This window comes from Ruegeria sp. BG8 (assembly GCF_056538325.1).
Genome location: NZ_JBQFSZ010000004.1, coordinates 115,344 through 172,805, shown reverse-complemented (window position 1 = coordinate 172,805; position 57,462 = coordinate 115,344). Strand labels below are relative to the sequence as shown.

Genomic DNA, 57,462 nt, shown 5'->3' with positions numbered 1-57,462 from the left:
ACGCGGCGCACGGTAGACGTCTGAGGCTTGCCGGATACGGGAGTCGCCTTTGCCATCCTCGACCAGATCGGTGCGCTTTTTGTCCCGCTTGCGTTTGACGAAAACCTCATCGCGATGGTGTTCCAACGCAAAGTCGCGAACCCAGGCGATCAGTCCTTCGGTCATCGGGATTTTTTCGACGATTTCCTCGCCGGTATCGGCATAGTCCTGACCTTCGTATGGCGAGGCGGTGACCAGAACGGCATCCATGGGCCGCTCGCCATCCAATGCATCCCGCAGAACAAGATAGATCGAAGGCTGTCCGTCGGACAGATTGACCATGTAAGCTTCGGTTTCGTCCGCCCACAGCTTTAACGGCAGGGTCGCGGCGTGATACTCCACGGCCTCACCTTCGCGGCGCATTTCAAGCCAGTCCGCAGGCGCGGCACCCGGCAAAACGGCAACCGCACGCCAGTTCCATTTGGCCCAGCGGGTTACCCCAGGCGTTTTGCGCACGACGACGCCGATTGGCATTTCAATCTGGTTAGCGGCCTTCGCCACGTAGTCCTCCCCGGAAAGCTCTCCCCTGCCTTCCCCATGTCCACTATGGTACACAAATTGGTAGAAAGCCAAGCCCGGACACTACGACCTTAGTCGTATACGCTGATAGCGTATTCGTGAGGGGGCTTGTGGATCGCCGTGAAATAAGGGTTTGGTTGCGCGTCCAAGGGTAAGTTTTCGGCCAAAATCGGGGTCTTTACATTGCCGGTTGGGGACGACAGCCTAATGTGCTGAGGGATGGAGCGATTTCCGGGGAGGGGATATGAGCACCAAGATATTGCTGTGTGACTGCGCAGGGACTCAATCTATCGACGCAGACAAGATAGCCTCGACCTGTGATACGGCATGCTCAAAAGTGCACACAGCGCTTTGCACCCGCGAGCTGGAAAGCGCCGCAGCCCTGCTGCAGGACGGCGATGCAGTGATCGCATGTGGTCAGGAACAGGATGTTTTCCGGGCGTTGGCTGAAGAATTGCAGGTCGACGTGCCTGGATTTGTCGACTTGCGGGACCGCGCAGGGTGGTCGGAACAAGGCAATGACGTCGCAGCAAAAATGGCAGCTTTGACGGCAGAGGCACTTTTGCCGCAACCCATTACGCCCAGCGTCGATGTGTACAGCGAAGGGACGTGTTTCATCATTGGCCCGGGTGAGGTTGCATTTGGTCTGGCTGAAAAACTATCCGGGTCGCTGGCCGTTACGGTCCTTTGCACCGATGCGGCTGAGCCCATGTCGCGTGCCTATGATGTCGTGCGCGGGAAAATCCGCAATCTTACCGGTGCGCTGGGTGGGTTTTCCATGCGGCTTGACGGGCTGCAACAGCTTGAGCCCGGTGGACGTGGTGCTTTTACGTGGTCGGAACCCAAGGACGGGGCTCAGTCGTCTTGCGACATTGTCGTGGACCTTGCAGGTGACACAGCGTTTGTTCAGGCCCCTGCCAAACGCGAAGGCTATCTGCGTGCAGACCCCAAGGATACGCTCGCGGTTGAACGGTTGGCCTTTGAGGCTGCCCAGCTGGTCGGAACGTTTGAGAAACCTCTGTACGTGCGGATGGAGGAATCGCTGTGCGCCCATTCCCGGGCCGAGCAGGTGGGGTGCACGAATTGTCTGGATATTTGTCCGACCGGTGCGATTACACCCGCCGGTGAACATGTGACGATCGATCCGATGATCTGCGCCGGTTGCGGGGAATGCGCTGCAGTCTGCCCATCGACCGCGATCACTTACGAGGACCCTCCGGTTTCTGCGCTATTGTCCCGAATGCATATCCTGGCGCGTACCTATCGGCGCGCTGGCGGTAGTGCTCCGCGGCTATTGGTTCACAACGCACATGGCGCTGAAATGATCCGGCTATCAGCGCGGTTTGGGCGTGGTCTGCCCGCAGACGTTATCCCGCTGGAGCTGGAAGTAATCTCAGGATTTGGGCACGCTGAAATGCTCGCAGCGCTTGCGCATGGTTTCGCGCGGGTGGATGTGCTTTTGTCCCCGACGACGGAACGAGATGCGCTGGATAAGGAACTGGAACTTGCCCAAGCAATCTGCGGGGTGGGAAAAGTCGGCCTGATTGACGAGGCTGATCCCGATGCGGTTTCTGACCTGCTATATGCGCAGGACGTGCCGCAACCATTGGCGGACCCAGTTTTGCCGCTTGGAAACCGACGGCAGATTGCCCGGCTGGCGGCGCAGGCGTTGAATCCGGGGGCCGAATCTCCGCTGCCTTTGCCGGACAACGCGCCCTATGGGGCCGTTGCCGTGAATAAGGATAGCTGCACGCTGTGCCTTAGCTGTGTGTCTTTGTGCCCGTCTGGTGCCCTGATTGACAACCCGGACAAGCCGCAACTGAACTTTCAGCAAGATGCATGTCTGCAATGCGGAATGTGCAGCACAATTTGCCCGGAAGACGCCATTTCACTGGTCCCTCAACTGGATCTGAGCGATGCCGCTTTGTCTCAGCAGGTACTGAACGAAGAAGAACCCTTTGCCTGCGTAGAATGTGGGGCGTTGTTTGGCGTAAAGTCGACCGTAGAACGCATCATGGAGAAACTGTCGGGGGCGCATCCGATGTTTGCGACCTCGGAAAAGGCGCGAATGATCCAGATGTGCGACAACTGCCGTGTCAACGTACAGTTCCAGCAACAAGACAATCCCTTCCAGTCGAACCCACGACCCAAGGTCGTCACGACCGAGGATTACTTTTCAAAGCGGAAGGATCACTGAAGTTGCAGCGGTGCGCCCAAGTCGGCCGCCTTCAGGACCGAGACGAAAGCCAATATGGCGTCCAATTCGTCCAACGTCATCTCGACGGGATGAATAGGCGAGGGACGCTCGGGGTCGAACGGCAGCGTCAGCCCGTCGATCTGCGTAAAGGCAGGGTGCGGGTTCAGGGCAAAGAACGCCTCGAACCGTTCGGACCAGTCCGGCATCGCGCGCAGAACGGCAAAAGACGGTGTCGAACCCAGCCCGTTCATGCGGTTCTTGGGGCCGATCACGTGGCAGCGTCCGCAATGGGTCATCGACAGCTCTTCACCGCGCAGGGCATCACCGTCGATTACAGTTTCCTGCTGTATCGCTGCGATTTCGAACTCTGCCGAGAAGGGCGCGCCATTTTCAGGGGCGAATCCCTCGACGGTTCGTTTTCCGATATCCGACAGCAACCAGTCGCGGAACCGTTCGTGTTTCGCATCGTCGCCGATCCGCAAGTGGTAGATCACCCCATCCCGGGCAAAGACCGGATCACCGGGTGGCCCACTTTCCAGCACCAAAACACCGGTTTCATCGGCAATAACGCGTATCCCGGTCTTGAGAGAGAAGCGTGGAAGGATATGTTGCAACAGACCAGAGTCTGTAACCTCGGGCGGGGCGGCAAGCCCCAGTGCCTCTTGCGACCAAGAGGGGGTGGCAGTGAGCGTCAGGCTCAGGCACAACAGAATAACGCGCATGGGTATAGCCTAGCGGCAGCGCCCCGAACGCGTCAAATAAACAGAAAGAGACGGAGACACATGCGATGAACGGCAACCATATGGTTCAAGAAATCAAAGGGTTACAGGCATGAGTGTTCGTGACGCGGTTCTGACGAACCTCAAAAAGATCACTGATCCGGTTTCCGGAAAGGACATTGTCAGCGCCGGAGTTGTGCGTGCGCTGAACGTCGAAGGCGACACTGTGCGCTTTGTCATGGAGATCGACCCAAAGAACGCCGAAAAGATGGAACCCGTACGCGCAACGGCTGAAAAAGCAGCGCAGATGGTGGATGGCGTGTCCAAGGTCTCGGCCATGTTGACTGCGCATTCGGACAAGGCTCCACCCGATCTTAAACCCAAGCCGAAACCGTCGCAGACCGGTCCACAGGCCGTACCGGGCGTCGACCGCATTATTGCCGTCGCCTCGGGTAAAGGCGGTGTGGGCAAATCGACTGTGTCGGCTAACTTGGCATGCGCTTTGGCCGCCGAGGGGCGTCGCGTTGGTCTGCTGGATGCTGATGTTTACGGCCCGTCCCAGCCCCGGATGTTAGGGGTATCGGGCCGCCCGGCCAGCCCGGATGGAAAAACGATCCTGCCTTTGCGCAATCACGGCGTGACCATGATGTCCATGGGGCTCATGACGAATGAAGGGCAGGCGGTTGTCTGGCGTGGTCCGATGCTGATGGGCGCGCTTCAGCAGATGATGAATCAGGTGCAGTGGGGGGCTTTGGACGTTCTGATCGTTGACCTGCCACCCGGAACCGGAGACGTTCAGTTGACCCTCAGTCAGAAGTTCCAGGTAGACGGCGCGATCGTGGTGTCGACGCCGCAGGATGTGGCGCTGATCGACGCCCGTAAGGGCATCGACATGTTCAATCAGCTCAAGACGCCCATTGTTGGCATGATCGAAAACATGTCCACGCACATTTGCTCGAACTGTGGGCATGAAGAACATGTGTTCGGTCATGGCGGCGTCGCGTTCGAGGCCGAGTCGTTAGGCGTGCCACTACTGGGTGAAATCCCGCTGCATCTGGATATCCGCGTTGCCGCCGATGGTGGTGCGCCGATTGTGGTTAGCAAACCCGAAAGCGCCCAGGCAGATGCGTTCCGCAAGATTGCGCGCGATCTGATTGCCAAGGGCAACGCATGATTGAGCCCGTCTTTCCCCCTCTGCTACAGGGCCACCCGGTGCAGGGTGGGGACGATCCGTTCGAGCGTGCGCAAGCAATGGCCGCGCTTGGGTGCGATGCGGGAACCGTGTTTTACAACATACAGGCCGATCGCCTTCGCGTGGCGATTGTCTTTACGCCAGAAGTTCCCTTGCAGGATGCTATGGCGATGCTGCCTTTATGCTCAGTCGGTTTTCAGAACGCGCTTGGCGCCTTGGCCCCGCCCGAGGTTGCAGTTCATTTGGATTGGGACGGTCCAATTTGCGTGAATGGCGCAAAATGCGGCAAGTTTCAGGTCGTAGCCTCTGACACCAACCCAGAGGCAGAGCCTGACTGGCTCATCGTCGGGTGGGAGCTGGCTTTGCTGCAAACCAGTGACGCACCGGGCGAAACACCTGATGTCACAGCGCTTTATGACGAAGGTTGCGCGGATGTTTCTACCGTTCAACTGGTCGAAAGCTGGTCGCGTCACATGCTGACTTGGCTCAATCGCTGGCAGGAAGACGGAAACGCGCCACTGCATGGCGAATGGATGGGGCTGCTGCGTGGCGTCGGTGAAGACTATGGCGAAACCGGCGTGTTTCTGGGCGCAGATGAACGCTTTGGGATGCTGATCCGCGAGGGTTCGGACACCCGTTTGCGACCTCTGACAGAGTTACTGGAGAACAAGACATGAAACTGGCGCGCGCGATCCATTTCGACGAAAGCGATATGAATGTGTTCCACTCTCCGGCCCGAACTGGTGAGTGGTGCATATCTGGCGGTTTCGAGTTTTCGAACTGGGGTGATGGTGACCTAGAAGGTAAATCCCGTCAGGCGTTCTCGAACGGTTGGCTAGGGGTCGAAACCTTTGGCCGGGTGACTTTCGTGGCGGTGACACAGGTCGAACCGAATGAGTTGGACCAAATTGCGCAAAACCTGGCAGAGCATTTTGTGCAGTTTTACGGCGCGCCCTCCGTCGAGGCTGCTATGGGTGTAGCGCAGGCGGAGATTAATCACATGTCTGAATTGTGCGAGGAACACGCGCCCAATACGCTTTTGACCGTTGCGCGCGAACTGTCGGACACTGGCGTGCACGAGGCGTTTCGTATCATCACACCGCAGGAAACCCAACTTGAGGCGCTGGCTGTGCACGGCTCACTGGATGAGTGAGCGTCAGATCAGGTCCGCAAACCCGCCAAATTGACCGCGTTTGAAAATCAGGCCCTTTCCGGTGCGGTACATTACAGTCTCGACCTCGCCGACAAGGATCAGATGGTCACCGGCTTCATGGCTCGCGTGGAGTTGGCAATCAAATCGGGCAAGGCAATTCGCAAGCCGGGGGCGACCTGCGTGGTCTTTTTCCCATTGCGCATGCGAGAAATCGTTTCCGTCCCGGGCGAATTTTAGGGCCTGATCCTGCTGCTCTTGGGCCATCACGTGGATCGAATAGTGTTGGCAGGCGTTGAACGCGTGGAAACGGTTTGAATCCTTGGCCAAACACCACAGAACCAAAGGCGGGTCCAATGATACGGACGAAAAAGAATTCACTGTTATTGCGCGCGGCCCCAGATCCGTCGTTGTTGTGACGACCGTGACACCGGTACCGAAACAGCCCAAGGCCTCGCGGAACGCGATGCTTTGATCTGGGGTCGGGGTAAAAGTCTTTTCGGTCATCGCGCGCTCGTTCTGTGGCCGCGCCTCAGGTGCCACGGACTGTTGGAATTGTCCACGAAAAGCTGTGTCGAAATCTGAGATTTTCCAGATCAGTTCAGGTCTTCCAGCAGACGACCATGCTGACGGGTCGCTTCGACCACGGCACCAAAGGTATTCATCCCGCGGGCCTGCAACATCGGAAGCATCTTGACCAGAGTTTCAGCGGTCGCAACAGCATCGCCCAAGGCGGTATGGCGCAGCTCATGGGGAATGACGATGTCCAACCTTTCGCATAGCGCATCCAGTGTGTGCTTGTCGCTGGCACCGAACAGGACCGCAGAAAGAAGAACAGTGTCCAGTATTGGGTGATCCCATTCCACTTCCATCTTGGGGGCGTGACGCCGCAGGAAGGCCATGTCGAAGGGGGCGTTATGTGCGACGATAACAGCGTCGCGGGCGAATTGGTGGAATATGCGACCTGCCTCGGCGATATCAGGCGCGCCTGCGACCATGCTGTCTGTCACCTTGTGAACCTTGGTCGACGCGGCAGGGATTGGCATACCTGGATCCACCAGCATGTCCAGTTGCTCACCGTCCACGATCCGGCCGTTGATGACCCGAACCGCGCCGATCTGAACGATCTCATCCTTGTGCGGCAGCAGTCCCGTTGTCTCGGTGTCAAACACGACAAAGCACAAATCCCGCAGTTCGAGCTCTTCAAAGGCCTGATTGGCCGCGGAATTCAGCAACGCGAAGTCATAAACCAATGGCCGTGCCGCGTCGGGTGCGATACTGGTCGCGCTGTCTTCGAGGATCAGCATATAGCCCGGCGCGTCGCCCAGTGGTTTCATGCGGGTCGAATATGTCTGAGTACCGTCAAGGCTGGTCAGGGTGCATTGCACCTCAAGTCCCGACGCAGACAGTTTTTTGTACGCTTGTTCCAGCGGCCCATGCTGAAAGTATTCAAACAGGGATGCGTTCAGACGAGGGTGAGAGATTTGCGCAAGGACGCCAGCCGCCTGTCCGTCATACAAAACGATTTTATGCGTCGGACTAGCCAACAACATCGCCACCGGTATGTCGGTCAGAAGTGCCGTGAGCCGTTCTTTTTCAGCCGCCAGATTGGCGGTTTCTGCCGCGATCGCTTCGGCGACATCCATCGTCTTTTCTGAAAGCTGATCGGCCAGTCCCGCCGCTGCGGGTGCAAGATCACCCAAATACTTTGCAGCCTGCATGTCCATATCGCTCTGAACCCCTGCATGCGCTCTTGCGCGCAGTTCGGCTGAGAGACGCTCGATCGGCTTGGCAACGTTGTCGTCAAACAGCAGCCAAACACCTACAATTAGGGCCAGCAGACCAAACGCTGTAATGATCTCGGCAAATACGAAGGCATCCAACAGGGCAGGGTTTGAAACTCGCTTGTAGCTGATCCACAACGAGATCGAGCTGACGGCCAAGCCGCCCACCGCCAACAGGCAAAAAAACAGAAAAATCCGTAGGCGAAGGCTTAACTGAGTCAGCATGTTACACTCCGCAAGTTGCCTCGATTATCGGGTCTTCAGCACCCAGCGCCAACCAGTCGGCGTTCAACAGGCGACCATCGTCCCCGAATTCGGCGCCGTCGGCCAGATTGGCGCGGCTATTTGCGGCGCAATCAACTGCGACAGGCAGCTTTGAGACCGGAGACCAACGTCCAAAGAAATACATGTCCACAAGCCGTTGCTCGGGGACCTGATCATTGGTGCGAACAGATACTGTGTCGACCGCAGCAAACCGGTTCACAAATGGGATCGCATAGGTCCAGGGGCGGTAGAATGCTTTGCTTTCAACCTCCTGCACGATCTCCATCCCCTCGGGCAGAGTGTCGACCGTGCGGCCGTACCACGAGTATTCGCTGGTAATCGTCATCGCGATCATGCCTAGCCCGGCCCCTACCGGGGCGGCCCATTTTGGCAGCCGACCGCCAGTGATTTTGTTTACCAGCATGACCACGCCGGCAAATGCGATGCCTGCAAAGATGGTGCCAATCAGCTCTAGGAACATTGTATTTCTCCGAACTTCCCGGGGCTTACCCCAGCATCCCTTTACCGTGACCTACCGCGGATTGCATCGTTTTTACCACGACAAAAGCATCGCGTAGATGACTTCGCTCAAAGTCGGATAAATCGGATGGTGGCAGGAAATTGTCGGGTTTTTTGTTGTCTTTTGCCAGTCGTACCTGATGCTCGAGCCTTGTTTCCGCGATCAGATCATAGGCATCCAAAAGGTCGCGCGCACCCGATGGGCTAAGGATACCCGCCGCACCAGCGGCCCGCAGGCGCGCCCTTGTGTTAGCCTCGGTCAGTTTACCCTGCAGGCTGTAAATCCGCGCCAGATCCACGACGGGAACAACTCCGTTATGCTTTAGATCCAGCGTGTTACGATGCTCTCCTGACCGAATGGTTGCAAAGCCGCGCAACAGGCCAAGCGGCGGCGTGTGTTTCAGGGAATTCGAAATCATGTGCGCAACAAAGATCGAATTTGCGCGTGCCGCTTCCAGCGTGTCGGCTTGCAGGTCGTCGAACAAATGAAAGGCACCGCCGATCGGGCGTAGATCGAACATGACCGACGCCAGCATTTGCGCCTCGGGGTCGGGTTTGGCGATCCAGCTTCGGAAATAGTCCCGCCAGATCCGGAGCGGCTGACACCAGCGTGGATTGGTCGCCATCATGTCGCCGGGGCAATAGAAATACCCGCAAGTGTCCAATCCGTCCGACACGAACTTTGCCAGTGAATGAAAATACGGCATGTCCGCATCCGACACGCTATCGTCCAGCATCAGGCAGTTGTCCTGATCCGAAACGCCGGTCTGTTCCTGTCGCCCCTGAGAGCCACAGGCCAGCCACAAATAAGGAACTGGGGGCGGGCCGAGTTTTTCTTCGGCTAAGGCCAACAGTCGCCGCGTCGCCGTATCCGCGATGTCCGTTATCAGACGGGTTACAATTTCATGCCGGTTTCCAGCGGCGACCAATTGCACCAAAAGCTGTGGGATTTCGGCAGTGACCGTCGCCATCTGCTGCGCTGTCTGCGCATTTGCGATCCGCCGGACCAACTCGGCCGAGTTGACGGCCTGATAGTGGGTCAGGTCGGTTTGCGTGACGATTCCGACCAGACGGCCCCCTTCGGATATTGGGATGTGGCCTATCCCGCGTTCCATCATGATATGCAGAACATCCGACCCAATGTCTGTTGGTGACAGAGTGATCGGGTCTGCGGTCATGATGGCTGAAATGGGCGTATCAGTTGGCAACCCATCGGCCACGAATTTACCCGAGATATCGCGCAGTGTTGCGATGCCTTGCAGCGCGCCGTTTTCGGTGACGCAAAGCGATGAGATATGTTTGTCCCGCATCAGCCTTGCAGCGTCTTGCACCAGAGTGTCAGGCGGGCAGGTGGCGGGGTTGTGGGCCATCAGAACGTCAATGGAACTGGTCGCCAGACTCTGCGGTCCCGAGCGTGCATCCCGGGTGCGGTTGAAGAATTTGGAAACGACTTGATGACCGTCGATAAGATCGCGCACCAGATCAGGCGGCAGAACCAACAGCACTGATGGAGTGTGCGCCCTGGCTTTGGTGGTCGCTTTTCCGTCTTTCAGAAGACCACGTTCGCCAAAGGAATTGCGCAGACCCAGCTGAGAGACAACGGCGTCGTTCTCATCCTTGATTTCGACTTGGCCTTCGTAAATTACGAAAACGCCGGGCAGGGTATGCCCCAGTTCGTAGACAGGGAAATCCTCTTCGACCTCCCACACCTCAATTTGTCGCGCGACCGTGTCCAGTACATCTGCAGGTAATGCGTCATAGGGGTGTACGGACTTCAGAAACCGGATGATCTCGTCATGGGACAGGGGCATGGGCTACTCTTTAGGCTCCGCTAGAAAAATCCCGCCCGGTGGTGTGCCGGGCGGGAGTAGTCAGTCGAAAGACGCGGCCTTTTGCAAGTGCGCTTTGGGCCGCATCATGTCTCAGTGATCCTGAGCTGCGCCCGCGCCACGGGGAATGCGGATGCTTTCGACCATTTCCTTGATCTCCTGCGGGGTCTCTTTGGTCATGCCTGCAACAACGTAGGCAGTCGCAAAGTTGACCATCGCACCGATCGCACCGAACGAGGTCGACTTGATCGGACCCAGCAGTGGGTCAGCATCTGTGAACGAGTTGGTGCCCGGAATGAACAGCCAGCCCTTGTGCAGGAAGATGTAGACCAGTGTGACGACCAGACCAGCCAGCATACCTGCTACCGCGCCGGTGTTGTTGATGCGGGTCGAGAAGATACCCATCATCAGCGCCGGGAAGATCGAGGCAGCCGCCAGACCGAAGGCCAGAGCAACCGTCTGCGCCGCGAAGCCCGGAGGATTCAGACCCAGATATGTTGCCACAACGATGGCTACAGCCATTGCGACACGTGCTGACATCAGTTCGCCTTTTTCCGAGATGTTCGGATTGATAGCGCCCTTGATCAGGTCGTGGGATACAGCCGACGAGATCGCCAGCAACAGACCCGCAGCGGTCGACAGAGCGGCCGCAAGACCACCAGCAGCGACCAGACCGATCACCCAACCCGGCAGGTTGGCGATTTCGGGGTTAGCCAGAACCAGGATGTCACGGTTGAACTTGGTCAGCTCGTTACCAACCCAGCCTTTTTCCTCGGCAAGTGCCTGCATGTCGGCGTTTGCGTCGTTGTAGTACTGGATTTTGCCGTCGCCATTCTTGTCTTCCCAGTCCAGCAGACCGGTTTTCTGCCAAGTGGCCATCCAGTCATACCGAGCGTCATTGTCGATCTGTTCAACCGAAACAGCGCCACCTTCGATGCCACCATTGGGCCACATCATGTCGGTGATGTTCAGGCGAGCCATTGCACCAACAGCAGGAGCGGTCAGGTACAGCAGAGCGATGAACACCAGCGCCCAGCCAGCCGACCAGCGTGCGTCAGCCACTTTGGGAACGGTGAAGAAGCGCATGATGACGTGGGGCAGACCCGCAGTACCGATCATCAGCGACAAGGTGAACAGCACCATGTTCAGCGTGTTCGAGTGGTGGGCGGTATAGTCGTTAAAGCCCAGCTCGGTCACGATGGCATCCAGCTTGGTCAGCAGAGGCTCACCGCTGGCGGTGTCACCAAACAGACCCAGCGCCGGAACAGGAGTGCCGGTCAGCTGCAGCGAGATGAAGATCGCAGGGATGGTGTAGGCGGTGATCAGAACGCAGTACTGAGCGACCTGAGTGTATGTAACGCCTTTCATCCCGCCGAACACCGCGTATGCGAACACGACTGCGGCACCGATCAGCAGACCCGAGGTGTTGGAAACCTCAAGGAAGCGGCCAAAGGCAACGCCAACGCCGGTCATCTGACCGATAACGTAGGTCACCGACGCAACGATCAGACAGATAACCGCCACGATACGGGCTGTCTGGCTGTAGAAACGGTCGCCGATGAATTCCGAGACGGTGAATTTGCCGAACTTACGCAGGTAAGGTGCAAGCAGCAGCGCCAGCAGCACGTAGCCACCGGTCCAACCCATCAGGAAGGTCGAGTTGTCATAGCCGGTAAAGGCAATCAGGCCCGCCATCGAAATGAACGAGGCCGCAGACATCCAGTCTGCCGCTGTCGCCATACCGTTGGTGACCGGGTGAACGCCGCGACCGGCGGCGTAGAACTCCGATGTGGAACCCGCACGGGCCCAGATCGCGATGCCGATGTATAGCGCAAAGGACGCGCCAACAAACAGCAGGTTGATGGTAAACTGGTCCATGGGGCTTATTCCTCCTCAACGCCGTATTCAGCGTCCAGCTTGTTCATGCGCCAGGCGTAGTTGAAGATCAGCACCAGAAAGACCAGGATTGATCCCTGCTGAGCGAACCAAAAGCCCAGATCGGTACCGCCAACGGCGATTCCCGACAGCAACGGACGCAGCAGAATGCCGAATCCAAAAGACACCACCGCCCAGATGACAAGGCTGATGTAGATAAGGCGCAGGTTGGCCTGCCAATAGCCCTTGTCGGACTCTGCAGCCTGCGCGGAGTTTGTGGTTTGATCCGCCATTGCGGGTTCCTCCTTCGCTACCTCGATGGCGGCCTGATGCCCAACTCCTCCAGCGCGTTAGGCCGCATCTCGAATGTGCCAAACGCCCCCGTGACGTCAGGCAAAACTTCTCTGGTCCGCCAAGGCGGGTCCGTTGAAGTATTCTGTTTTAGGATCAAAGCCCGGTTCGGGCTTATCTCCTCCCCTTAGTTCATGACCTCGCGTACCAGACCCTGAAGGTCGGTTGCGATGTCATCTATCTGACCCATGGCGTCGATGCCTTTCAGCACGCCCTGAGCCCGGTAGTAGTCAATCAGTGGTGCCGTCTGCGCGTGGTACGCGGTCAGACGGGAAGCAACGGTTTCAGCGTTGTCATCAGCGCGGCGCTTGAACTCGGTGTTGCCGCACTTGTCACACTCGCCTTCTTTCACCGGCTTCTTGAATGTGTCGTGATAGCCTTCTCCGCAACCGGCGCAGGTGTAGCGACCCGAGATGCGGATCACCATTTCCTCGTCCTGAACTTCAAGACTGATTGCAGCGTTGATCTTTTGGTTTGACGTGGCCAGCAATCCGTCCAGCGCCTCGGCCTGAACCGTGGTGCGGGGGAAGCCGTCAAGAATAACTCCCTTGTGGCAATCCGCTTGCGCCATGCGGTCACGCAAAATGGCAATGACGATCTCATCGCTGACCAGATCGCCGGCTTCCATCACGGCCTTGGCGGCTTTACCCGCCTCGGTGCCTGCAGCAACGGCCTCGCGCAGCAAGTCGCCGGTGCTGAGTTGAACCAGGCCGAATTTTTCTTCCAACATGCGAGCCTGGGTTCCCTTACCGGCGCCCGGAGGGCCGAGAAGGATCAGAACAGCGGGGGTGGTGAGAGTAGCAGCGTCCATCACGTCCTCACTTGTTCGCACGGTTTTCGATCAGGTCTTCGACAACCGACGGATCCGCCAGTGTCGAGGTGTCGCCCAGCGATCCAAAATCGTTCTCGGCGATCTTGCGCAGGATACGGCGCATGATTTTACCCGAACGTGTCTTTGGCAAACCTGGCGACCACTGGATGACATCGGGTGATGCAATCGGGCCAATTTCTGTCCGGACCCATGTGCGTAGCTCTTTGAGCAACTCGTCGCTTGGGGTCTGATCGTTCATCAGCGTCACGTAGCAATAGATGCCCTGACCTTTGATTTCGTGTGGATAACCAACCACGGCGGCCTCGGCCACTGCAGCGTGGGCAACCAGTGCGCTTTCCACTTCGGCCGTGCCCATGCGGTGACCCGAAACGTTGATCACATCGTCCACTCGGCCCGTGATCCAGTAATCGCCATCTTCGTCGCGGCGGCAGCCGTCGCCAGTGAAGTAATAGCCTTTGTAATCCGAGAAATAGGTCTTTTCGAACCGTTCATGATCGCCCCAGACGGTGCGCATCTGACCGGGCCAACTGTCTTTGATGCACAAAACACCTTCGACGCCGTTACCTTCGATCTCGACACCTGATTGTGGGTCCAGAACAACGGGTTGAACGCCAAAGAAAGGCTTCATGGCCGAACCGGGCTTGGTTGCGTGGGCGCCGGGCAGGGGGGTCATCATATGACCGCCGGTTTCCGTCTGCCACCACGTGTCTACAATCGGGCATTTGCCCTTGCCGACAACGTCATTGTACCAATTCCACGCTTCGGGGTTAATCGGCTCACCGACTGTACCCAAAAGGCGCAGGTCGCTGAGATCGTGCTTTTCAACCCATTCGTTACCTTGCCCCATCAGGGCGCGGATCGCGGTCGGAGCGGTGTAGAATTGATTCACCTTGTGCTTTGCGCACACTTCCCAGAAGCGACCTGCATCAGGGAATGTTGGAACACCTTCGAACATCAGTGTGGTTGCACCGTTAGCCAGCGGCCCGTAAACGATATAGCTGTGGCCCGTGACCCATCCGACGTCGGCGGTGCACCAATAGATATCACCCTCGTGGTAATCGAACACCACTTCATGCGTCAGCGATGCGTAAACCAGATAGCCGCCGGTCGTATGCACCACGCCTTTGGGCTGGCCGGTGGAACCCGATGTGTAAAGAATGAACAGCGGATCTTCGGCGTTCATCTCGGCAGGTGCGCAATAATCGTCTGCTTCCAGTGCCATTTCGTTGTAGTCGAAATCGCGACCGTCAATCCATGTGGTCTGACCGCCGGTGCGCTTAACAACAAGGCATTTGACCGTGTCCTTGCAGTGCAGTAGCGCGGCATCGGCGTTTGATTTCAGCGGTGTTTTACGACCCCCACGCGGCGCTTCGTCCGCGGTGATGACGACTTTTGCGTCACAGCCGTTAATCCGTGCTGCAAGCGCGTCAGGAGAGAACCCGGCAAATACGATCGAATGAATTGCCCCGATCCGTGCACAAGCGAGCATCGCATAAGCGGCTTCGGGGATCATCGGCAGGTAGATGACAACGCGATCACCCTTACGAACACCCATCGACTCGAGGATGTTTGCCATGCGGCAGGTGCGGCGGTGCAACTCGGCATAAGTGATGTGCTGGGCTTCTTCGTTTGGATCATCGGGTTCAAAAATGATCGCAGTTTGATCGCCGCGTTTTTCCAGGTGGCGATCCAGACAGTTGGCAGAAACGTTCAGCGTGCCGTCGGCAAACCAATTGATCCCAACCGAACCAAAGTTGTAATCGACGTCCTTGACCTGGGAGTAGGGCTTAATCCAGTCGATACGTTTACCCTGTTCACCCCAGAAGGCATCAGGATCATTAACGGAGGCCGCGTACATCTCGTCGTACTTGCTGGCGTCGACATGGGCGCGTGCAACAGTGTCTGCGGATGGCTGATAAGCTTTGGCATCTGCCTGGGCAGCGGTTGTCATTCTGAGGCTCCTCCCTCTGGACTAAAATTCACGCGGTCGATGTTGCCTGCACATCGGGCAATGTCGACCCGCTTCCTCCCCATACCGAATAATACGGAGAACTGAAAACAAGGAAATAAATTACCGAAAACTAAAGATTAGTTTGTAAAAAAATTTTTCTCATTTTTGTGAAAGTGAAAAATTTTTGTAAATACGAAGTGAAACTATAAACAAATACAATGATATAATTGTAACGGCGTTTGGGTGACAAATGCACCGGGATAGAGCTTGCCAAAAGACATCTAGAATACACCTTTTGGTTGTTAGCGCATGACAGTTTCCCCAAGTACTGCTTCAGAAGTTTTCCCAGGGCTTGGCACATATGGATGTTGGCGCTAGCTTTGACGTCAAGCGTCTCGGCAAGGGGGCGCATCAAAGGGAGAAATCAAGATGAAAAAGATGTTGAGCGGTGCCGCTGTCGCCGCCTTGACCGTTGCATTCGTGTCCGAGGCCGCGGCGACTGAATGGAGCGCCTCTGTCTGGGGCAAGCGCCGGGCCTTTACAGAACATGTTGAGAAGCTGGCCGAGCTGGTGAGCGAAAAGACCGGCGGCGAGTTCACGATCAATGTCAGCTACGGTGGACTGTCCAAGCCGCGCGAAAATCTGGATGGTATCGAGATCGGTGCTTTTGAAATGGCCCAGTTCTGTGCCGGGTATCACCGCGATAAGAATCGCGCCATCACCGTGCTGGAACTGCCGTTTCTGGGCGTGAACAACCTTGAAGAGGAGGTTGCCGTCAGCCACGCAGTTTACGATCACCCTGCGGTCAAGGACGAGATGGCGCAGTGGAACGCCAAGATCATCATGACCTCGCCGATGCCGCAATATAACCTTGTAGGCACAGGTGATCCGCGTGCGACGCTGGCAGACTTTGACGGAATGCGCGTCCGCGCGACCGGCGGTCTGGGACAGGCATTCGAGGCCGTCGGTGGCGTTCCGACATCGGTTCCCGCGACCGAAGCGTTTAACGCAATGGAATCCGGTGTGGTAGACACCGTCGCCTTTGCTCAGCATGCGCATTTGTCATTCGGAACAATCAACGAAGCCGATTGGTGGACGGCGAACCTGAACCCCGGCACGGTGAATTGCCCGGTCGTGGTGAATATCGACGCCTATGAGGCGTTGCCTGCAGAACACCGCGAAGCGCTGGAAAGCTCTATCGACGAGGCGATTGACCACTACCTGACGAACTATGGTGGCCTGTTAGAGCAATGGGATGGCGTTCTTAGTGAGAAGGGCGTCGTGAAAGTAAGCTTCGACGATGCGGTGATCGAAGAATTCCGCGTCAAGGCCGCTGACCCGATCCGTGAAAAATGGATTGCCGATATGTCTGCGCAGGGGCTTCCGGCACAGGACTTGTATGATCTTGTTCAGTCCACGCTGAAACAACAGCGCGGCGGCAACTGATCAACGGCTCCGAGCGCTCCAATGGGCGCTCGGGCAACTTTAAAGAAAATAGGGGATCACCGGAATGGCAGGACAGGCCACGGTGCTTGAGGATGACAGCCGTCTCAGCCGGCTGGACCATCAACTTTTGCGACTGGAACGTTTTCTGGCTTTGATCAGCGGGATTGCAGTGTTCGGGCTGATGGTGCTGGCTGTGGTCTCGGTAAGCGGCAGGAACGCCCTGAACGCACCTCTGCCGGGTTACGTGGATTGGATCGAGCAGGCTATGCCGCTGATCGCGTTTCTGGGAATCTCCTATGTTCAGCGTGATGGCGGGCACATTCGGATGGACATCGTCATATCGCGCCTGAACGGCAGGGCACTCTGGCTGTTCGAGCTCATCTCGGTGTTTCTTATCCTTGTACTGATGTTGGCGTTGGTCTGGGGAAGCTGGTCCCATTTCGATCGGTCCTTCGATTTTGGCGCGCCACTTTGGAGCCGAGATAGCTCGATTGATATCGGCATCCCACTCTGGCCCGCCAAACTTTTGGCGCCGGTCGCATTCTCGGTTCTGTGTTTGCGGCTTGTTCTGCAGATCTGGGGCTATGGGCGGGCGTTTGTTCTGGGACTTGAAAGCCCGGTTGCGGTGCCTCTGATACAGGATGTCGCTGCGCAGGCCGCCGCCGAGGCCGAACAGTTCGAAGGGCAGGACTAGCAGATGGACACTATTGATATTGGCGTCTGGGTCACCGGGGGACTGCTGGTTTTGGTCGTCACAGGTATGAGGGTCGCGTTCGCCGCGGGCCTCGCCGGTCTGCTCGGGCTGGTCTGGATCTTTTGGGCTAAGTTCGGATACGACCCCGACCGCTTTGGCAAAGCCGTGACGGTAGCGGTTAAAACCGCAGGGCAGGTTCCACACTCGAAGGTGGCCGCACATACGTTAAGCCTGATCCCCACGTTTATTCTCATCGGATATCTTGCGTATTACGCTGGCCTGACCAGAGCTCTTTTCGAGGCCGCAAAACGCTGGGTCGCATGGGTGCCCGGGGGGCTGGCGGTTTCGACTGTCTTTGCAACGGCAGGCTTTGCGGCTGTGTCTGGCGCGTCTGTTGCTACGTCCGCTGTCTTTGCCCGGATCGCAATTCCGGAAATGCTGAAGGTCGGCTATAACAAACAGTTCGCTGCAGGCGTCGTGGCCGCGGGCGGTACGCTGGCTTCACTGATTCCACCCTCGGCGATCCTCGTCATCTATGCGATTATCGTCGAACAGGATGTGGGCAAGCTGCTGCTGGCCGGATTTATTCCCGGGGCGTTTTCGGCGGTCGTCTACGGATTGCTGATCGTCGGGATTGCGGTGATCTTCAAATCCGTCGGACCACCGGTTACGGGATTTACCTGGAAAGAACGCTTCTCTTCATTGCCCGGAGCGTTTCCTATTGTCGCTGTCATTCTGATCATCATCTGCTTTGTCTATAATCCTTTCGGCGAAAAAGCTTGGGGCACACCGACCGAAGGGGGCGCGATTGGCGCGTTTATTGTCTTCTGTTTCGCGCTGTTCCACGGTATGCGCTGGAAAGAGCTGAAATCAGCTTTGCTTGAGACCGCCAAGCTGACCGCAATGATCTTTTCGATCATCTGGGGCGTCTTGATCTACGTTCGGTTTCTTGGCTTCGCTGATCTGCCCGGAGCCTTTTCTGACTGGATCACGTCTTTGCAGATGTCGCCGATGTTGATTCTGATCTGCATCCTGCTGGCCTATGCCGTGCTGGGAATGTTCATGGATGCAATCGGAATGCTGCTGCTGACGCTACCGGTCGTTTATCCAGCCGTAATGGCGCTCAATGGCGGCGAAACGGTCAGCGCCGCCGAAAGCGCCTTTGGAATGTCCGGACCCATGTGCGCAATCTGGTTCGGGATACTCGTCGTTAAAATGGCCGAGTTTTGTCTGATCACCCCCCCGATAGGCCTGAATTGCTTTGTTGTCGCGGGTGTCCGTCCGGACCTCAGCGTTCAGGACGTCTTTAAAGGTGTGACACCGTTCTTCGTCGCGGATGCAGTGACGATTGCACTGCTGGTCGCCTTCCCGGGGATTGTTCTCTACCTCCCGTCACTGGCGGGATAGCGAAAAAAACGGAAAACGTTTGAGCGGTGAAACAAGAGGCTAAAAATCCGCCTCTTCATCTGGCTAAAAATATCCCGGGGGAGGCGCCCGAAAGGGCGACGGGGGCAGAGCCCCCACCTTATCCCGCCCGCATGAGCATGCCGAACAGGTCCCGAGGATCATCGGGGTCGGCCAACATATCCAACGGTTCATAGAAATCCGTGCCTTCGATCGCTGTCTGAATAAACCGCAAGGCTGAAAAGTCTTCGATCGCAAAACCCACACTGTCGAACAGGGTAATCTGGCGGTCATCGCGGCGACCTTCGGCTTGCCCAGTCATAACCTGCCAAATTTCCGTGACAGGATGATCTGGTTCCAGAGCCTGAATCTCACCCTCAACCCGCGTCTGATCGGGATATTCGACAAAGATGTCGGATCGCAAAAGGATGTCTCGGTGTAGCTCGGTTTTCCCCGGACAATCGCCGCCAATGGCATTTATGTGGACCCCGGGGCCGACCATGTTATCCGTTAAAATGGTAGCGTATTTCTTGTCGGCCGTGCAGGTGGTGATGATCTGCGCGCCTTCGATTGCGTCTTCGGGCGTCTTGCACAGAACAACAGTCAGGCCCGAGTTTTTCAGATTTGCCGCGCATTTCTCGGTGGCGTTGGTATCCGTATCATACAGCCGCACCGTATTGATCCCGCACATTGCCTTGAAGGCCAGGCACTGAAACTCGGACTGTGCGCCATTCCCAATCATTGCCATCGTGGTCGCGGATTTAGGCGCAAGATAGCGACCCACCAAAGCCGAGGTCGCCGCCGTACGTAGTGCCGTCAGCAAAGTCATCTCGGTCAGCAACGTTGGGTACCCGGTATAAACGTCCGCAAGCAGCCCAAAGGCGGTAACGGTTTGCAACCCTTCCGAGGTGTTTTTCGGATGACCGTTTACGTATTTGAAGCCGTATGCCTCACCGTCGGATGTCGGCATCAGCTCAATAACGCCGTGCGGCGAGTGGGCTGGGATGCGCGGGGTTTTGTCAAAGTTTTCCCACCGTTTGAAATCCTGTTCGATTTGTTCGGCGATCCGGCTGATCATTCGTTCGAGCCCGATGAGATGGACAAGCCGCATCATGTTATCGACGGAAACGAACGGCACGAGGGCCTTGTCAGACGGTTGTGTCATCAGAAACTCCGAGTCGGGCGATCGAAAATGCGACGCCCCATCAAAGAGGCAGCCAGATCGACCATCAGTTTTGCGGTCCGGCCGCGTTCATCAAGAAAGGGGTTCAATTCGACAAGATCGAGCGAGCACACAACTCCGCTTTCGTGGAGCAGTTCCATCACAAGATGCGCTTCGCGCTCTGTCGCGCCCCCTGGAACCGTAGTACCGACTGCGGGCGCTATCGATGGGTCCAGAAAGTCTACATCCAGTGACACATGCAAGATGCCGTTTTCGGCGCGGACACGATCCAGGAATGCAAGCAGGGGGGCCTTGATGCCATGCTCGTCAATGCTGCGCATATCGGCCAACATGGCATGGTCTTCTTCAAGCCGTGCGCGTTCGGCGGGATCGACAGATCGCAGGCCGATCATTCCTACTCGGTCCGTGGGGATAGGGGCCTTCACTGGTGGAAAACTATCAAAACCCCTTTGTCCGGTGAAATACGCAACCGGCGTTCCGTGCAGGTTGCCGCTTGCGGTGCTGTCAGGCGTATGAAAGTCGCTATGGGCGTCCAGCCAAAGGACGAATAACGGGCGCCCGAGCCTTTGTGCGTGTTCAGCCATTCCGGCCACGGTTCCCATAGACAGGGCATGATCGCCGCCCATAAAGATCGGCAAGCCCTTGGGGGCAGCATCCTGCGCTGCGCGGTTCAGGGCCTGGGTCCAGCCAACACATTCAGGAAGGGCAAAAAGATGCTCGTGTTCGTCGATGTCCGTTACATCGGCTGTGATGTTGCCCATGTCCAAAACTGAATGGCCCAAGTCGACAAGCGCTTCTTTAAGCCCGGCGACACGATATGCATCGGGACCCATTCGGCATCCTTGTCGACGTTTGCCGGCATCCATTGGCGATCCGACCAAAATTACATTCATATTTTCCATATGCTTATTTAATCATTCGGAACGGGTTGCGAAAAGATATCAAATTGCTCAAAAAGAATTTTGATAAATCAATTTGGAAAGTCACTATGGACGAATTGGATAACAGGCTGCTCAGCGCATTGCATCGCGACGCGCGGGCGTCCTTGTCAGAGCTGGCGGAAACGCTTGGTGTAACACGAACCACCGTCCGCAGCCGGTTGCAACGCCTGAAACAATCAGGCGAGATCGTAGGTTTCACGGTGCTGACGCGCCAGGACGTGGCGCAAAGCCCGGTTCGCGGATTGATGATGTTGGAAATCGAAGGGCGCGGTACTGAACGCACGATGTCGCGTATTGCGGCCATGCCTCAGGTTCGGGCGGTGCATTCAACCAATGGCAGTTGGGACCTGATTGCTGAGATCGGCACCGAGACGTTGGCCGAACTGGACGAAATTCTGTTTCAGATCCGCCGTATGGAAGGAATAACCCGGTCCGAAACCAATTTGCTGCTATCGACGCGCAAGGGTCGTGTATGAATGCCGTAGCGCTTTGAGGTTCAAGGAAATTGTGCAACAGTACGCTTGCGCGTTTCCATCCACGAGCAGCAAAAAACCCAGGGGCAGGGAAGACATATGACCGATCAGGGAACTGGCGAAGACCTTTGGGCCGTTCGGTTGGCGGAAAGAGTAACCGGATTTCTTGAACGCCCTTGGGTCCGAGTAATCATCCCCGTCCTCGTAATGCTGGTCGCGCTGACTGTCCTGCACGAACTGTCGTCGCACGTAAAATGGGCAGATGTTCAAACGGATGTCGCGAACACCTCATGGAAATTGATGTTTTTCGCGGTGTGCTGGACTGCAGTTAGCTTTTTCTCGTTGTCTCTATACGATGTTTTCGCCGTCCAGAGTGTTGCGGACGGCGAAGTGCCATTGCCGGTTGCGGGCATGGCAGGGGCCTGTGGCTATGCTGTGTCCAATTGCCTTGGGTTCTCCTACATCACCGGGACTGCGATCCGTTATCGGATTTATGCGTCGCTCGGGCTGGACCTAGGTCGCGTTGCAGGTGTTATTGCGACCTCGTGGATCGCGTTCTGGTCGGGGATGGTGTTGCTATTGGGTTGCCTTCTGACCCTGCATCCCGACGGGATTTCCAAAATTGTTCCTATCAGTGACACGGCCGAAACCATCATTGGCTTGTGTCTTCTGACAGCACTGGCCGCTTTGTTTTTGTGGCTTGCAAAGGGCGGTCGGCGCTTGGCCTATGGTGGTGTGGGTTTCAACCTGCCAGGGGGTAAGCTGGCAGGTTTGCTGACTTTGGCCGCATTGGGCGATTTGTTCGGGGCGTCCATGACGCTGTACATCTTGATGCCCGACGATTTGGGGGTGGGGTATCCCTATTTCTTCACCGTTTACATTGCCGCCATTGCGGTTGGTATCCTTAGTCATGCGCCGGGCGGAATTGGCGCGTTCGAGGCTACTCTGATCGCGGGCCTTGGGGCGTCTGGCCGGTCAGATGTGATTGCCGCACTGCTGCTATACAGACTGGTTTACACCTTCCTGCCATTTGCAATCGCGAGCTTATCCATCGCGGTAGCCTCTGCTTTGTCGCATCGTCACCACATCACGGGCGCAGCAACATGGGTGTACCGCGTCATTCGACCAGTCGTTCCGATGGTCGCGGCCGGTGTCGCTGCCGTTGCTGGCGTTATCCTGTTGGTATCAGGAGCCCTGCCAGCCAGTAGTCAGAGCCTTGGTGTCCTTAGAAACGTCTTACCGCTGTCTTTTGTAGAAGCTTCTCACCTTGCAGGCAGTGCCATCGGCGTCTTGCTCATCCTTGTATCGCGCGGATTGTTTCGAAAACTCTACCGCGCGTGGATCGTGGCGATGATGTTGATGGTGGCGGGTTTCGTCGCGTCGTTGGCCAAAGGTCTCGACACACACGAAGCGATCAGCATGTTGGCCACCATTGCGATCCTGGCCACATTCAGGGACGCGTTCTACCGCGTGAGCGGAGCGTCTATTTTTCGGTTGAACATCCCGTGGCTGTTGAGCGTTTTTGCCTTGCTTGCGGTGATCTTCTGGATCGGTTTGTTCGCCTATTCACACGTCGAATACCAAAATGCCCTGTGGTGGGATTTCGCGTGGGACGGAGACGCCTCACGCTTCTTACGGTCCAGTCTCGTGGTTGCTGTCATTCTGGGTGTGGTTGCTGTCACTTCTCTGTTCGGGCGCGAGATCCCTGAACCGGTTCGGACCGAGATTCCCGCTGTGGTCGAACGCCTGGTGATGGAAAGTGAAGACACGGAATCCCAAATCTCCCTGACGGGTGACAAACAATTCTTGATCTCACCGGATGAGACGGCGTTTTTGGCTTATGCCGATACAGGCAACGCGCTGATCACCAAGGGCGAACCGGTCGGCGATGAAAAGGCCGGCCAACAGTTGATATGGCAGTTGCGGGAAATGGCGGATCGCGAGGGGAAACTGTGTGCGTTTTACAGCGTGTCGACCAAGTACTTGCCAACCTTTTTGGATCTTGGCTTGTCAATCCTTAAAATAGGTGAGGTTGCGCGCGTCCCTCTCGAAGGGTTTTCTCTGGACGGAAAGTCGCGCAAGCGGTTTCGGCAGGCCAAAAACCGGGCCGAGCGCGAAGGCTTTGTATTCGAAATCATCCCGAAAGAAGAATTGGCCCCGGTTTTACCTAAACTGCGTCAGATTTCAGATGATTGGTTGGCGCAAAAAGCAGGGGCCGAAAAGGGTTTCGCCCTTGGCGGTTTTGACGAACAATACCTATCCTATTTTGACCATGCTGTTCTAAGGAATGGTGAAACGGGGCAGATCCATGCCTTTGCCAACCTGTTCCAAGGTGGTCACAAGTCGGAATTGTCGTTGGACTTGATGCGTTATGAGCCCGACAGCCCGAGTTTTGTAATGGATGCCCTGTTCGCCGAGATGATGTCTTGGGGGGCGGAACAGGGGTTTCACTGGTTCTCGCTAGGCGCTGCGCCTTTTTCTGGGATCGAAAGCAGGCAACTGGCGTCCTTTTGGAACCGGGTCGGCGGCTTCGTTTACGAGCATGGCGAACAGTTCTATCACTTCGAAGGGCTGAGATCCTTCAAACAGAAGTTCGACCCGGAATGGAGCCCCAACTATCTGGCAAGCCCCGGTGGTCTGGCCGCGCCCCGCATTTTGTACGAGGTGAACATCTTGATCTCGGGCGGTCTGAGCGGCCTGACAAAGTAGCGCTTAGTTCAGGCTTGCCCGCGTTGGATCTTGCTGCAACAAGTCACCCCAATCCGTGCGGTACGCCATTTCAGCCAGAACGGTTTCAGGCAGGAATTCTTGATTCTGGCGGATCTGCCAGCCGCCGCCAAGGCCCTTGTAGACGGACACCAGATTGCTTGAAACCTGTTGGCGGGCTTGGATGAGGTTCGCCTGTGACTGCAGCAGGGCAGTCTGAGTATTGAGAATACGAGAGTAGCTGACAATGCCGTCCCGGTACTGATCCACCGCAATTTCTGAGGCCTTGCGCGAAGCGGCAACGCTGTTTTCGTAAAATCCGACCTGTTTTCGTGCCTGCACATAGGCAACCATCGCGCTTTCAACCTCGGAATAGGCGGTCAGAACGGTGTTCTGGTAATTGGCAATCAGCGCCTGATAAGCCGCATCCTGCGCGCGCACGTTGTTCTTGATGCGCCCATAATTGAGTACGTTCCATACAACCCCTGCGCTGGCCAACCCGGTGGTGCTGTTACCACTGAAGAGGTCCCGCCCGCCCGAGGCTTGCAAGCCAATCGAGCCGGACAAGATGAACTGCGGGTAGAGGTCCGCCAACGCAATTCCGACCTGAGCGGACTGCGTGGCCGCAGCCAGTTCGGCGGCGCGTACATCGGGGCGGCGACGCAATAGCTCGGCCGGGACACCCACGGCCACGTTCGAGCGCGCCGATGGAATGCGGCCCGAATCCCCCAGCAGGCTCGTCATACGAGAAGGCGTTGTGCCCAACAGCACGGCCAGCGCGTTTTTGGATTGCTGAAGATCGCTTTCCAGCTCCGGAACTTTGGCCTTGGTATTATTCAACAGTGCCTTGGATTCCTGCACGTCGAGCTCGGTCGTTACCCCGTTGTCGAACCGCAACTGAGTCAAATCGGCAGATGCCTGTTGCAGCCCAATGTTTTCCCGCGCGACCCCCAAGGATTCCTGAAGGGCACGAATGTTTACGTATATCGCGGCGACGTCGCCCGTCAGGGTCACCAACGCGTCGTCGTAATTCGCCACTTGGAGCGCCAGGTTGGACCGCGCTGCCTGTACGCCGCGACGCTGCTGGCCCCAGAGGTCTAACTCCCATTGGGCGTCAAACCCTACCTGCGAGGTTGAGAATTCGGTATCCAGCGCGACGATCTCGTTGATGTCGGCTATTGGCCCAAGGTTTTCGCTGATCTGTCGACGCTCGATCGAGCCACCGACGGCTTGCGATTGTGGGTACAATTCTCCAAAGGCAATACCCAACTGTGCGCGGGCCTGCAGCACCCGTGATCCTGCCACTTGTAAGTCAAGGTTCTGGGCGTATGCCTCAGCGATCAGTTTGTTCAGGGTGGGATCGTTGAAGGTTTCCCACCATCTAACCACGGGCGCGCTACGTGACGTCAAACCGCTGGATCCGGCGGATGGGCTATTCACCTCAATCCACTCTTTCACAACGGGCGAGTTGGGGCGCACAAAGTCCGGACCGACCGGAGCGCAGCCAGCCAAAAGCGCAACGCTCAGAGTTGTGCCCAAGATCGTGCCGTATAGTTTTGCCCGTTTCATGCTGCGCGTCCTCAGATATCCAGTGGTCGGATGAAGTTGGCAAACGAGTACAGGCGGATATTGATGCGCCGCAGGAACTCGAAACTTTTCCCCTGACCTGTATAGATTGCCACGGCGGCATGCCCACCCGCCGGCAGGGTATGGCCGTCGGGCAAATCGACAGAAATCTGAACGGCGATCCGACCGGGCAGCCGGGGTAGTTCAAAGCCGGGCAGGCGGCCGGACGGCAGGTATTGGCCCTGTCGCGTCGCCCACCAAATCGCCTCGACCTTGCCGGTCAGGATTTCACCGGGGTAGAGGTCCAGCGCAACCTCAACGTCTTGTCCGGGCTCCACGAATTTAAGGTTTTGCTGTCGGTACGTTGCCAGAATATAAGGATTGTCTTTCGTGACAAAGCTGGCGATTGCACCCAGACGCAGGTCACCGACAACCAGACCGGGGCGGGCCTGCTGTGAAACGATCATGCCGTCCTCGGGCGCATAAATCGTTGTGTTATCGAGGTAATATTGCGCTTTTTCAAGTTGTGCCTGGGCCTGAAGGATACCGGTGTTCACGCCGTCGATTTGCGATGCCTGCGCCAGTTCAGCCTTTTCCAGATTGGCCTGAGCTTCCTTGATCTTGGCTTGATCCTCGGTGACTTGTTCGTTCCAACGGTCAAGTTCATCCTGTCGTGCGCCACCAGCTGGTACCAGATTTTCATACCGCGTTTGCTGCGTTAGCGCATAGGCCAGCTGAGCATTGGCGCGCTCAACAGCTTCGCCCGCGGCTATGACGTCTTGCTCAAGAATTTTTGCGTTTTGCTGGGCCGCTACAAGCTGAGCGTTGGCTTCCTGAACCTCAAGCGCAAAGATCGTGTCGTCGAAACGATACAACGGCTCACCCTTTTTGACTTGGGTGTTGGGTGTGACCAGTACCTCGGTCAACAGAGTGGGGCCGGTCAGACGCGGTACAATCTGAATTGTTGACCGCACGACATGACTGTCCAGCGAAAACGGCTGAAAAAACCGAAGTGCAACAAGAAAGATCAGCAATAGATGTGCGCCGACCCAGAATGAGACGATACCCCATGCAATGTTGAACTTCAGCCATTGCAGTTTGAAGAAAATGAGCCAGACAAAGATGAGGTAAAAAAGCGTAATACCGAGGGCGACAAACATATTATTCGGTTTCCTTTGGCCTTAGCTTTTTTGCGGCTCTTCGGGATCCAGCGGATCGCGGTATTCCTCGTTTAACGTTCCACCGAGGCGTTTGATTTCCTTGCGTACGGCGTCGCGTTCGTCATCCGGCATGCGCCGAATGTCGACAGTTGTTCCGTCGTGGAAAGCCCAGATAAAGGCATGTACCCACGGCACGATGGCTAGAAACCCCATCCATCCCATGATCTTTACGGCTTCGGCGTGTGGATGGTTTCGCTTGATTGCAATACGACCGGGCAAACCCATGAGAAACAGAAACAACCCCATCACCGCTGCAAGTAGTAAGATCAAAGCGACGAAGGTCAGATAATCGTAATAGCCCAGCGGCTGTCCCAGTAATCCCATGCTCGTGCCTCCTAGGGGGAAGGTTGACCCATCCTCAGTTGTTGGAGTCCAGTTCGTCAATCTATTTATCAGGGGTTGACGGGTCTTTGTGGAATTTGACGCTTACCTTTAATGTGACCAAGACTATTGTAATCGCAGACTAAGTCTCGCTAGGTCTGCTCAGCGTTATATTTTCTAATACTCAGCAAGAATCGCACGTTTGTTTTCACGTGCGTCAGAAAGGCGCTCAGGCTTCAGTCGCAGGTCTTAACGACCGTACCCCAATCGAGGCATTTTCCGGCCAAGTTGTCATCTAGGGGGGCGTCAGTGTGGAAAACATCGACGTCAGACAATGAGGCGATGCGAGCAGGGGCCGTTCGTTGAAACTTGGATTGATCAGCAACAAGTAGCGTCTGGCGGGCTTGGGCAATGATTGTCTGGCTGACGCCGACCTCCTGAAAGTCGAAATCCAAAAGATCCCCTTCGACATCCAAAGCGGAACAACCAATCACTGCGTAGTCGAATTTGAACTGTTGGATTGTGGAAATTGTCAGGTTGCCTACCAATCCTCCGTCAGACCGGCGCAGAACGCCGCCGGCTACAACGATCTGACAATCGGTGTTTTCGACAAGAATGTTTGCCACGTTCATATTGTTCGTCACGACCATCAGGTCCTTGTGGTTCAGCAATGCACGCGCGACGGCCTCGGTCGATGTGCCAATGTTCATGAACACCGACGCCCCGTCGGGAATGTCATTGGCGCAAGCCTGCGCGATACGGGCCTTTACGTCTGCATTCAAAGCGCGACGGTCTTCGTATCCGATATTCGATACGCCTGACCGCAGAACCGCACCGCCATGGACACGGTCGAGTTTGCCCAAGTCCGCCAGATCCGACAAATCCCGACGAATAGTCTGAACGGTTACGTCGAAACGAGAGGCCAGTTCCTCGACCATTACGCGGCCGTCCTGCTTGGCGATTTTCATGATGTCGGATTGGCGGAAGGAAAGGGACACGGGATGCTCCGGAGTATTTTCGGTATTTTTCGTTTTACAAAAGTTTTGACTTAAGAGGAGAGGAAATCCGGTTAGTTGGAAATTTTTAGGGAGTATGGTGTGTCATAACGAACAAAAACGAAAAATAACATTGACGAGTCGAGCGGTCAAAATGTTAATGGCCCCAAGTTTCCAGCACGAGGATTCTTCTGGATATGGAACGGCAAAACGATCAGGTGACCGATCTTTTTATAATCGGCGGTGGCATTAATGGCTGTGGGATCGCCCGCGACGCGGCAGGACGGGGCCTTTCGGTTACCTTGGCCGAGATGAACGATCTGGCGTCGGCAACATCATCGGCCTCGACAAAACTGTTTCACGGTGGGTTGCGCTATCTCGAATACTTCGAGTTTCGCCTTGTCCGCGAGGCGTTGATCGAACGCGAAACGCTGTTGCGGGCGATGCCTCATATCAGTTGGCCGATGCGTTTCGTGTTGCCCTATCACCAAGATATGCGGTTCGAGTCTGATACGCCGACCTCGCGATTGCTGAGTGCGGTCATGCCGTGGATGCGCGGGCGCCGCCCCGCATGGCTGATCCGGTTGGGCCTGTTCATGTACGACAATCTTGGCGGACGAAAAATCTTGCCCGGTACCACTTCCCTGAATTTGAAATCGGCACCCGAGGGTGCTCCGCTGCAAGACAAGTTCGAAACCGCCTATGAGTATTCGGATTGCTGGATCGAGGATTCCCGCCTGGTTGTTCTGAACGCCCGCGACGCCGAGGCGCGTGGCGCTAAAATTCTGGTGCAAACCGAGGTTCTGTCAGCAGAGCGTGTCGATGACGTCTGGCAGGTCACTATGCGCGACAAAGCCACGGGTCAGACCACGACGGTAATGGCCAGGATGTTGATCAACGCAGGGGGGCCTTGGGTTGGGGACATAATCCAGACCAAGATTCGCGTGAACTCGCGCGAAGGCGTGCGATTGGTGCGCGGAAGCCATATCGTCACCAAGAAGCTCTTCGACCACGACAAATGCTATTTCTTTCAGGGCGAGGATGGGCGGATCATCTTTGCCATTCCTTATGAACGCGACTTCACCTTGATTGGAACGACAGATCAGGATCATCCCGATCCGTCGCAACGCCCCGTATGTACCGAGGCCGAGCAGGACTATTTGTGTGCCTTCGCAACGAAGTACTTTGAAAACCCCGTAACACGTGGCGACATCGTCTGGACTTATTCCGGCGTTCGCCCGCTATACGATGATGGTGCAAGCAGCGCGACTGCGGCTACTCGAGACTATACTTTAAAGGTTGATGCGCAGGGCGGGGCGCCGGTGCTGAACGTATTTGGCGGTAAGATCACCACATATCGAAGACTGGCGGAAAGCGCGCTTGAAAAAGTGGCCGAACAGTTTGAGGATCTTCCCGGGCCCTGGACAGCTGGTGTTGCTTTGCCCGGCGGGGATTTTCCAGTCGACGGCTTTTCTGATCTGGTTACGGATCTGTTGTCAAACTTTCCATTTTTGGATCAAGCATGGGCCCACCGTCTGGTGCGTGCCTATGGAACCGAGGCGCGCGCGATATTGGGAGATGCGAAAACAGCCGAGGACTTGGGCGAAGAATTCGGCGCGACGCTCACAGAAAAAGAGCTGGATTGGCTGGTTGCCAAGGAATACGCGCGTAGTGCTGAGGACGCAGTTTGGCGTCGCAACAAGCTGGGCCTTAGATTGACGAAAGAACAGATCGCGCGCGTTCAGGATTGGATTGAAAACCGATTGGCATAAAAAAAGCCCCGCTATTTGGCGGGGCTTTTTCGTCAGGCTGTACCTTCCGAAGGTTCAGGGTCGTTCTTGGTGCCTTTAATCCATTCCCTGAGGCTCTGCATAAGCGCGTAGAGAACCGGTACAAGAATGACGCCGATCAGCGTTGCCGCCAGCATGCCGCCAAACACGGCCACACCAATGGCTTTTTGGCTGGCAGCGCCAGCACCGCTTGCGGCCAACAATGGCACCACGCCCAGTAGGAAGGACAGTGCGGTCATCATAACGGCGCGGAAACGCTGATGCGCTGCCTCGGCGGCCGCGTCTTTGATCGACAATCCCTTTGCGCGCTGTTCCATCGCGAATTCGACAATAAGGATGCCGTTCTTTGACGCCAGCCCCACCAGCATAATCATCCCGATCTGCGTGTAGAGGTTGATGTCACTACCCACGATGGCGACAGCAGCGACCGCGCCAAACAAAGCGACGATCACGGACAGCAGGATCGACACCGGCATTGACCAGCTTTCGTATTGCCCGACAAGGAAGAGGTAGCCGAACAATATCGCCAACCCGAGGATCACGATCACCAGACCTCCTGACGCCAACTGTTGTTGCGCCGTTCCGGTCCATTCGAAAGCATAGCCCGGGGGTAGGGCGGTTGCGGATTCTTCCGTCATGACGGTGATCGCATCCCCGGTCGACAGCCCCTCGGCTGGGACGGCGGTCACAGTGGCGGATCGGAACAGGTTATGCCGTTTCAGCAAGACAGGTCCCAGCACGTTTTCGACGTCAATGAGCGTGCCAAGGGGCACCATCTCACCTTGGGTCGATCGGACATACAGGTTGGAAATGTCTTCGACGTTGTCCCTGTATGTACCCTCGGCCTGGATCATAACGCGATACACGCGGCCGAACAGGTTGAAGTCATTCACGTAATAAGACCCCAACTGCGCTTGCATGGTCTGGAAAATCTCGGCCACGGACACTTGCAGTGTTTTGGCTTTTTCCCGGTCCAGATCGACGAAAAGCTGCGGAACGTTCGCGCGGAAGGTTGTGTATGCCTGTCCGATTTCGGGCCGCTGGTTTGCGGCGTAGACAAACGAACCCACCGCCGAAGCCAGGTCCTGTGGAGTGCCGCCACCGGTCTGCTGAACCTCCATCTCGACACCGGCCGAGTTACCAAGACCCTGAATAGGCGGCGGGTTGAAGGCCACGATGGACGCAGCCGTCTCGCCATAGGCGATGGCAAGAACCTTTTGCAGAATGGCATTGGCGCTCAGGTCGTCTTCCTGTCGTTCATCCCAGTTATCGAGATTGACGAAGATTGCGGCGCCATTCGTCGAAGTCCCGTTCAGAATCGAGAAGCCATTGACCAGAACCGTATTGGCGACGCCGGGGATTTCGCGGATTTGATCGTCGACACGCTTGGTGACGACCTCCGTACGCTCCAGCGTTGCGGCGTCAGGCAGTTGGACGTCGACAAAAAGGTAACCGTTGTCTTCCAGCGGAAGGAACCCGCTTGAGGTTTTGGACATGATTGTCCCGGTCCCCATCGCAAGGGCAACAATAATTCCCAGCGCGATGACCGGCAAAATCAGCAACCGGCGCACGATAGAAACATAGCCAGACCGAACCGTTCCGATGAACTTTTCGAAGACCGCCAAAAGACCCTTGGGGGGGCCTGACCGCGCGCGCAGAACCAGACCACACAAAGCTGGCGACAATGTCAGCGCGTTGACCGATGAGATGACGACAGCGGTAGAGATCGTCACAGCGAATTGCGAGTAGAGCCGCCCGGAAATACCGGGCATGAAGGTAACCGGAACAAACACCGCCAGCAGAACAAGGGTGGTTGCAATGACAGGGCCAGTGATCTGACCCATCGCCTTACGTGTCGCTTCGGCTGGGGGCAAACCCTCTTCGGCAATGATACGTTCAACGTTTTCGACAACAACGATGGCGTCGTCGACCACGATACCGATCGCCAAAACCAAGGCGAACAAGGAAATCGTGTTCAGTGACATCCCGAATAACAGCAAAAAGGCAAATGTCCCGATCAATGAGACCGGAATTGCCACCGCAGGAATGATCGTTGCGCGCCAACTTCCAAGGAAGACGAACACAACCGATATCACCAGTATGAAGGTCAGGATCAGTGTTGAAACGACGTCGTTCAGCGATTGTTCAACGAAATCTGTTGTGTTGAACGGGACGGCATATTCCACGTCTGTCGGGAAAGAACGTGACAGGCGCTCAAGCTCGGCCTGAACGCGTTCGGACACGGCAAGGGCGTTTGCGCCCGGTGCCTGATAAATCCCAAGAACCGTCGCTGGCACACTTTGGAAGAACCCTGATGCCGCGTAGTATTGGGCACCCAGTTCGACACGTGCGATGTCTTTGACCCTGACAATTGAACCGGCGTCACCGGTGCGTATGACGATCTCACCAAACTCGGCCGCAGATGTCAGGCGTCCTTTGGTCTTGATGGTGTACTGAAACGTCTGCCCCTCGGGCACCGGAGGCGCACCGATAGAACCGGCCGAAACCTCAACGTTTTGCTCGCGAATGGCGCTGATCACATCGCCCGGAGTGATAGAGAGACCCGCCATCTTGTCCGGGTCCATCCAGATCCGCATCGCGTATTCCAGGTTGGTCAGAACATCTGCTTTGCCCACGCCCTGAATACGCGCCAGCGCATCCTTTAGGTTGATCGAAGCATAGTTGGACAGGAAAACGCTGTCATATGTTCCGTTTGGCGAGGTAAGCGTCACCAGCAGCAACATATTGGTCGACGCCTTCTGGGTGACCACACCGGATGACGTAACCTCGGCTGGCAGGGACGACATCGCCTGCGCAACACGGTTCTGCACGTTCACGGATGCGATGTCGGGGTCGGTTCCGACCTCAAATGTCACGTTCAGAGAATACGAGCCGTTATCCGACGAGGTCGATGTCATGTAAATCATGTCATCCACACCGTTGACCTGCGCCTCGATTGGGGCGGCTACCGTGTTTTCAACGGTTTCCGCATTTGCACCGGTGTAGGTGGTCGAAACGCTGACAACTGGCGGTGTAATGTCCGGGAACTGTGCGACCGGCAAGACCAGATAGCCGATGCCGCCCATAATGGTCAGCACCAGCGAGATAACGAGCGCCAGCTTGGGCCGGCTGATAAACAGGGCTGAGAACATCCGTTACTCTCCCGGCTGCTCGGCAGCGACAACAGCGTCGACGGCAACGCCGGGGCGTACGCGCTGCAGCCCTTCGACAATCACACTTTCGCCTTCACGCAAACCATCTTTCACGATGATAGCCGTCCCAACTGTGTTGCCCGTGGTGATGTAACGCTGTTCGACCATCTGTTGGTCGTTGACGACCAGTACAAAGTCCCCGCGCTGGTCGCGTTGCAATGCGGCTTGCGGCACCAGAACCTCGAGCGTTGGTTCAAGCGCTTCGATCTGGACGTTCAAGAACGCACCGTCGATGATCAGGCGGTCTGTGTTGTCAAACTCGGCCCTTATTGTGATGGCACCGGTCAAGGGATCAATTCTGTTGTCGACAAAGACGATTTTGCCGGTCTCGTCCAACTCTGACCCGTTGGGAAGAGTGACCTTCACCACAGGGCTTTTGTTGCTTTCGGCGAGCGATGCCGCGTTTTCACCAACTGTTTCCAGAACAGATGTGAACTGTTTTTCGTTCAGAGCGAAATTCACATAGATCGGCGCTTCACTCACAATATTCACCAGCGGTGGGTTGTTGGGGCCCACGACGTCGCCGACGCTGGTCGCAACACGACCGAGCCGGCCGGTAAAGGGCGCGTGAATCTCCGTATAGCTTAGGTCTAGCTGAGCTTGTTGGATGGCGGCTTTGGCGGATTTGACCTCGGCCTCGGCAACCAACTCGTTTGCGCGCGCAATGTCGCGCTCGGATTCCGGGGTGGCGTCACGTTCGTACAATTCCTGTTTTCGTGCCAGTTCGACCTTGGCCAGTTCCAGATTGGCTTCTGCCCTGTCCAGATCGGCGTTACGTGCTTCCAGCGTTGCCTGATAAAGATCGGGCTCAATTTTGAACAACAAATCGCCTTCGTTGACCAGCGCGCCATCTTCCACGTCTTGGCTGTCGAGAAAGCCGCTGACACGGGCTACGATATCGGCCTTGTTCAACGCTTCGGCCCGACCGATGAACGTGGCCTCTTCGGTTATTTCCTGTGTATAGGCGGCAGCAATTGAAACCTTTGGTGGCGGCGCGTCGCTTTGATCTTGTGCCGCGGCCGAGGATGCCAGTCCGATCAAAGCCACGGCTGCGGTTTGCCTGAGAAATTCCGGCGCCGTGCAGCTATGGCGGAGTTGCGAAAACACTGATGCAAGGGACATGGCAATTGCCTCGTTGTAGAAAAACTGAATGCGACCGGTTGCCGAAAGCCAGTTCCGAGTCGACTGAACCTGGGTTCAGGATGGCGGGTTTATGTTTTTTTCTCAAGCGTGATGACACAAGGCTCTAAGGTTTTCAGGGCCGAATTTTCTTTGACATGCGGCAGGCTTACGTCGATGGGGTATACCTTTTGGCGAACACAACAGGTGTATTGCACGAAAAAAGGGGGGCTGATTGGCCCCCCTTTTGAAAATTCCTCCCAGCCTGACGTCAGTCGCGGGTTCCAGCGAACCGCGTTTCCCAGTCTTCGCGCTGCTCATCCGTGATTTTGGCAAACAAAACCTCGGGAACGGCAAAGTCGTGGCCCGCCGGCAGTGCTTGCAGCGCCGCCGCAACATCATCCGGCCAACTGGTATCCAACGTGTTCATCGCGCTGAGCATCCGAGCGGACGTGTCTGGAATAAACGGTGCGCTGAGCACGGCATACAGGCGGATCAGGTTCAAGCCCAAGCGGACTTGCGCCGCCGCCTGTTCGGGGTCTTCCTTGAAGGTTGACCAAGGGGCTGCGGATTGCAGGTATTCGTTTCCAGCCACCCAGATCGCACGCAGTTCCTGAGCAGACTTGCGCACTTCCATAGATTCCATAAAGCCTTCATAGGCGCGTACACGTCGGGTGAGTTCTGCGATCAGCTCTTGCTCGCGTGCGCCGAATTCTCCGCCTTGCGGCACCGCTTCACCGAATTTCGAGCGGCAGAACTTGGTGATCCGGCTGACAAAATTGCCAAGCACGTCGGCAAGGTCTTTGTTGACCGATTGCTGGAAGTTCTCCCACGTGAACTCGCTGTCGCTGCTTTCGGGCGCATGGCTCAGTAGCCACCAGCGCCAGTAATCGGCGGGCAGGATATCCAGCGCCTGATCCATGAAGACACCGCGACCCTGAGAGGTCGAGAACTGACCGCCGTCATAGTTTAGGTAGTTGAAGGATTTCAGGTGATCGACCATCTTCCACGGCTCGCCCGATCCCAGAATGGTGGCCGGGAAGGACAGGGTGTGGAAGGGCACGTTGTCCTTGCCCATGAACTGCACATAACGGACGTCGTCGGCGCCTTTGTCAGTGCGCCACCAGCGTTCCCATTCGGCATCCGGTTTCCCGCTGGCATCGGCCCATTCCTTGGCGCAGGCAATGTATTCGATGGGGGCGTCGAACCAGACGTAGAAAACCTTGCCTTCCATGCCGGGCCAGTCCTGATCGCCTTTCTTAACCGGCACACCCCAGTCCAGATCGCGAGTGATACCGCGATCCTGCAGGCCGTCCCCGTCATGCAGCCATTTCTTGGCAATCGACGTGGTTAGGATCGGCCAATCAGTTTTGCTGTCGATCCAAGCATCCAGTTGATCCTTCATCGCCGATTGGCGCAGATATAGATGCTTGGTTTCACGTACTTCCAGATCAGTAGAACCAGAGATGGCCGAGCGCGGCTCGATCAGATCCGTCGGGTCCAGCTGCTTGGTGCAGTTTTCGCACTGATCTCCGCGGGCGCGATCGTAGCCACAGTTGGGGCAGGTGCCTTCGATATAACGGTCGGGCAGAAAACGACCATCGGCGTTGGAGTAGACCTGCTTTTCGCTGACTTCACGGATCAGACCGGCTTCGTCCAGTTTGCCAGCAAAGTGCTGCGTCAAAGCCTTGTTTTGAGCGCTGGAAGACCGGCCGAAATGGTCAAAGCTCAGACCAAAGCGCTTTGCGATGTCCGCTTGAACTGCGTACATGTCCGCGCAGTATTCAGCGACCGGTTTGCCCGCTTTGGCTGCGGCCAGTTCGGCTGGGGTGCCGTGTTCATCTGTTGCGCAAAGGAACATGACCTCGTTTCCCCGGCCACGCTGGTAACGTGCATACAGATCCGCAGGCAATTGCGAGCCGATCAGGTTGCCGAGGTGCTTGATCCCGTTGATGTAGGGGATCGCCGAAGTGATGAGAATCCGAGCCATGTTCCGTTTCCACGTATCTAACTGCGGGCTCGTCTACCTTATGTGAACGGCCAGCAAAACCCCGGCGTCGCGGCCTTGGTCATTTTAAACACGCAACAGGTGAAAAAAACTGTCTGAGGCTGTTCTTGGGTTGTGATCCAAAGCGCGGCCACAATACCCATAGGTTGTAAATTGGAATCACAACCTCTTGAAATGTTAAAAATGGCTTCCCATCTACTGTGTATACAAAAGTATACAAAACCGAGGGCAATTTCCTGATGTTCGACTTTTTGCTCGAGGGTGCTTTTGCGCCCTTTACCTTTGCGCTTGCGCTTCTGTTCGGCCTTTTGGCGCTGGAACTGATCGCTTTGATGGTGGGCGGCAGCCTGCTGGCGGGTGAGGGTGAGGTCGATCTGGACGTGGTTGATGCACCAGATGTCGATCTGGGCGATTTCGATCTTGATATCGACGCGAGTGTGGATCTTGGCGATTTTGAGCTGGCCGACGTGGAAGCCGACGCCCCTGATGCCGCTCCGGCGGGCCCGATTGCATGGCTTGGGATTGGCCGGGTGCCTGTGATGATCTGGTTGGCTGTATTGCTGGCAGGTTTCGGCCTGTCTGGTATGGGTCTTCAACTGGCCTTGCGTGACTTGCTGGGCTTCGACCTGCCGACTTGGCTGGCTGCAATACCTGCAGGTGTCTTTGGCGTGTGGTTTGCGCGTGGTTTCGGCGGTGTATTCGCTCGCCTTCTGCCTAAGACAGAAACCGAAGCCATGTCAGAGCGGATGCTGGCCCGCCGTCGCGGCGTCATCACTCAGGGCACCGCGTCTCGTGGCCGCCCGGCCGAGGTGCGCGTTATGGACCGGTTTGGCAATACCCACTACCTGCGCGCAGAACCGCTGCAGGAGAAAGACACGCTGGAACAGGGTTCCGATGTCCTTGTTCTGCGTGATCGACGACACGACCGGTTCGTTCTGGTCGGTTTGTCAGACTAATCAATTTTTAACCCCCAAAAAAGGAGGATTTGCATGGAACTTCAATTCCTGGCCGTCACAGTTGTGACCATTTTAGCAGTACTCTTGTTCATTGGCCTTGTGCTTGGCCGCCTGTACCGCCGCGCGACCCGAGAGGTCAGCCTGGTGAAAACCGGTGCGGGCGGAAAGAAAGTCATCATGGATGGCGGCGTCATCATCGTGCCGCTGCTGCATGAGGTCAGCCCCGTCAACATGAAGACCCTGCGCCTTGAGGTACAGCGTAGCGGTGAGGCGGCTTTGATCACAAAAGACCGCATGCGCGTGGATGTGGGCGTCGAGTTCTACGTCTCGGTCATGGCGACCGAAGAGGGGATCGCGCGCGCCGCGCAGACACTTGGCGACCGCACCTTTGATGTCGAGCAACTGCGCGAGATGATCGAAGGTAAGCTGATCGACGGTCTGCGCGCTGTGGCCGCTCAGATGACCATGGACGGGCTGCATGAAAACCGTGCCGACTTTGTGCAAGAGGTGCAGAACGCCGTGTCCGAAGACCTGCTGAAGAATGGTCTGTCGCTGGAATCCGTCTCGCTGACCGCATTGGACCAGACGCCGTTTGAGGCTCTGGATGAGAACAACGCGTTTAACGCCGTGGGTATGCGCAAGTTGGCTGAGGTTATCGCCGTGTCCAAGAAAGAGCGCGCGCAAATTGATGCCGAGGCCGAGGTTGAAGTGCGCCGTGCCGCGATGGAGGCCGAACGTCAGAAGCTGTTGATCGAACAGGATGAGGCGCAGGCGCGCATTGAGCAGACGCAGAAGGTTGAAACCCTGCGCGTGGCGCAAGAGGCCGAGATCGCCGCGCGGACCGAAGACTCAGTGCGTGAAACCGAACGCGCCCGGATCGCCCGTGAAGAGGCCATTCGCGCGGCTGAGATTGAGCGTGAGCGTAAAATCCGCGATGCCGAGATCGCCAAAGAGCGTGAGATCGAAGTGGCCGAGCAAGAGCGCCAGATCATCATCGCGCAGAAATCCGAAGAGGAAAGCCGCGCGCGTGCATCCGCTGACCTGGCTCGGGCTGAGGCAACGAAAGCAACCGAAGCGGTGGCAACGGCTCGCGAAGTGGCCGAGGCCGAGCGTCAGAAGCAGATCGTTTTGATCGAGGCGACCCGTGAAGCTGAGCGTCAGGCAACGGCGATCCGTCTGGCTGCGCAGGCCGAGAAAGAGGCCGCAGCAGACCGCGCCGAAGCGCGCCGTGAGGAAGCACAGGCCGAGGCGGATGCGCTGAACATCCGGGCCGAGGCCAAGAAGAACGACATGTTGGCCGAAGCGGAAGGTAAGCGAGCGATTGTTGAGGCGGATAACGCACTATCCGCAGCGCAAATCCGCATGAAGGTCGATCTGGCGCGGATTGAAACCATGCCCTCGATCATCTCGGAAATGGTCAAGCCAGCCGAAAAGATCGACTCGATCAAAATCCATCAGGTCGGCGGTATCGGGGCCGGGGCCTCGGGTGGCGCAGCCAACAGTGATAAGCCAGTGGTCAATCAGGCATTGGATTCGATCATGGGTATGGCGGTGCAGATGCCCGCGCTGAAGAAGCTGGGAGAAGAACTGGGGCTGTCGATGGAAAACGGGGTAGGCGGCGTAGTGAACGGCGCGCTTGAAGCGACCTCTGAACCGACCGAAGCCGCAGAAGTGCTTGAGGACGAAGCACCGCAAACGCACCAGTAAAGGCAACGAAAAGGGCCGGGGTTATCCCGGCCCTTTCTCTATTCTTCGCGCGATCGCTTCAGCAAACGCCCGATGGTGAAAGATGTTCGCGGAGCATAGACATAGTTCGTGCGCGCCTCGGGGGTTGGGCGCGAGCGCATGCGCGCAAGTCCAAAAACGATCAGACCCAAATGCCCGACGGCCACAAAGGCAAACAGGGCACCCGGTCCGAATTGTTGGATGAGCGTCGACGAGACATAGGGCGATGCAATGGCCCCCAATGCGTACCAAAACATCAGCGCAGCGGACAGCTCAACTCGCTGCTCTGTCGTAGCAAAGTCGTTGGCGTGGGCCGAAGACACCGAAAAGATCGGAAAGGTCGTCAAACCGAACAGCCCGGCGGCCAGCATGACGCCCAACGTTCCCGCGCCACTGGCAGCCATGGTGATACCGCAACTTAGCACCGCCGCAGCGGACAACCAGATCAGCACCCAACGTCGGTCATATTTATCAGCCAGCCATCCCAGCGGATACTGCGCCAGTGCACCACCCAAAACGAAAGAGGCGAGGAAGAAAGCGATCTGGTCTACGCCCAGGCCGACCTCCTGACCATAAACAGGGCCGACCATTCGAAAGGACGCCGAACTGAGCGCGGATACGATAACGCCTGCCACAGCGAGTGGTGAGTTGCGCCACGCCAAGTTGGGCCGCAAGCGCGGGGCCTCAGGCGTTTTGGGTTGGCTTGCCTTGGTCAAGGTCAGCGGCAGCAGCGATGCACAGCACAAAATAGCCAGCAGATTATATGACACGTAAGAGGCCGGTGGCAGCACGGCGATAATCAACTGCGCACACAACGAGGCACCAAGGTCAGCAATGCGGTAGCTGCCCATAACCCGGCCGCGGGACTCGTTTGTGACTTTTGCGTTCAACCATGCCTCGATAACCGTGTAGCACCCTGCCACGCAGGTACCCGAGGCGATCCGCAGCACGGCCCAGATCATCGGGTTCTCCGTGAGGGTGTGCCCCAGCAGGCCCATCGCCCCTAGGGCTGTGCATACCGCAAAAGCCCGCGAATGTCCGACACTGCCCATTAGTCGCGGGGCCCACCAGCACCCAACGAAAAAGCCTATGAAATGCGCTGACCCCAACAAACCGATCTGTTCGGTGGTGAAATCCAGGGTCAGCCCCGAGATCGCATCCAGCGGGCCAACCCCGCCGGTTGATAGCTGCAGCAGGATGACCGACAGAAACAGGGCCGCGAAGGAAATGATCGTACGCATAATGGCCTTAGCTTGGCCTATCCATCATGCGTTGCACGCAGCTTATCGACTTTGTCGCGTCGTTTTTGACCTATGGCGCTTTTTTGATTTCTGCCCGGATGTCCAGACTGACTGTGTCTTGCACAAGGTCTGCAAAGCCTGACGCCCCAAAGTCATGTCGGTTCAACGCGCCTGTCAGACGAATGGACAGATCGTCCAGGCTGTCTGCCGCGCTGCCGGCAGGGCGGAACAAATCGGCTTTTAGAACAATAGGACGGGTGACCCCGCGAACGGTCAGATCACCACTTATCTTTGCACCACCCGAGATGCGGCCGCTTTCACCTAATTGAACACTTGTCGACACGAACTGGATGGTCGGAAACTCCTCTGCGTCCAACACGCTTTCGCTGAGCATCGGTTTGCGCGCAAAGGGTAGTTTGGTGCGTGCCTTGGCGACGTTGAGGATGACGTCCACCCGACTGTTCAGCAAATCATTTGGGTCAATCAGGATATCCGCCGACTGAATTGGCATGGTCCCGGTTTGGGTGATGCCGGACAGATCGAATGTAAAATCGACCGAGGTTTCATCGGGAACAAGCTCGTACGCACTGGGGGCCGCGATTGAGGGACAGCCGAATGCCAATGCAGCAAGCCCCGCCAAGATGATGCGCCGTGTCATTTGGGTCATGCCATGACCTCCTGCCTGCGTGGACGCGAGCGTTTCAGTAACATCAGCAGGATTGCGATATTCAGCCCGTTCCAGAGAATGCCATTGATAAAGGCCAATTGATAATTTCCGGTTACGTCGTAAATCCACCCGGACATCCACCCGCCCAAAGCCATGCCCATAATGGTCATCATCATGACAAAACCTACGCGGGCCCCGGCCTCTTGCGGGGGCATATATTCCCGCACCACAAGGGCATAGCTGGGCACGATGCCGCCCTGAGCCAGCCCAAACAGCAGGCTGATCACATAAAGCGAGACCATGCCGTCATATGGCAGGAACAAAAACAACGCGATGCATTGGAGGACTGAGCCGATCAGTAGGGTCATAATGCCCCCCAGCTTGTCCGCAACAAGCCCCGAGATGACCCGGCTGACGACGCCCCCCAACAGCATCAATGACAGCATTTCAGCCCCGACTGCTGGCCCGTATCCCAATCCAACGCAGTACGAAACGATATGCACCTGGGGCATGGACATCGCCACACAGCAACCGATGCCGGCCAGACCAAGGATGTATTGCAGTGCACGCGGTGAAATGCCGACGCTGCGCGCATTGACCTGCGCGTTGGCTGCAGCGGTCTGGTGGGCTTCGATTGGTACTTGGCGGCGCAGTAGAAACGACAGGGGGATGACAACGATCAACGTCATCACCGCCAAGGTCAGATAGACCTGTTCCCAACCCTCGCGGGCCAGAATACCCGACAGCAGAGTAGGCCAGATCGCGCCAGACAGATAGTTGCCGCTGGCCACCAATGCGACTGCGATACCGCGCCGTTTCATGAACCAGTGCGAAATATCGGCGATCAGAGGGCCGAACCCGATCGAGGTGCCCAATCCCAATAGCAAATGTGCCAGCGATAGCATCACCATATTCGGCGCAAGTGTTGCCAGTAGGTAGCTGATTGCGCTGAGTACGGCCGCGCCGATCAGCGCTTTGGTGACACCCAACCTGTCGACCAGTTGACCCAGCCACATATTCCCCAAGGCAAAACCGATCATGGACAGGACATACGGCAATGACGCCTCGGCCCGACCCGCGTCGAACTGCGCTTCAATCGCAGGCATCACCACGATGACGGCCCACATGCCGACATTCGCCACCATCGCAATGGCGAGCGTTATCAGCAGGCGCAGCCAGGAATAGCGGCTATCGTGGATCGCGTGGGTCATCCCGGAACGCTAGGGCGCGGGTAGGGATTTGGCTAGTCACATCTTGCGTGAGCACATGGTGATGTCACGCTAAAACCTCTTCTTTATTGACTCTTTGCAGGTTCAGCCCGGCGCGTGGCTTGGTTTGGGTGGCATGCCAACTGACCGGGGGCAGGGCACGAGCACGACGGCGGGTCAGGGTCCAGCGACGGGTTTCCCCTTGATGATCCGCAGCCATGTGCCAACGGGTTTCGACCCCCTGCGCGCCGCCATCACCGGGCGTGAGCAGCAGCCCAAGTGGTGCCTGTCCCATCAAACCGCCCTGTTCGGCGGCCAGATGCATCCGACGTATTGGCGTCAGGGCAGGCGCGTCTGGCAGGTCGCCGATCACCAGCGGGATCGCCCCGCTGCGCAGTGCCTCTTCTAGGCACCATAGCAGATCCTCGACCCGGGTAGGGCGGACAAAGATGAATCGGGCCGGATCGGCAAAAGGCATCATCCCATCGGGGTTCAACTGTCCCGGCTCCCACGCGGGTGAAATCCACAAGACCGGTCCTTGCGTCTGCCCGGCCAGCCATAGGGCAAAGCTGCGTCGGGCGGGGCCGCACGCCTCGTGCACGCGACCCAATTGCAATGTGATCTGAGGATGCAGCGCCACCCCGGATGCTGCACGTGCTGGTTTGCGGTCAAGAAGATGTGTAGACATGCGTGCAAGCTAGCATGTTCTTATTTTGTTCTCAATCCCGGAATGTAATCAGCGGGACAGGATCATCCGACCATCGGCGAACTGAATGTTGGAAAACCGATGCAGGTAATCCATCCCCAGCAGAGATTGAAACAGCTCACCCTCATTCACCCAGGCCGAGACATTGCGGTCCGTGACAGGACCCACAGTCAGCGTCTCAAGCCGGACCGGAGCAGTCCGCACCTCGCCATTCGCAGTGGCGGCGCGCCCGAAATAGTTCAACTGGTCGGGATCAATCCCCAAACGCTCGGCGTCTTGTGAGCTGAGGACAATCTGACTGGCGCCCGTATCCACCAGAAAATCAATGGTCTGACCATTCACATCAATCGGCAGGTAATAATGACCATCATAGGCGCGGGGGACTTCGATTGTCTCCCCAGTAACGGTTAGTTGGGGCGAGGGGGCAACGGTGCTGCGGATGTCTTCCCACAGGCCAACCACGGCGATGACGCCGACAAAAATGAACATCCAGGCCATCGCCTGTTGCAGCGTTTTATTCAGCGTTTGGCGGTTTTGCGAGATGAACCACGCCACAACAGCAGCGCCAAGCAATCCCAGATAAGCCAAACGTGCAATGCTGTCGCCGTCCATACTGTAATCCTAACCTGTTACCCTGAGAGGTATATGGGGATTTACGACGCGAAACCAAAGGCCTTTAGGCCATCCAGAATGAATTGGACGGATAAGGCGGCCAACAACATTCCCAAAAGCCGGGTCAGTACGTTCAAACCGGTTTTTCCCAAGATGCGGGCGATCAAACCACCCGCAAGAAAGAAGACAAACACCACCAACATCACGGCAAGCATTACGCCGCATGCGGCAGCTATACCGGAAATGCCGGGGTTCTGCCCCGCCAACAGGATGATCGTGGCAATGGATCCGGGACCGGCAATCAAAGGGATAGCCAGCGGAAAGACCGAAGGATCTGGATGCTCTTCCTCTTCGGCGCGATCTTCGCGTCGCTTGGTGCGGCGCTCGAACAGCATGTCGAGCGCGGTCAGGAACAGCAGTGCTCCGCCGGCCACGCGAAAGGCCGGCATGGAGATGCCGACAAACCCCAGAACGGCCTCACCAAAGGCGGCAAACGCGATCAGGATACAAACGGCAGTCAGACAGCTTCGGATCGCAGTCTTGCGGCGCGTTGCAGCATCCATGTCCTGCGTAAGAGCGACAAAAATCGGAGTTGTTCCAAAAGGGTCAATCACAACGAACATCGTTGTGAATGCAGTTATGAAAAAGGCCAGATCAATCATTCCGCCGCGCCTTGTTGCAATGCCAGTAATATTGAATGCGCTTCATCGGCCAAACGGCTGGGAACATAAACATGATCATGGTGATAGCCCGCAACCATATTTGCAGGGATGTTACTTTGGGCAAGCGCACTGGAAACTGCTGCGGTCAAACCCACCCCCTCTAGCGAGGAATGCACCTGCAGTGTGATGCAGCGCATGTGCACCGCATCTGAAGGGGCGGCGTCTAGGGGCACAATAAGGGAAAGCCCCTCAGCCTCAACATAGCTGCCCCGCGTTCCCGAAGGCCACGCTTGGTCGCTGGGCCAGACTACGAACGCGAATTCGCCGGGCTGAATTTCCGGGCGCATTCCTGCGATCATCGCATTGCGGTCCACCAAAGGTTCGGTCATGAGGCTTCTGCCTCTTCAAGACGTTCTGCGGCTGCAACCCAAAGAGCCTCGGCCTTTTGCATTGCTTCGACCACTTCGGCGAACTTGCGGTTCCACGTTTCAAGGTCGTTTATCCGGTCGTCTTCATACAATGCAGGGTCCGCCAGTTTCGCCGACAGCTTGTCGTGCATGCCTGTCAGTTTCTCAATCCGATCCTCGCATTTGCGCAAATCGGCGCGTAGGGCCAGCATAGTATCGCGCGACGGGCGTTTTGCCTTAGTGGGCTGCAGCTTTTGTTTAACCGGCTTGTCGCGGGCCAGCAGTAGCGCGCGGTAAGCCTCTAGATCGTCGTCGAACGGTTTGACGGTGCCGTCAGAGACAAGCCAAAGCCGATCCGCCACCAGCGACAGCAGGTGCATATCGTGACTGACCAACACAACCGCACCGGAATAGGCGGTCAACGCCTCGACCAGCGCCTCGCGACTTTCGATGTCGAGGTGGTTGGTGGGTTCGTCAAGGATCAGCATATGCGGCGCGTCAATTGTGGCCAGCAAAAGCGACAGGCGGGCTTTCTGACCGCCCGACAGGCGACCGACCTCTGTCTCCGCCTGATCTGCATTCAGGCCAAACCCGGCCAGACGCGATCGCCATTTGCCGGGCCCCTCATCCGGGCGCAGGCGGCGCAGGTGATCCAAGGGGGTCTCGTCCACATAAAGCTCGTCGACCTGATGCTGCGCGAAATAGCCGATGCGCAGTTTGGAGCTGCGGGTCATCTTGCCCGCCATCAGGGGCAGGCGGTCGGACAGCAGTTTCGACAGAGTCGATTTGCCCTGACCGTTCTTGCCCAGCAGCGCGATCCGGTCGTCCTGATCAATGCGCAAGTTGAGGCGGCGTAGCACTTCGGTGTCGCCATAGCCGGTCACGCCGCCTTCCAGATGGATGATCGGGGGCGATAGCTCCTCAGGTTCGGGGAAAGAGAACGCGCGCAGGGCTGCTTCTTGCGGGGTGGAAACAAGCTGGATGCGCTCGATCATCTTCAGACGGGACTGGGCTTGCACGGCCTTGGTGGCCTTGGCGCGAAATCGGTCTACGAAGCTTTGCAGATGGGCGATGCGCGCCTTGGCCTTGGCGTTTTCCGACTCCGCCTGCGCAATGCGTTCGGCGCGGCGTTCGGCGAATTTGTCATAGGGAACCGCATAATAGGTCAGCTTGCGGTCTTCCAGATGCAGGATCGAACCGACAGCGCGGTTCAAGAGCCCGCGGTCGTGGCTGATGATGATCACGGTATGAGGATACTTGGCGAGGTAGCTTTCCAGCCATAACGCACCTTCAAGGTCCAGATAGTTGGTCGGTTCGTCCAGCAGCAGCAGGTCCGGCTGCGCAAACAGAACCGCAGCAAGCGCCACGCGCATTCGCCAACCGCCCGAGAAATCCGAGCACGGCTTGAGTTGGTCCTCATCGTCAAACCCCAAACCTTTGAGGATCGACGCCGCCCGAGCTTCGGCCGACCACGCATCGATATCGGCCAGTCGCGTCTGTATTTCGGCGATCCTTGTCGGATCTGTCGCGCTGTCAGCCTCAGCCATCAAGGCGTTGCGCTCGGTGTCGGCGGCCAGAACCGTGTTGATCAAAGAGACATCGGACGAGGGCACCTCTTGCGCCACGCCGCCTATCCGCGCGCGTTTGGGAATGTTGATATTGCCCGATTCCAACGACAGTTCGCCCCGGATCAGGCGAAATAGCGTGGTCTTGCCGGTGCCATTGCGGCCGACCAGACCAACCTTGTGCCCATCGGGGATGGTCGCACTGGCCCCGTCGAACAAAGGGCGGCCTTCGACGGCATAGGTGATGTCTTCGATCCGTAGCATGGGCCGCTCTTAGCAGAGCGATCTTGCCGCCGCCAGCGGGTTGACATGTTCATCCAACGATCAATGTGATAGCGCTGATATGTTTGGCTGCATTGGAACATTTGATGAGACCGGCACAATCTCCTCCGTCCTTGATCACGCTGGTCCTTCTGACCGCGTTGTCGGTGCTGTCGTTGAACATGTTTCTGCCCTCGTTGCCAAGTATCGGCGAAGCGCTTGGGGCGGATTACGGCCTCGTCAACCTGTCTGTAGCGGGTTACTTGGCCCTGTCGGCGGTCTTGCAATTGATCATGGGGCCATTGTCTGACCGATTTGGGCGCAGACCGGTTTTGCTTTTCTGCATGGCTGTGTTTGTTGTGGCTTCGATCGGCTGCGCATTGGCCGAGTCGATTTGGGTCTTCCTCGGGTTTCGAATGCTGCAGGGCGCGGTTGTCGCGGGGCAGGTGCTGGCACGCGCCGCGATCCGCGACATGCATCCGCCGAACGAGGCGGCCAGCAAGCTAGGGTATGTGTCGATGGCTATGGCGCTGGCTCCGATGTTGGGGCCCATGCTGGGTGGCCTGCTTGAGATGCTGTTCGGCTGGCGCGCGGGCTTTGTGCTGTATTTTTTGCTGGGTGTTGGCCTGCTGATGCTGGTCTGGGCTGATCTGGGAGAAACGAATACCAACACGACAGCCACTTTTACCGCGCAAATGAAGCTCTACCCACAACTGTTCAACTCGCGCCGGTTCTGGGGCTATTCCTTCTGCGCCGCGTTTTCGATCGGCGGGTTCTATGCCTTTATCACCGGCGCGCCGTTAGTGGCTGCGACATGGTTCGATCTGAACCCCGCACTGCTGGGTTTAGGGATCGGTATTATAACGTTGGGTTTCATGGCGGGCAGCTTTCTGACCGGACGACTGGCTGCACGCGTTCGACTGAACAATATGATCCTGACAGGGCGGATCATTGCCTCGGTCGGGCCTTTGATGGGGTTTGTGGTCTTTGCTGCCGAAGGCGGCAGCGTCTGGACCTTTTTCGGTTCGGCCATTCTGGTGGGTTTTGGCAACGGGTTGACCGTCGCCAACGCCACTGCAGGCCTGATGTCGGTCCGTCCGCAATTGGCAGGTAGCGCGGCTGGTTTGTCGGGGGCGATGACAGTCGCATTGGGCGCGTTGCTGACCTTTGCCACAGGTGGATTGGTCACCGCAGAGAACGCGCCGTTTATCGTGTTGGGTATGATGTTCGCTAGCAGTTTCGCGGGGCTTTTATCCATCCTTTATGTGCGTCGGGTCGATCAGTTGGACCCATTGCCGGACACGATCTGAGCGACGAGCCACATAACACTTTTCTTAGGTCACATACCGTGCTAGGCGGCGCGCGATGGATTTCGGCGCACACCCCGCGCCACATTGTAAGGAGAGGCCGATATGGCACTGGAACGCACATTCTCGATCATCAAACCCGATGCAACCCGCCGCAACCTGACTGGCAAAATCAACGCCAAGTTCGAAGAAGCCGGCCTGCGCATCGTTGCGCAAAAGCGCATCCACATGACCAAAGAGCAAGCTGGCAAATTCTACGAAGTGCACGCCGAGCGTCCGTTCTATGACGAACTGTGCGAATTCATGTCGTCGGCTCCGGTCGTTGTGCAGGTTCTGGAAGGCGAAGGTGCCATTGCCAAGAACCGCGAAGTCATGGGCGCAACCAACCCCGCGGACGCTGCCGCTGGCACCATCCGTGCCGAGTTCGCTGAATCGGTTGGCGAAAACTCGGTTCACGGTTCCGACGCGCCGGAAACCGCGGCGGTTGAGATCGCCTACTTCTTCTCGGGCATCGAACTGGTCGGTTAATCCGCAACCAGCTTAGTCTTCAGGCCGCGCCCGGTTTCCGGGTGCGGCTTTTTTATTCTGGTTTGATATCGCCAGCAGTCACTCGGACCCCGATTGCATCCAGATCCGCGATCATCTTTGCCTCGGGTGCGGTGCGCACATTGGCCTTGATTGCATCGAACCGCTTGCGCAGTTCTTTCTTTTCTTGGCCTTTGCAGTCGTTCCATGGCCGACCCTGCAAGCCCATAACCAGAACATAATACCCTATGAAATGTGGGCGTGATCCGTTTTGCAGCAGCAGGCTATACGCCGCGTCTGCACCGATTTCGCGCAACTGCTGGGCTGAATGGATACCGGCCCGTGCGCAAGCCTGCTCAAACGCCGGGCCAAGGTTGCGGATCGATGAGACTGGATCGGACATGTTTTTGTCTTAGCGGCGTTCTTGGATCCTGTCATCTGCCGATCTCAGGCAGCCGTTGTTCTTTGGTTGATTATAGTTCCGTTTCGCGTTTTCATATGATCAGGCAAGTGCTTATGTCGAAGGCCAAGAGCTTAGAAAACACCAAAACTCAATTGAATACACAGCTTTGGCGTCGAAGGGCGGCGGCTTTCTAGGGTAACTTCTGTTGGAAAGGACGGACGCAATGACGGAGGGAGAAACGACGTTTGTCCTGCCGGGTTCGTTTGATCCAAAAACGCTTTCAACCTCATTGCCCGACTTAGAAATAAGCGTTGGAGAATCCACCCGTCCGACCGTCTTCCAAATGCTGGATTGCTTTGACCAGTCTATCCGGGCAAATGGGCGGGTTTTGATCCAGGGCGCTGGCGAACTGAAATTGATCCTGGAGAACGGGCAGATCCTTTCGCAAGTCGGGGGCGGGCAGGGTAGCTTTGTTCATGATCTTCCCGACGGACCCGTTCGGAAGGCGCTGGTCGGATTTCCCAAGTTGCGCGCTTTGACGACAATCGGGCAAGGGGAACGGTTAACGACCACCTTTGCGGTTCTGGACGACGTTCAAAAAACCCAAATGCGCGGAGAACTCACAACCCTGACAACAGTAAATGGCCAAGCCAGTGTTGTTTCAGTCCGACCAATGCGTGGCTACGAAGGGACCTATCAGGCCGTTTGTGAGTTGATCGACGCTATGTCTGTTCTTGTGAACGGGATGGAGCCGATTGTTGCAGCGCTTTTTCCCAACGCAGTGCCGTATCAGGCCAAACCAGAAATAAAGTTGGGCAGGGATGAGCCGTCTATCGAAGTGGCTACTGACATCATTCAGACGTTCCTTTCCGTCGCACGCCAGAACGAAGCGGGTATCATCGCGGATATCGATACGGAATTCCTACATGACTACCGCGTTTCTTTGCGGCGCATTCGTTCGGTTGTTAGCCTCTTCAAGGGGGTTTTTTCACCTGCTCAAACGGTCGAACTAAAACAGACTTTCGCGGCCCTAATGTCGCCAACGGGTCGTGTGCGGGATTTGGATGTCTACTTGCTGGAAAAAGAAACCTATTTCGAGTTGATCCCAACCAGTTTGCATGCGGGCACCGAAGATATGTTTACCGAGTTCCAAGCGGAAAGAACGAAGGCACTGGGAGACCTTAGAAAATGGCTGCAATCATCTGCTTATGAAAAAGAAATCTGTAAATTAACGTCTCTGTTCGCGACGTCGAAAAACCTCGATCCAGGCCCGAATGCAGAACGCAGCGCTTTTGACTATGCCTGCGAACTGATTTGGAAACGCTATAGCAAGGTCTGTAAGTTGGCTCGCCGCATAACCCCTCAGACACCCGATGCATTGGTGCATGACTTACGCATCGACTGTAAGAAGCTGAGATATCTTATGGAGTTTTTTGGCCCCCTGTATGACAGAAAGGCATTCAAAACGATCATCAAGCCTCTGAAAAGGCTGCAGGATAATCTGGGTCAATTCAATGATTGTTCGGTTCAAAAAGACAGCCTACTTGCTTTTGTCGAGCAGAAAACTAACAAGCAGAACCGAGCGAACGCCCAATTGGCGATGTCAATTGGTGGGTTAATCGCGGTGTTGGATGAACGACAAAAGGCCGAACGGGATCAGGTGATCGACAACTTCCGCCATTTTGACAGCCCGAAAATCCGGGCGCTGTTCCAAAATCTGTTTCACCGAATGGAGGGCTAAGGATTGAAAATCATTGCCTGTTACAGCAACAAGGGCGGCGTCGGAAAAACCGCGACGTCGGTTAATCTGGCTTATGCATACGCTGCGGCCGGTAAGACGGTACTTTTGTGCGATCTTGACCCGCAGGGTGCATCTGGATTCTACCTCCGTGTAAAGCCGTCCAAGAAATTGACCGAGGCTCGATTTTTTGAGGATGTCGAACGGTTTATCAAGTCCATCCGTGCAAGCGATTTCGATCGGCTGGATGTCCTGCCTGCCAACCTGACGTTCCGCGACTTTGATGTTTTCCTGTCCCGGATGCGGAACAAGAGGTCGCGGTTGAAAAAGGCTCTTGCCGCCGCCGGAAGTGATTACGACGTTATCATTCTGGACTGTCCGCCGAATTTCTCGACCCTGTCCGAGAACATCTTCAAAGCGGCGGATGTGATCGTTGTTCCGGTGATACCAACAACCCTGTCCGAACGTACATTCGGCCAACTCGTCGATTTCTTCGAGCAAAAGAACCTGCCCAAAAAGAAGCTGAAGGCGTTCTTTTCCATGCTACAGCGCCGCAAAAGCCTGCATCTTGAAACGATGGAGAGCATGCGAGCAACGTACCCCAAACGGTTTATGAAAACTGCAATCCCATTTGCCGCTGATATCGAACGGATGGGACAGAACCGCGCGCCTGTAAAGGTTTTCGCGCAGCGTAGCGCAGCAGCGGCGGCCTATGCGGAGCTGTTTGAAGAGCTAGAGAATGGAGTGACTTCAAAGGGATGAGCGCTGAAATTGAACGAAAATTCCTTGTCGCCCACATGCCGGATTTAACCGGAACAAGTCAGGCTGTTGTTCGCCAAGGCTACTTGACCGCTCCGGAAGATTCGACCGAACTGCGGCTTCGGCAAAAGAATGACCGCTATTACTTGACGCTAAAAGGTGGCGGTGGAATGGTAAGGGTCGAACGCGAAGCTGAGATATCAGTCGAACAGTTCGAGACATTCTGGGCAGAGACCGAAGGTCGGCGCGTCGAAAAAGAGCGCTATTCCGGGCAGTTGTCTGATGGTCATGTATTTGAGCTGGATGTCTTTCAGGGCACGCTGGCACCATTATGTTTGGTAGAGGTCGAGTTTCGGACCGAAGCCGAAGCTCGCGATTACGAGCCGCCAGTATGGTTCGGCAAAGATGTGACAGACGACCCACGCTATAAGAACAAGGCAATGGCCGTTAATGGCGCGCCAGACTGATCGTCGCCTCTAGGCCCGGGTCGCAGTTGCGGGCGGTAAACGCACCTTCGTGCATGCGGGAAATCGCTGCGACCAACGCCAACCCAAGCCCTGCATTTCGCTCGGTCCGGGCAGGATCCAGCGTCACAAATGGCACTTGCAGCTGGGAAAGCTCACTTGCTGGTACACCGGGTCCCCGATCCCGAACGCTAAGTTGCGCTGTGCATTCGTCCTCGCCAATAGTGATGGTTATGGCTGTGTTTTCAGGCGCATAACGCATGGCGTTCTCTAAAAGGTTTGACAAGGCTTGGGACAGCAACGGACGGTGACCTTGTATCGGGGCAGCCGTTCCGCGCACCTCAAGCGCGATACCCTGATCTGCAGCGACGGGTTCGTACAGTTCGGCGACATCCGCAACGAGTTGTTGAAGATCAACGGTTTCAAACTGCTCGCGCCCAACGCCTGCCTCGGCGCGCGAAATCTCGGTCAACTGACTCAGAACCCTTAGAACGTGGTCGATCTCGACAGAAGCTCTTGCTACGTCGATCTCACGCTCTTGCTCTGTCTTGTTTGGGTCGGATAGTGCTTCGACCCTTTGTTTGAGGCGCGCGAGCGGAGATCGAAGATCATGCGCGATGGAATTTGAGGTCGTGCGCAGGTTGCTGATCAACTCTTCAATGCGGTCCAGCATGGTGTTGAGCGTCCCGGCGACCTGGTCGAACTCATCACCGGTCCCGCGCATCGGCATACGGCGGGATAAATCGCCGGACACGATGTTTTCGGCTGTGCTGGCAATGTCTGACAGGCGGGAAAAAACCAACCGGGTAAAAAGCCACCCGGTCAGAACGCTGAGCGCCAGGGCAATGGCCAGAGCGATCCCAACTGATCGGAGCAGCGCGCGGTCAAATTGCTGGCGGGCAAGGGCGTCTCGACCAACCAAAAGCCGCTCTCCACCCGGTAGTCGAATAGACGCTGCGGAAATTGGCACCAAGGCGTTGTTGTCGGCCCGGTGAAGTTCAAGGTCAACCCAACCGCTGCCTGCCGCGATACCCGCAGGCCATTGCTTTAAGTTGCCTGCCAAAGTTGCGCCAAAACGGTCGGTTAGAAGGTAAAGCGCATCCCGTTCTGACGCGCTAGGAAGGCGTCGTTCTATCGCGGTCATCAAACCTATCAGACCGCGCCTTTCGTATTCATCTGCAAGCCCGGTTAGTTCGGCAGAGACGACCGATCGTGTTTCCCCCTCAATGCTTCGGTTCGCGGTAAAATACACCAAGGCCAGAACAGTGGCCGTTAGCAAAGTGCTAAGTGCCATACTGGCCAGAACAAGGCGCGTACGCGAATTATTGAACGAAAGCCGAATGTTATCCATCGGATATCATGTATCCGGCACCTCGTACGGTTTCAATAAGCGGGGATCGTCCGCCTTCATCCAACTGGCGGCGCAGTTTGGAGATATGGACGTCCACCACATTGGTGTTGGGGTCAAAGTGGTAGTCCCAAACACCCTCCAGCAGCATGGTTCTGGACACCACGCGGTTCTTGCGGCGCAGGAAGTATTCAAGGATCTGGAACTCGCGTGGGGTCAGCGTGATTTCATGACCCTCACGCGTGACCTTACGGGTCAGCAAGTCCATCTCAAGGTCGCGACAGGTCAGGGTCGAGGTTTCTTCGGCCTCCTGAGGGCGGCGCAAAAGTGCTTCAATCCTGGCATGCAGCTCTTGGAAAGAAAAAGGCTTTACCAAATAGTCATCTGCACCGGAATGTAATCCCTTCACACGCTCGTCTACTGCGCTCATGGCGGTGAGCATCAGAACCGGCGTGTTCAAGCCCGCGGCACGTAAGGATCGGATCAGCGACAAACCATCCAGACCAGGCAGCATGCGATCCAGAACGATCGCGTCAAACCCGCCATCTGTTGCATGGTACAGGCCCTCACGCCCATCAGCGGCCTGTTCGACAACATAGCCTTCCTCGCCAAAGCCTTTGGCAATGAACTCGCGGGTGTCTTCATCATCTTCGACGATCAGCAGGCGACGGCTCATGTTCCGAACTCCTTTGATATAGTATTTAAACACAAATTTTGGGGCAAGACACTGGGGTTAGGAGAAAACGTGCCGGGTGCGTCGTTGCGCACCCGGCAGTCCCGGCGGAACGCGGACAATTCAATCCGCCGGGGAGGCGCACGCCAGATATTCCCCATCACGTGGCGCGCGCGGGTGTGAAATCAGGCGATGTCAACGGCCACGAAAATCTGGCTGCCGCCGCGGTTGATCAAAACCAGTGCGGGCCCTGTTTTTTCGTTGTCGAGCGCGGTCTTCAGCGCGTCGGGCGTCGTGGTTTCCTGACTGCCCAGTTTGACGATGACATCACCGGGCTGGAGGCCAGCTCGGGCTGCCGGGCTATCGGGCTGAAGCTCAGTGACAACCACGCCTTCGACAGTTTCAGCCACACCCATCTGACTACGCGTCGTGTCGTTCAGCGGAGCAACTGTCACACCCAGTGCGGTGCCTTCGATCGTATCGTCGACAGACTTATCGATCTCAGCCTTTGCGCTTTGGTGCTGGCCAATGGTCAACTGCAACTGCTGCTCGGATCCGTCGCGCAGGACGGTCAGTGTGCTTTCGGTGCCAACCTTGGTCGTACCCACCAACAGCGGCAGATCGCTGCTTGAGTCGACGTCTTCGTCGTTGAAGGTCAGAATGATGTCGCCTTGTTTCAGGATGCCTTCGGCTGGGCTGCCGGTCACAACATCAGACACGAGCGCACCGGACGATGCATCAATACCCATGGCCGCTGCGATTTCAGGGCTCACGTTTTGAATAGAGACACCCAACCATCCGCGGCTGACCTGACCATCGTCTCTGAGGTCGGCCGCAATGTGTTCGACAATGTTGGACGTCACTGCAAAACCCAGACCAACTGAACCGCCGCTGGGCGAGTAGATGGCCGAATTTACGCCGACAACTTCTCCGTCCATGTTGAACAACGGCCCACCTGAGTTGCCCTTATTGATCGCAGCGTCTGTCTGGATGAACTCGGCATAGGGCCCTTGCGAAATGTTACGACCCTTGGCCGACACAATTCCGGTGGTCACGGTTGAGCTGAGACCAAACGGGTTACCGATAGCCACAACATCTTCGCCAACACGAATTACGTCGCTGTCGCCCAATTCCACGGCTTGCAGGGTTTCGCCTGCGTCAATCTTCAGAACCGCGATGTCGGTCAGGGGATCAGTGCCGACAATCTCTGCTTCGAAAGTACGGTCATCATTCAGTCGCACGGTTACGGTCGAGGCATTGTCGACCACGTGGTGGTTGGTCACGATGTACCCGGCCTCATCCAGAACGAAACCTGATCCCAATCCCTGGGCAGGCCCACGTTGGGGGGCGTCAAAACCCTCGGGCGTGCCAAAGCGTTTGAAGAATTCGCCAAAAGGGTGACCTTCAAAATCAAAACCTTGTCCCTGCGCGGGCGTCGGGCGCGCCTCTTGTTCCGCTAGAATGGTCACAACCGACGGCGAAACGCTCTCGACCAAGTCCGCCAGTGCTTCGTCCGCTTTCGCGGGCAGGGCAGTGGTTGCCAGCAAGGCGGCCCCCAAAGCACTGACACCTACCCAGTTGGACGTGCGTGGGACGAGAAGAGAGGATTTACGGATGCTCATTTTTGTCTCCTGTTTGACTCACGCGGTTCCAGCCGCGCGTTAATGCAGGAGATGCGGTACAAGTCTGATCTTTTCCTGAGATAAAGATTAAGAAATCTTAATTTTGCCACAAATGGCGTGTTTGATTCAAAATAACTATGTGGCGAGTCGGGCGTTGAGCTGCGAATCGAATGATACGAATCGTGCAATTGTTTCCCGTTCCCCAGCCAAACCCGGAAAAGCGGCGAATTGATTCAGTTTTGAAAACAAATCGCATACTGCTTCGATGACTGCTTTGAAGCTCAGCTTTGGGTTGTAGTCTCAAATTGGGTTAATGACCATGACCAGTGATCTACTATAAATCTTACCGACCATTGGTTCATTTGATGTGCGCATAATGGCCATTTTCCAATCAAATTGAGCCAAGAAAAATCGCCTTAAGGTAGAGTGATTGGTGCCCAGTTGTTGCGTAAATACCATTCAGAATCACTTAAAATTAACCGAAGGTTCTAGTTTTGCGTTGTTTGCCCCGACCGGATCGGTGACGATGATCATGCCCAAGCGAGGGGTAGCCAGCGGCACTAGGGGGTGCCAATGGCTTGTCACAGTCACCAGAAACGCTGAGCGGCATGTTAACGAGGGGGTCTTGTTTAGGTTCGGCAGCGGAATAGCCATGGTGCCAATAGGCATTAGTGGCAGCGTTTTTGGGACAGTGAAACGTGGTAGTCCTGCATTGGGCACCGGCCCGGTCTGAAAAGACCGGGCCGTGTTTGTTTAGATAACCCGGTTTTTGCGCCACTCGGCCCATTCCTCAGGCGTATCGAGATCAAGCAGAGCATTGTGATTGGGTAGGACGCACAAGTGAACCTTTTGTCGGTTTGCCCGAACAACCGACTGAGCGCCTTCATCCCCACGCAGAGCTTTCAATTTGGGAAAGAGATCAGCATCGAAAATTACGGGATGTCCTGGCTTTCCTGCCGCTGTTGCGCCTCGCCATATCAAGTTGTCAGGGTAGTCGGATACCGATTGAAGGACACACACTAGGTCTTCTTTGGTGAGTTCGGGCAGATCGGCTAGCAAAACCATTGCGCCGGACTTGCTTGCTGGCAGGCTGGCTAAAGCGCCGCGCAAGCTCGCGTTCATGCCCTCGGCGGCGTCTGGTATTTCGATTTTTTGCACGCTCAGTCCATCAAGCGCCCGGTATCTGTCATGTGGCTTGGGCGGAAGCGCCACATAGACGTCGCCAACCTGCAAGGCGATCAGGGCTATTCGACGTAGCAAAGGTTCTCCGTCGACGTCCTGCAACAGCTTATCGGCGCCGCCCATGCGCCGGGATTGCCCGGCGGCTAACAGTATGATCGGTATGTCTTTCATGGCGCTAGCATGCCCTCGCTTCGCGCCCAAGTCATCCCCGCATGCGGGTTCCATCTGCGTCAAACAGAGGCTCTGAGACTACATGTGCTTTTCGCATTTGTCCCAGAATCTCGATTTCAACCTCTAGCCCATCCTGAACGCGATCAATGGGTAGAAAACCCATTGCGACAGATTTTTCTGCGTGGTGAGAATAACCGCCCGACGTGCAGAAGCCGACGACATCTCCATCCAGCCAGATCGGCTCATAGGCGTTTACGTCTGCGTCTGCGGCGTCCACGACAAAGGAAACCAGCTTACGTTTCGGTCCTGTGCGCTGTTCAGCTTCGGCGGCAGAGCGGCCGATGAAGGCAACATTCTTTGAAAATGAGATGAAGCGATCCAAGCCAGTTTCTGCAGCCGTGTAATCAGGTGAGAATTCGCGCATCCAGGATCCGAAAAACTTGTCCAATCGCAGGCTCATCATGGCGCGCATACCAAAGGGTACCATGCCCATTGGTTCACCAGCCTGCCAGAGCGTCCACCAAAGCTGTCGTTGTGCCATTGGATCGCAGTAAACCTCATACCCCAGATCACCCGTATAGCTGACACGCTGAACAATGCAGTCCGTCATCCCGACCGTCATCCGGCGTACATCCAGAAAACGAAGGTCGGAAATGTCCTCGCGCGTGCATGCAGCCAAGACAGCCGATGAATTGGGCCCCGCAATCTGGAAGCCATTCAAACGGTCGCTGATATTTTCGATCTGCACGCCACTCTCGAGGTTCTGCTGGAACCAGCGCATGTGAAATGCCTGAGCACCATAAGAGGCGGTCAACTGAAACTCTGTCGCGTTTAAGCAAGAAACGGTAAAATCACCGATCAACTTGCCTTTGTGAGAAAGCATTGGCGTCAGCGATAAACGCCCCGGTTGTGGAAGTCGTCCGGCCATCATCCGATCTAACCAAACCCGGGCGTTGTTGCC

50 protein-coding genes (2 of these 50 running past the window's edge) are annotated in these 57,462 nt (G+C 56.5%); 17 read left to right on the top strand and 33 right to left on the bottom strand.

Features of this window, described 5'->3' with window-relative positions; all coding sequences use genetic code 11:
* Positions 1–540: the 5' portion of a DUF3305 domain-containing protein gene (locus tag ACR0DG_RS10380; RefSeq protein ID WP_480697559.1), read on the bottom strand. The gene continues 15 nt to the left of window position 1, outside the view; only the first 540 of its 555 coding nucleotides appear in the window; its start codon is at positions 538–540; its stop codon lies beyond the left edge, outside the window.
* A 262-nt stretch (positions 541–802) separates the two neighbouring features.
* On the opposite strand from ACR0DG_RS10380, the gene ACR0DG_RS10375 reads away from it, so the two are divergent.
* Positions 803–2,755, top strand: coding sequence for a 4Fe-4S binding protein (locus ACR0DG_RS10375; protein ID WP_480697557.1), 1,953 nt, complete (start codon positions 803–805; stop codon positions 2,753–2,755).
* On the opposite strand, the gene ACR0DG_RS10370 is transcribed toward ACR0DG_RS10375, so the two are convergent.
* Positions 2,749–3,477, bottom strand: a complete 729-nt coding sequence (locus tag ACR0DG_RS10370; RefSeq protein ID WP_480697555.1) for a c-type cytochrome — start codon at positions 3,475–3,477, stop codon at positions 2,749–2,751. The genes ACR0DG_RS10375 and ACR0DG_RS10370 overlap by 7 nt on opposite strands.
* Positions 3,478–3,586: 109 nt before the next feature.
* Between ACR0DG_RS10370 and ACR0DG_RS10365 the strand changes: the two genes are divergently transcribed.
* Genes ACR0DG_RS10365 through ACR0DG_RS10355 form a run of 3 tightly spaced genes read left to right on the top strand, consistent with a single transcriptional unit; the run spans position 3,587 to position 5,819 of the window.
* Positions 3,587–4,648 (top strand): Mrp/NBP35 family ATP-binding protein, encoded by a 1,062-nt coding sequence (locus tag ACR0DG_RS10365; protein WP_480697553.1) that lies wholly within the window; start codon positions 3,587–3,589, stop codon positions 4,646–4,648.
* Positions 4,645–5,343, top strand: a complete 699-nt coding sequence (locus ACR0DG_RS10360) for a biotin/lipoate--protein ligase family protein (RefSeq protein WP_480697551.1) — start codon at positions 4,645–4,647, stop codon at positions 5,341–5,343. The genes ACR0DG_RS10365 and ACR0DG_RS10360 overlap by 4 nt, the downstream gene beginning before the upstream one ends.
* Positions 5,340–5,819 (top strand): DUF6505 family protein, encoded by a 480-nt coding sequence (locus ACR0DG_RS10355; protein WP_480697550.1) that lies wholly within the window; start codon positions 5,340–5,342, stop codon positions 5,817–5,819. The genes ACR0DG_RS10360 and ACR0DG_RS10355 overlap by 4 nt, the downstream gene beginning before the upstream one ends.
* Before the next feature lie 3 nt (positions 5,820–5,822).
* Here ACR0DG_RS10355 and ACR0DG_RS10350 read toward each other — a convergent pair whose 3' ends face one another.
* From ACR0DG_RS10350 to acs, 8 genes are all read right to left on the bottom strand, one after another.
* Entirely contained in the window at positions 5,823–6,323 is a 501-nt protein-coding gene (locus ACR0DG_RS10350; RefSeq protein WP_480697548.1) for a flavin reductase family protein, read from the bottom strand.
* An 89-nt stretch (positions 6,324–6,412) separates the two neighbouring features.
* Complete coding sequence (locus ACR0DG_RS10345; protein WP_480697546.1) at positions 6,413–7,825, bottom strand: 3'-5' exonuclease; 1,413 nt, start codon at positions 7,823–7,825, stop codon at positions 6,413–6,415.
* Between the two features lies 1 nt (position 7,826).
* Complete coding sequence (locus ACR0DG_RS10340; protein ID WP_480697544.1) at positions 7,827–8,345, bottom strand: hypothetical protein; 519 nt, start codon at positions 8,343–8,345, stop codon at positions 7,827–7,829.
* Between the two features lie 25 nt (positions 8,346–8,370).
* On the bottom strand, positions 8,371–10,194 hold the full coding sequence (locus ACR0DG_RS10335) for a DUF294 nucleotidyltransferase-like domain-containing protein (RefSeq protein ID WP_480697542.1): 1,824 nt from the start codon (positions 10,192–10,194) through the stop codon (positions 8,371–8,373).
* Positions 10,195–10,305: 111 nt separating this feature from the next.
* A complete protein-coding gene (locus ACR0DG_RS10330; RefSeq protein WP_480697541.1) occupies positions 10,306–12,090 on the bottom strand; it encodes a sodium:solute symporter family protein in 1,785 nt (594 codons plus the stop codon).
* 5 nt (positions 12,091–12,095) lie between these two features.
* The gene (locus ACR0DG_RS10325) at positions 12,096–12,380 is read right to left on the bottom strand and encodes a DUF4212 domain-containing protein (protein WP_480697539.1); all 285 of its coding nucleotides are present in this window, start codon (positions 12,378–12,380) and stop codon (positions 12,096–12,098) included.
* A 185-nt stretch (positions 12,381–12,565) separates the two neighbouring features.
* The gene (locus tag ACR0DG_RS10320) at positions 12,566–13,249 is read right to left on the bottom strand and encodes an adenylate kinase (protein WP_480697537.1); all 684 of its coding nucleotides are present in this window, start codon (positions 13,247–13,249) and stop codon (positions 12,566–12,568) included.
* 7 nt (positions 13,250–13,256) lie between these two features.
* A complete protein-coding gene (gene acs / locus ACR0DG_RS10315) occupies positions 13,257–15,221 on the bottom strand; it encodes an acetate--CoA ligase (protein ID WP_480697535.1) in 1,965 nt (654 codons plus the stop codon).
* Positions 15,222–15,650: 429 nt separating this feature from the next.
* Between acs and ACR0DG_RS10310 the strand changes: the two genes are divergently transcribed.
* The 3 genes from ACR0DG_RS10310 (at position 15,651) to ACR0DG_RS10300 (ending at position 18,768) form a co-directional block, all read left to right on the top strand.
* A complete protein-coding gene (locus tag ACR0DG_RS10310; RefSeq protein WP_480697534.1) occupies positions 15,651–16,667 on the top strand; it encodes a C4-dicarboxylate TRAP transporter substrate-binding protein in 1,017 nt (338 codons plus the stop codon).
* Between the two features lie 64 nt (positions 16,668–16,731).
* Positions 16,732–17,361, top strand: a complete 630-nt coding sequence (locus ACR0DG_RS10305) for a TRAP transporter small permease subunit (RefSeq protein ID WP_480697532.1) — start codon at positions 16,732–16,734, stop codon at positions 17,359–17,361.
* Positions 17,362–17,364: 3 nt separating this feature from the next.
* A complete protein-coding gene (locus ACR0DG_RS10300) occupies positions 17,365–18,768 on the top strand; it encodes a TRAP transporter large permease (protein WP_480697530.1) in 1,404 nt (467 codons plus the stop codon).
* Between the two features lie 118 nt (positions 18,769–18,886).
* On the opposite strand, the gene ACR0DG_RS10295 is transcribed toward ACR0DG_RS10300, so the two are convergent.
* Together ACR0DG_RS10295 and rocF are read right to left on the bottom strand one after the other, a co-directional pair.
* Positions 18,887–19,930: an ornithine cyclodeaminase gene (locus ACR0DG_RS10295; RefSeq protein ID WP_480697528.1), complete on the bottom strand. Its 1,044-nt coding sequence runs from the start codon at positions 19,928–19,930 to the stop codon at positions 18,887–18,889.
* A complete protein-coding gene (rocF, locus tag ACR0DG_RS10290; protein WP_480697526.1) occupies positions 19,930–20,850 on the bottom strand; it encodes an arginase in 921 nt (306 codons plus the stop codon). The genes ACR0DG_RS10295 and rocF overlap by 1 nt, the downstream gene beginning before the upstream one ends.
* Before the next feature lie 86 nt (positions 20,851–20,936).
* On the opposite strand from rocF, the gene ACR0DG_RS10285 reads away from it, so the two are divergent.
* Positions 20,937–21,365, top strand: a complete 429-nt coding sequence (locus ACR0DG_RS10285; protein WP_480697524.1) for an Lrp/AsnC family transcriptional regulator — start codon at positions 20,937–20,939, stop codon at positions 21,363–21,365.
* Between the two features lie 96 nt (positions 21,366–21,461).
* Positions 21,462–24,071, top strand: a complete 2,610-nt coding sequence (mprF, locus tag ACR0DG_RS10280) for a bifunctional lysylphosphatidylglycerol flippase/synthetase MprF (RefSeq protein WP_480697522.1) — start codon at positions 21,462–21,464, stop codon at positions 24,069–24,071.
* 3 nt (positions 24,072–24,074) lie between these two features.
* On the opposite strand, the gene ACR0DG_RS10275 is transcribed toward mprF, so the two are convergent.
* The 4 genes from ACR0DG_RS10275 to ACR0DG_RS10260 form a co-directional block, all read right to left on the bottom strand.
* On the bottom strand, positions 24,075–25,637 hold the full coding sequence (locus ACR0DG_RS10275) for an efflux transporter outer membrane subunit (protein ID WP_480697520.1): 1,563 nt from the start codon (positions 25,635–25,637) through the stop codon (positions 24,075–24,077).
* An 11-nt stretch (positions 25,638–25,648) separates the two neighbouring features.
* A complete protein-coding gene (locus tag ACR0DG_RS10270) occupies positions 25,649–26,794 on the bottom strand; it encodes an HlyD family secretion protein (protein WP_480697518.1) in 1,146 nt (381 codons plus the stop codon).
* A 21-nt stretch (positions 26,795–26,815) separates the two neighbouring features.
* On the bottom strand, positions 26,816–27,178 hold the full coding sequence (locus ACR0DG_RS10265; RefSeq protein ID WP_480697517.1) for a DUF3302 domain-containing protein: 363 nt from the start codon (positions 27,176–27,178) through the stop codon (positions 26,816–26,818).
* 233 nt (positions 27,179–27,411) lie between these two features.
* A complete protein-coding gene (locus ACR0DG_RS10260; protein WP_480697516.1) occupies positions 27,412–28,173 on the bottom strand; it encodes a DeoR/GlpR family DNA-binding transcription regulator in 762 nt (253 codons plus the stop codon).
* 194 nt (positions 28,174–28,367) lie between these two features.
* On the opposite strand from ACR0DG_RS10260, the gene glpD reads away from it, so the two are divergent.
* A complete protein-coding gene (gene glpD / locus ACR0DG_RS10255; protein WP_480697514.1) occupies positions 28,368–29,942 on the top strand; it encodes a glycerol-3-phosphate dehydrogenase in 1,575 nt (524 codons plus the stop codon).
* A 32-nt stretch (positions 29,943–29,974) separates the two neighbouring features.
* Here the strand turns inward: glpD and ACR0DG_RS10250 are convergent, their stop codons facing one another.
* From ACR0DG_RS10250 to metG, 3 genes are all read right to left on the bottom strand, one after another.
* Positions 29,975–33,112: an efflux RND transporter permease subunit gene (locus ACR0DG_RS10250; protein WP_480697512.1), complete on the bottom strand. Its 3,138-nt coding sequence runs from the start codon at positions 33,110–33,112 to the stop codon at positions 29,975–29,977.
* 3 nt (positions 33,113–33,115) lie between these two features.
* Complete coding sequence (locus tag ACR0DG_RS10245) at positions 33,116–34,294, bottom strand: efflux RND transporter periplasmic adaptor subunit (protein WP_480697510.1); 1,179 nt, start codon at positions 34,292–34,294, stop codon at positions 33,116–33,118.
* Positions 34,295–34,562: 268 nt separating this feature from the next.
* Positions 34,563–36,281 carry a methionine--tRNA ligase gene (gene metG / locus ACR0DG_RS10240; protein WP_480697508.1) on the bottom strand — a complete coding sequence of 573 codons (1,719 nt, stop codon included), beginning with the start codon at positions 36,279–36,281 and terminating at the stop codon, positions 34,563–34,565.
* Positions 36,282–36,499: 218 nt separating this feature from the next.
* Between metG and ACR0DG_RS10235 the strand changes: the two genes are divergently transcribed.
* Both ACR0DG_RS10235 and ACR0DG_RS10230 read left to right on the top strand, forming a co-directional pair.
* Complete coding sequence (locus tag ACR0DG_RS10235) at positions 36,500–37,255, top strand: OB-fold-containig protein (protein ID WP_480707138.1); 756 nt, start codon at positions 36,500–36,502, stop codon at positions 37,253–37,255.
* A gap of 33 nt (positions 37,256–37,288) precedes the next feature.
* Positions 37,289–38,962, top strand: coding sequence for a flotillin family protein (locus ACR0DG_RS10230; protein WP_480697504.1), 1,674 nt, complete (start codon positions 37,289–37,291; stop codon positions 38,960–38,962).
* A gap of 38 nt (positions 38,963–39,000) precedes the next feature.
* Here the strand turns inward: ACR0DG_RS10230 and ACR0DG_RS10225 are convergent, their stop codons facing one another.
* The 8 genes from ACR0DG_RS10225 to ACR0DG_RS10190 all read right to left on the bottom strand — a co-directional run bounded on the left by ACR0DG_RS10225 (position 39,001) and on the right by ACR0DG_RS10190 (position 46,312).
* On the bottom strand, positions 39,001–40,221 hold the full coding sequence (locus ACR0DG_RS10225) for an MFS transporter (protein ID WP_480697502.1): 1,221 nt from the start codon (positions 40,219–40,221) through the stop codon (positions 39,001–39,003).
* 70 nt (positions 40,222–40,291) lie between these two features.
* Positions 40,292–40,888 carry a YceI family protein gene (locus tag ACR0DG_RS10220; protein WP_480697500.1) on the bottom strand — a complete coding sequence of 199 codons (597 nt, stop codon included), beginning with the start codon at positions 40,886–40,888 and terminating at the stop codon, positions 40,292–40,294.
* The gene (locus tag ACR0DG_RS10215; RefSeq protein WP_480697498.1) at positions 40,885–42,099 is read right to left on the bottom strand and encodes an MFS transporter; all 1,215 of its coding nucleotides are present in this window, start codon (positions 42,097–42,099) and stop codon (positions 40,885–40,887) included. Before ACR0DG_RS10215 ends, ACR0DG_RS10220 begins: the two co-directional genes overlap by 4 nt.
* Positions 42,100–42,163: 64 nt before the next feature.
* Positions 42,164–42,784: an ImuA family protein gene (locus tag ACR0DG_RS10210; protein WP_480697496.1), complete on the bottom strand. Its 621-nt coding sequence runs from the start codon at positions 42,782–42,784 to the stop codon at positions 42,164–42,166.
* 48 nt (positions 42,785–42,832) lie between these two features.
* On the bottom strand, positions 42,833–43,414 hold the full coding sequence (locus tag ACR0DG_RS10205) for a retropepsin-like aspartic protease family protein (protein ID WP_480697494.1): 582 nt from the start codon (positions 43,412–43,414) through the stop codon (positions 42,833–42,835).
* 41 nt (positions 43,415–43,455) lie between these two features.
* Entirely contained in the window at positions 43,456–44,076 is a 621-nt protein-coding gene (locus tag ACR0DG_RS10200; RefSeq protein ID WP_480697492.1) for a MarC family protein, read from the bottom strand.
* Positions 44,073–44,465 (bottom strand): ACT domain-containing protein, encoded by a 393-nt coding sequence (locus ACR0DG_RS10195; protein ID WP_480697490.1) that lies wholly within the window; start codon positions 44,463–44,465, stop codon positions 44,073–44,075. The genes ACR0DG_RS10200 and ACR0DG_RS10195 overlap by 4 nt, the downstream gene beginning before the upstream one ends.
* Positions 44,462–46,312 (bottom strand): ABC-F family ATP-binding cassette domain-containing protein, encoded by a 1,851-nt coding sequence (locus ACR0DG_RS10190; RefSeq protein ID WP_480697488.1) that lies wholly within the window; start codon positions 46,310–46,312, stop codon positions 44,462–44,464. The genes ACR0DG_RS10195 and ACR0DG_RS10190 overlap by 4 nt, the downstream gene beginning before the upstream one ends.
* 104 nt (positions 46,313–46,416) lie before the next feature.
* On the opposite strand from ACR0DG_RS10190, the gene ACR0DG_RS10185 reads away from it, so the two are divergent.
* Positions 46,417–47,619, top strand: a complete 1,203-nt coding sequence (locus ACR0DG_RS10185) for a multidrug effflux MFS transporter (protein ID WP_480697486.1) — start codon at positions 46,417–46,419, stop codon at positions 47,617–47,619.
* A gap of 102 nt (positions 47,620–47,721) precedes the next feature.
* Entirely contained in the window at positions 47,722–48,144 is a 423-nt protein-coding gene (ndk, locus tag ACR0DG_RS10180; protein ID WP_155143779.1) for a nucleoside-diphosphate kinase, read from the top strand.
* 52 nt (positions 48,145–48,196) lie between these two features.
* Here ndk and ACR0DG_RS10175 read toward each other — a convergent pair whose 3' ends face one another.
* Positions 48,197–48,544 carry a TfoX/Sxy family protein gene (locus ACR0DG_RS10175; RefSeq protein ID WP_480697483.1) on the bottom strand — a complete coding sequence of 116 codons (348 nt, stop codon included), beginning with the start codon at positions 48,542–48,544 and terminating at the stop codon, positions 48,197–48,199.
* A gap of 223 nt (positions 48,545–48,767) precedes the next feature.
* On the opposite strand from ACR0DG_RS10175, the gene ACR0DG_RS10170 reads away from it, so the two are divergent.
* Genes ACR0DG_RS10170 through ACR0DG_RS10160 form a run of 3 tightly spaced genes read left to right on the top strand, consistent with a single transcriptional unit; the run spans position 48,768 to position 51,508 of the window.
* Positions 48,768–50,285 (top strand): CHAD domain-containing protein, encoded by a 1,518-nt coding sequence (locus tag ACR0DG_RS10170; protein ID WP_480697481.1) that lies wholly within the window; start codon positions 48,768–48,770, stop codon positions 50,283–50,285.
* A 3-nt stretch (positions 50,286–50,288) separates the two neighbouring features.
* A complete protein-coding gene (locus ACR0DG_RS10165) occupies positions 50,289–51,044 on the top strand; it encodes a ParA family protein (protein ID WP_480697480.1) in 756 nt (251 codons plus the stop codon).
* Entirely contained in the window at positions 51,041–51,508 is a 468-nt protein-coding gene (locus tag ACR0DG_RS10160) for a CYTH domain-containing protein (RefSeq protein ID WP_480697478.1), read from the top strand. The genes ACR0DG_RS10165 and ACR0DG_RS10160 overlap by 4 nt, the downstream gene beginning before the upstream one ends.
* Here the strand turns inward: ACR0DG_RS10160 and ACR0DG_RS10155 are convergent.
* From ACR0DG_RS10155 to ACR0DG_RS10135, 5 genes are all read right to left on the bottom strand, one after another.
* Positions 51,489–52,856, bottom strand: coding sequence for a sensor histidine kinase (locus ACR0DG_RS10155; RefSeq protein WP_480697476.1), 1,368 nt, complete (start codon positions 52,854–52,856; stop codon positions 51,489–51,491). The genes ACR0DG_RS10160 and ACR0DG_RS10155 overlap by 20 nt on opposite strands.
* A complete protein-coding gene (locus ACR0DG_RS10150) occupies positions 52,849–53,529 on the bottom strand; it encodes a response regulator transcription factor (protein ID WP_480697475.1) in 681 nt (226 codons plus the stop codon). The genes ACR0DG_RS10155 and ACR0DG_RS10150 overlap by 8 nt, the downstream gene beginning before the upstream one ends.
* A gap of 182 nt (positions 53,530–53,711) precedes the next feature.
* The gene (locus ACR0DG_RS10145) at positions 53,712–55,148 is read right to left on the bottom strand and encodes a DegQ family serine endoprotease (protein ID WP_480697473.1); all 1,437 of its coding nucleotides are present in this window, start codon (positions 55,146–55,148) and stop codon (positions 53,712–53,714) included.
* Between the two features lie 753 nt (positions 55,149–55,901).
* The gene (locus ACR0DG_RS10140; protein WP_480697471.1) at positions 55,902–56,501 is read right to left on the bottom strand and encodes a nucleotidyltransferase family protein; all 600 of its coding nucleotides are present in this window, start codon (positions 56,499–56,501) and stop codon (positions 55,902–55,904) included.
* 31 nt (positions 56,502–56,532) lie between these two features.
* On the bottom strand, positions 56,533–57,462 hold the final stretch of the coding sequence (locus ACR0DG_RS10135) for a GcvT family protein (RefSeq protein ID WP_480697470.1). Its footprint extends 1,488 nt past the window's final position; only the last 930 of its 2,418 coding nucleotides appear in the window; its start codon lies beyond the right edge, outside the window — the gene reads right to left on this strand; the stop codon is at positions 56,533–56,535.

What these genes read in the sequence shown, in the direction of transcription:
- ACR0DG_RS10335 (WP_480697542.1), bottom strand. Translation starts at nt 10,194, where the DNA reads ATGCCCCTGTCCCATGACGAGATCATCCGGTTTCTGAAGTCCGTACAC.
- ACR0DG_RS10360 (WP_480697551.1), top strand. Translation starts at nt 4,645, where the DNA reads ATGATTGAGCCCGTCTTTCCCCCTCTGCTACAGGGCCACCCGGTGCAG.
- ACR0DG_RS10285 (WP_480697524.1), top strand. Translation starts at nt 20,937, where the DNA reads ATGGACGAATTGGATAACAGGCTGCTCAGCGCATTGCATCGCGACGCG.
- ACR0DG_RS10330 (WP_480697541.1), bottom strand. Translation starts at nt 12,090, where the DNA reads ATGGACCAGTTTACCATCAACCTGCTGTTTGTTGGCGCGTCCTTTGCG.
- ACR0DG_RS10345 (WP_480697546.1), bottom strand. Translation starts at nt 7,825, where the DNA reads ATGCTGACTCAGTTAAGCCTTCGCCTACGGATTTTTCTGTTTTTTTGC.
- ACR0DG_RS10320 (WP_480697537.1), bottom strand. Translation starts at nt 13,249, where the DNA reads ATGGACGCTGCTACTCTCACCACCCCCGCTGTTCTGATCCTTCTCGGC.
- ACR0DG_RS10170 (WP_480697481.1), top strand. Translation starts at nt 48,768, where the DNA reads ATGACGGAGGGAGAAACGACGTTTGTCCTGCCGGGTTCGTTTGATCCA.
- ACR0DG_RS10340 (WP_480697544.1), bottom strand. Translation starts at nt 8,345, where the DNA reads ATGTTCCTAGAGCTGATTGGCACCATCTTTGCAGGCATCGCATTTGCC.
- ACR0DG_RS10220 (WP_480697500.1), bottom strand. Translation starts at nt 40,888, where the DNA reads ATGACCCAAATGACACGGCGCATCATCTTGGCGGGGCTTGCTGCATTG.
- ACR0DG_RS10375 (WP_480697557.1), top strand. Translation starts at nt 803, where the DNA reads ATGAGCACCAAGATATTGCTGTGTGACTGCGCAGGGACTCAATCTATC.
- ACR0DG_RS10305 (WP_480697532.1), top strand. Translation starts at nt 16,732, where the DNA reads ATGGCAGGACAGGCCACGGTGCTTGAGGATGACAGCCGTCTCAGCCGG.
- ACR0DG_RS10245 (WP_480697510.1), bottom strand. Translation starts at nt 34,294, where the DNA reads ATGTCCCTTGCATCAGTGTTTTCGCAACTCCGCCATAGCTGCACGGCG.
- ACR0DG_RS10145 (WP_480697473.1), bottom strand. Translation starts at nt 55,148, where the DNA reads ATGAGCATCCGTAAATCCTCTCTTCTCGTCCCACGCACGTCCAACTGG.
- glpD (WP_480697514.1), top strand. Translation starts at nt 28,368, where the DNA reads ATGGAACGGCAAAACGATCAGGTGACCGATCTTTTTATAATCGGCGGT.
- acs (WP_480697535.1), bottom strand. Translation starts at nt 15,221, where the DNA reads ATGACAACCGCTGCCCAGGCAGATGCCAAAGCTTATCAGCCATCCGCA.
- ACR0DG_RS10270 (WP_480697518.1), bottom strand. Translation starts at nt 26,794, where the DNA reads ATGTTTGTCGCCCTCGGTATTACGCTTTTTTACCTCATCTTTGTCTGG.
- ACR0DG_RS10325 (WP_480697539.1), bottom strand. Translation starts at nt 12,380, where the DNA reads ATGGCGGATCAAACCACAAACTCCGCGCAGGCTGCAGAGTCCGACAAG.
- rocF (WP_480697526.1), bottom strand. Translation starts at nt 20,850, where the DNA reads ATGGAAAATATGAATGTAATTTTGGTCGGATCGCCAATGGATGCCGGC.
- ACR0DG_RS10275 (WP_480697520.1), bottom strand. Translation starts at nt 25,637, where the DNA reads ATGAAACGGGCAAAACTATACGGCACGATCTTGGGCACAACTCTGAGC.
- ACR0DG_RS10350 (WP_480697548.1), bottom strand. Translation starts at nt 6,323, where the DNA reads ATGACCGAAAAGACTTTTACCCCGACCCCAGATCAAAGCATCGCGTTC.
- ACR0DG_RS10365 (WP_480697553.1), top strand. Translation starts at nt 3,587, where the DNA reads ATGAGTGTTCGTGACGCGGTTCTGACGAACCTCAAAAAGATCACTGAT.
- ACR0DG_RS10210 (WP_480697496.1), bottom strand. Translation starts at nt 42,784, where the DNA reads ATGTCTACACATCTTCTTGACCGCAAACCAGCACGTGCAGCATCCGGG.
- metG (WP_480697508.1), bottom strand. Translation starts at nt 36,281, where the DNA reads ATGGCTCGGATTCTCATCACTTCGGCGATCCCCTACATCAACGGGATC.
- mprF (WP_480697522.1), top strand. Translation starts at nt 21,462, where the DNA reads ATGACCGATCAGGGAACTGGCGAAGACCTTTGGGCCGTTCGGTTGGCG.
- ACR0DG_RS10225 (WP_480697502.1), bottom strand. Translation starts at nt 40,221, where the DNA reads ATGCGTACGATCATTTCCTTCGCGGCCCTGTTTCTGTCGGTCATCCTG.
- ACR0DG_RS10295 (WP_480697528.1), bottom strand. Translation starts at nt 19,930, where the DNA reads ATGACACAACCGTCTGACAAGGCCCTCGTGCCGTTCGTTTCCGTCGAT.
- ACR0DG_RS10150 (WP_480697475.1), bottom strand. Translation starts at nt 53,529, where the DNA reads ATGAGCCGTCGCCTGCTGATCGTCGAAGATGATGAAGACACCCGCGAG.
- ACR0DG_RS10300 (WP_480697530.1), top strand. Translation starts at nt 17,365, where the DNA reads ATGGACACTATTGATATTGGCGTCTGGGTCACCGGGGGACTGCTGGTT.
- ACR0DG_RS10215 (WP_480697498.1), bottom strand. Translation starts at nt 42,099, where the DNA reads ATGACCCACGCGATCCACGATAGCCGCTATTCCTGGCTGCGCCTGCTG.
- ACR0DG_RS10140 (WP_480697471.1), bottom strand. Translation starts at nt 56,501, where the DNA reads ATGAAAGACATACCGATCATACTGTTAGCCGCCGGGCAATCCCGGCGC.
- ACR0DG_RS10310 (WP_480697534.1), top strand. Translation starts at nt 15,651, where the DNA reads ATGAAAAAGATGTTGAGCGGTGCCGCTGTCGCCGCCTTGACCGTTGCA.
- ACR0DG_RS10200 (WP_480697492.1), bottom strand. Translation starts at nt 44,076, where the DNA reads ATGATTGATCTGGCCTTTTTCATAACTGCATTCACAACGATGTTCGTT.
- ACR0DG_RS10230 (WP_480697504.1), top strand. Translation starts at nt 37,289, where the DNA reads ATGGAACTTCAATTCCTGGCCGTCACAGTTGTGACCATTTTAGCAGTA.
- ACR0DG_RS10205 (WP_480697494.1), bottom strand. Translation starts at nt 43,414, where the DNA reads ATGGACGGCGACAGCATTGCACGTTTGGCTTATCTGGGATTGCTTGGC.
- ACR0DG_RS10185 (WP_480697486.1), top strand. Translation starts at nt 46,417, where the DNA reads ATGAGACCGGCACAATCTCCTCCGTCCTTGATCACGCTGGTCCTTCTG.
- ACR0DG_RS10175 (WP_480697483.1), bottom strand. Translation starts at nt 48,544, where the DNA reads ATGTCCGATCCAGTCTCATCGATCCGCAACCTTGGCCCGGCGTTTGAG.
- ACR0DG_RS10160 (WP_480697478.1), top strand. Translation starts at nt 51,041, where the DNA reads ATGAGCGCTGAAATTGAACGAAAATTCCTTGTCGCCCACATGCCGGAT.
- ACR0DG_RS10370 (WP_480697555.1), bottom strand. Translation starts at nt 3,477, where the DNA reads ATGCGCGTTATTCTGTTGTGCCTGAGCCTGACGCTCACTGCCACCCCC.
- ACR0DG_RS10250 (WP_480697512.1), bottom strand. Translation starts at nt 33,112, where the DNA reads ATGTTCTCAGCCCTGTTTATCAGCCGGCCCAAGCTGGCGCTCGTTATC.
- ACR0DG_RS10355 (WP_480697550.1), top strand. Translation starts at nt 5,340, where the DNA reads ATGAAACTGGCGCGCGCGATCCATTTCGACGAAAGCGATATGAATGTG.
- ACR0DG_RS10195 (WP_480697490.1), bottom strand. Translation starts at nt 44,465, where the DNA reads ATGACCGAACCTTTGGTGGACCGCAATGCGATGATCGCAGGAATGCGC.
- ACR0DG_RS10155 (WP_480697476.1), bottom strand. Translation starts at nt 52,856, where the DNA reads ATGGATAACATTCGGCTTTCGTTCAATAATTCGCGTACGCGCCTTGTT.
- ndk (WP_155143779.1), top strand. Translation starts at nt 47,722, where the DNA reads ATGGCACTGGAACGCACATTCTCGATCATCAAACCCGATGCAACCCGC.
- ACR0DG_RS10190 (WP_480697488.1), bottom strand. Translation starts at nt 46,312, where the DNA reads ATGCTACGGATCGAAGACATCACCTATGCCGTCGAAGGCCGCCCTTTG.
- ACR0DG_RS10265 (WP_480697517.1), bottom strand. Translation starts at nt 27,178, where the DNA reads ATGGGATTACTGGGACAGCCGCTGGGCTATTACGATTATCTGACCTTC.